Below are 57,479 nucleotides of genomic sequence, written 5' to 3' on the forward strand. Positions count from 1 at the left end.
TGAAATATATAATGTATTGCCTACCTTAATACCAGGACAATAATGAAACTTTTCATATAAAATTTCCATCCCTTTGGGAATAATCACTTCACGAGTACGAGCCATAGTTTTTTATCCCCTCTTTGATTATTTGCTAAATTAGTTTTATTATTGCAGTCTGCGTTTAATTTCTTCAGCCAAATTAGTCAATTCTATTTCTACTTGTTCACCTGATTTTAAGTCTTTAAGTGATGATTTTTGTGCGGCTGCTTCTTCAGAACCAATAATGACACAGAATTGAATGCCTTGCTTATCCGCTAACTGAAATTGTTTACCCAGAGGACGCTTATCAAAGTTAGTGATCACATTAATCCCAGCCTGACGCAGATTTTGTGATACTTTTAAATAAATAGGCATTAAATCTTCTTGCATATTTACTACCACTACCTGGGCTGGGGTTGGGGGTAAAGTGTTGAGAATACCTGCTTTGAGTAAGCGACTAATTAAGCGCGTTAAGCCAATGGAAATGCCCACACCAGGCATTTTCTCACCTAAAAACATTCCCACTAATTCCTCATATCTGCCACCAGAACAGATACTACCTAAAGCTTCATGACCGATGAGGGTAGTTTCGTAGACTGTGCCGGTATAGTAGTTTAAACCACGGGCGATCGCTAAATCAATACAAAAGCGTTTATCCGGCACTCCCAAATTCCGCACTCCAGTAATTACTGTTTCTAATTCCTGAACACCTAAGCTAAATTGTTCACATTCTGCCAAGGTTTGTGACAGGTGTTTGAGTTTATCTAAAACTTCGTCACTGCCGCCATCAATTTTAATGAAATCAATAATTTTTTGTGTTTGTTCAGGATTAATTCCAGCTTTTTCTAGCTCTTGCTTAACTTTTGCTTCACCGATTTTCTCTAATTCATCAATGATACTAATACAGGATTTAATTTGAGTTTCTGAGATACCTAAAGATTGGAAAAATCCCGTCAAAACTTTGCGGTTATTGATGCGAATGACAAAATCCCCAATATTAATTGCCTCTAAAATTTCGGTAATAATTGCAGGCATTTGGGCATCATATAATAAGCTGAGTTCACGCCTGCCTACTACGTCAATATCACACTGGCGAAACTGGCGAAATCTACCATCTTTTGCCCGTTCACCCCGAAATACCACATCCATTTGATAACGAGCAAAGGGAAAGGTTAATTCATTTAAGTGACGAGCAATATAAGCAGCTAGCGGCACAGTTTGATCAAATTTTAAAGCCCTAGCTTCTGAACCTGTTTCCCCAGATTTATCTTTTTCAGCTTGGCGATTTGGTGGCAGAATTGGCTCTATACCATAAATAATATTGTCGCCTTGATTACCTTTAGCTTGTAATACTTCTAACCGCTCAACTGCGGGAGTTTCAATAGGTGTAAATCCATAGCTTTCATAAACTCTACGGATGGTATCTAATAAATATAATTCCAAGCGTTTTTCACTAGGGAGAAATTCAGGAAAGCCACTAGGAGTAGAAAAGTTGATTTTGTCACCTTTTGCCATGCGTCTACCTTAACAAATCGCAATTTGAAATTATAACTGATATTTTGTACCTATGCGATCGCATCAGTGTCAAGGCTAAAGTAGTGTGAAAAAATGGTAGGTTGGGTTGACGTAAGGAAACCCAACACCGATATCTATGTTGGGTTTCGCCTTGCTCAACCCAACCTACATTTAATACACTATTTTAGGCTTGCCACGCTAGTAGGCTTGTCAGTCCAGTATGGTATGTTACGACACTTTGAAGCTTTCTATTTTTTTACTTTAGTCTTTCTTCTTGAATTAGAGTACGTTGGTATAATTGATGATTCTTAAACCAATGCCATGTACGGGCGCGATGGTTATTATCTGGACTAATATAAATCATTTCTGATAAAGATATTCCTGGAATTGTTTTGTAGGAAAAGCACAAAATTATGGTATTGTTGTCTACTTCCCAAGCCTTACCTTCAACCCGTTCTGTATCAAACCAAAGGGCTTGATCATGATATGTTCCAGGAAATTGATGTTCTTCTTGTTTACCATCAGCCCACTTGTAACGATTAATTTGGTAGTAGGGATAGGGGCTATTGTCTGGAAATTGACAAGTTAAATGGGATTGATGCTGGTCTAAAATTTTTCCTGATGTGTCAACTATAGTATATGTGCCAATCCATTCCCCTTCATGACGGACGAGTACAGGCATTTCTTCACGGATAGACATAATGCAACTCCCATAACTAAGTGGTTTAGTCTGAATTTGACGCAGGAGGCACGAAACAGGAGGATTGTAGACTATTTTAAAGTAAAAGCACAGCGATCGCCTGATCTCTCAAGCGACCCACATTTGACAATAGGCTGCATATGCCCAAGATACAACTACACGGGATTGATTTCTTCTACGACATCAAAGGTACAGGAGAACCTTTACTATTCATCTCTGGTTTTTTATGCGATCATTCCTACTGGTCGCTACTTATGCCAACTTTAACTGCCCAATATCAAGTTATTCGTGTTGATAACCGAGGCATGGGGCGGAGTTCTGCACCAGATAGCCCCTATAGTATTTTAGACATGGCTCACGATACCGCCGGCTTACTTGAGCATCTAGGTATTGAGCAAGTACACGTCGCCGGTCATTCTATGGGTGGACAAATTGCCCAAGAACTAGCATTAACTTATCCCCAAAAAGTCAAAAGTTTAATCCTACTAGCCTCTCTAGCCAAGCCTGACGAGCGATTTCATAGCATTATTCAAAGCTGGGGAGACTTGGCTGACAAGGTAGACAGGACACTTTTTCAACAACTGATTTTTCCCTGGATGTTTAGCGATAATTTTTATTCCATGCCAGAGATGATAGAACAGCTAATTGAATGGGCTGTGTATTATCCCTTTGCCCCTCAAGTTCATAGCATTTATCATCAAAGCCGAGCTATCCTCGATGGCGATACTACAAATCGTCTACACAATATTATCTGTCCAACTTTGGTATTAGCAGGTAAGCAAGATATTCTCACCCCAGTTAAATTTTCTCAACAATTAGCCGCAGGTATTCCCGGCGCAAAACTGTCATTTATCGATGGTGGCAGTCATGGTTTTATTATTGAGTCACCAAAAATTGTAGCTACAGCAATACTCAATTTTTTACAGCAGATAACAGATGACAGTTGACTGGGCATTGGGCATTGGGCATTGGGCATGGGGCATTGGGCATTGGGCATTGGGCATTTAAATATTTCTCCCTTGTCTCCCTTGTCTACCCGAAGTTCTGAGCGGAGGTTTCCTCCGCTCAGACTTCTCTCCTTGTCTCCCTTGTCTCCCCCTGCTCCCTGCCCCCTGCTCCCTGCTCCCTTGCCCCCCACACCCCCACACCCCCACACCCCAATCAAATCAACATTTGTAGGCTTTTATTTAGATTTTTATCTAAATAGTGAACATTTGTAATATTTAAGGTTTTTTTAATATTTGATAGCTTAAGATTTTCTTTAGATTCTCGATAGCGTTTTTATGCTTTCACAATAAAGGGAGCGGTTGTCATGAAAGTTTGCCCTATAAACGCCAACATATTACGTCAAGTTTGGTCTGTGGTTGAAAAAACTCAAAGCACAACATTGCTCAGGCTGAGTGATTCTGATTTGGTTAGCCAGCTGTTGACGCAGCTTGATAAGGAACAAACACTGACTACTGAAGAAATTAATTCTGTTAACTCTTATCTATTCTCTCGGACGCATCTCATCCGCGATTTAGCTACTGCACGGTTAGCATAGTCAGTTTGGTCTGATAAAATCAAATAAATAGTGTGCCATTTGTAATTTAGAACAGGGTGCAATTGTGATTTGTTGCCCTTGATGATGTATAAATATAGCTTGGTTGTTATTGCTACCAAAACCACTATCTGGTTGATCTATAGGATTGGCAACAATGGCATCTAATTGTTTACGCTGTAATTTTTCCTTGGCTGGTGTGATAATGTCACCACTTTGGGCGGCGAAACCAATTAACAGCTGATGGGGTTGTTTGAGTTGGGCTAACTCGGCAACGATATCAGGAACAGGTGCTAAAGGTAAAGCTTGGGGAAGCGATCGCTTTGGTAATTTCTCTGGGCTATAATCTTGAGGCTTGACATCAGCGACAGCCGCAGACATCAAAATCACATCTGCATTCGGTAAATATTCCAACATTACCTGCTGCATTTCTGCTGCACTAATAACCGGAATGGCTTGCACTCCTAAAGGTGCATCCCAACTAGCTATACCATGAACTAAAGTTACTTTTGCGCCTCGATGTAAAGCAGCTTGGGCTAGAGCTAGTCCCATTTTACCGGTTGCAGGATTTCCAATAAATCGCACAGGATCTAAATATTCCCGTGTACCGCCAGCACTAATTAAAACTTGCTTCCCGACTAAATCACGCTCTCCCTTGGTATGCAAGAGCGAATGAATATAACTGACAATTTCGGGAGGTTCTGCCATTCTACCAGCACCGACGCGATCGCAAGCCAATAAACCCGATGCGGTACTCATGCCATGATATCTACTATCTGCCAATAACTGCTGCCAATTGCGCTGCACCGTTAGCTGTTCCCACATATCCGTATTCATTGCTGGTGCTAACAACACCGGACAAGTAGAAGCTAACACAGTATTAGTCAGTAAATTATCTGCCATCCCGTAAGTTAACTTAGCTAATGTATTAGCCGTCAAAGGCGCAATAACTAACACATCAGTCCATTCCCCCAACTCAATATGCAATGGCCGTGAGTGAGTACCTTGCCAAAAATCATCATCCGTATAGGCACGATGGCGGGAGAGAGTAGATAAAGTCAGAGGTGTAATAAATTCCTGCGCCGAACTAGTGAGAATAACTCGAACCTCCACCCCTGCTTTAAACAAAGTCGAAACCACCTCACAAACTTTGTAAGCAGCAATACCACCACCTACACCAATTAAAACCCTAGGTGGGCGATTTTGATTTGGGAGTTGAAAATCAGCCATAGATTTCTATATAAAATGTATTTTCTATAACTAAACTTATCAGTAATATTAACTATTATACTTGAATGAATACAACGGAACTAATTAGCTGAAAACTACAAAAAATAAGATAAATACAAACGTATTAGCAGAAAACAGCAAATTAAAATTGACAATATCAAGATTGTTTTGATACCTTGGAAGCAATTAGTTGCATCTGATTTTCTTAATTGCCTAGCTTACTTCCTGCGATAGATGATATTGCATTAGCGTACCACTTTGCTACGCAACGCTACCGCGAACGTGGAAGCCGTCTGTCTCCGACACGCTGCGCGAACTTAGAAAAGCGGGGCGGGATCATTTTTGCAAATTGTAAATTGGTCTTCCCTACGTATGTTGCGTGTATTTTTGACAATAAACATACGTGTAGCAATTTCGCAAAAATGAAGTAATATGTCAGCTAATCTCAGCTGTAATCATTGCTAATAGGCTTTTTATGGCTTAGTTATATTCATCAGGAAATTTTTCTTTCTCAGCATCATGAACGCCTTTCAACCTTCTCCAACCCCGCAACAACCATCGATACAGAAGAAAACTGTCTCTCCTCGGCCAAAACGCCATCTTCGCCAACGCTCTTATAAGGTGATGGCTGTAGAGGTCAGTGCTAAGTTAGGGGTCAATTTTGCGATTTCCGCAGTAGCAATATCTGCTTTAGTGCAACTTGTCCCCCATTATTGGTCACAGCAAGGCAAGTTAAGAGAACTTACTACACAAGTGAAGCAAACAGAAAAACGCGTCGATACTTTACAGGCACAATTTACCCGTAATTTTGACCCTCGCCAAACTCAAAGTGTGATGCAGCAACAAACATATAAATTTCAGCCTGGTCAGCGTCCTCTTGTGTTGACCAATCAATATGGGGAAAAAATAGACCTATCAGAGTCTTCACCCTAAGCTAAATGGTAATTCGTAATTCGTAATGGGCTGCGCCCCGCTACGCTAACGTAATACCGCTACGCGGAAGCAAGCTACGTAATTCGTAATTCAGAAAGTTAGATAGAATATGGGTTTCGGGTTTTGAATTTGTTGCCGAATTTTACAGAATTGCAATTGTTGCTAAATATATAGACTTAGACCTGGGTGCAAATTTCTTAAAGTTAATACATAGGATATGTAGGCAGTAATTCATCTAACCAAGTTTCTATTTGTAATCTTAAACGATAGCCAGCAACATCTTTGTTATTATTCAAGACAGGTAATTGAGTCACAGCACGACGATAATCTGCGATCGCACAATTCCAATCACCCCAAACATGATATGTTCTGCCTCTTTCAGCCCAGATATGCCCTTCTAGCTGACCAAATAGCAGGGCATTCTCAAAATTTTCAATTGCTTGCTCGTATTGTCCCAAATCCCGTAAAGTAATGCCACGGTTAATCCAGGCACGCACATGGCCAGGGTTGAAATTAATAGCAGAATCATAGTCAGCCAGTGCCGCCGCTAATTCTCCACAAGCGGCGTAATAATTGGCACGATTATTGTAAGCACTAGCCAAATGGGGATTTAATTGTAGTGCTTGGTTGTAGTCAGACAGTGCTTTGTGAATGTCGCCACTTTGGAAGTAAATTAGTCCCCGGTTGTTGTAATCTACCGCATGATGTGGATGGCGTTGAATTAATTCCGTTAAAAGAGCGATCGCTTTAGTATAATTTCCCTGTTGAGCTGACCTCAAAGCACAAGAACGTAAGTAACTATCATCATTAGCCCCATTTTCTTTATCAGCAAATGTATTATTGACTACAGATTTGTAAAAATGGTTTTGCTGTTCACCAGAAGCTAAAAAAGATTGAATGTTCATGTTTACGCCTAAATGCTCCTTGAGATCAAGTTAGAGTTTTTACTGTCGCGGTAGTTGTAATTATGTGTCAGTTGCGTAGGTGTCTATAATTACCTATTTACAGTGACCAAATTACATTTCAGGAACTCCATCCAGTAAAAAACACACTCCATACAAACAATTAATGCTTCAACCTAGTTAAAGATACTTCTTCCCCAGGTTAAATTCCTGAAAGATGAAATATTAATCTCTACGAACATTCCAGGAGTTAGGGAGACAAATTGGTAAAATGCCAACGGGGAGGCAGGGGGGCAGGGAGCAGGGAGCAGGGGGCAGGGGAGCAGGGGGAGACAAGGGAGACAAGGAGAGAAGTCTGAGCGGAGGTTTCCTCCGAACAGAACTTCGGAGAGACAAGGGAGAAATATTTACCCCAATGCCCAATGCCCAATGCCCGATGCCCGATGCCCGATGCCCGATGCCCCATGCCCAATGCCCCATGCCCAATTCCCAATTCTATTTTTTATAACAACCATGACTTACCAAAATGCACCTGACTTAACATCTGATGATTATGTTGTGATTGGTTTAGCTACCTGCTTTGTTAAGGAAGATGGAGAAATTCATCAAGTTGAGGTGCTAGAACCGATTCCTTCGGCTGCTTTAGAAGCCCTATTAAAAGGTATTCCCACATCGTATAAGTTAGCTTGTGCTACTAATTTAGGCGCGGTTGTCAATGGTGAACAGCCCAGTTTCCCAGCCGGCTTTCCTGATTCTGCTCAATTTGCAGATGAATTTGTCTCACGGGCTTTTGCGGCTGCTCGGACTTACAAACGGCGTGAAACTGCACAGGCTTTGATTCCTCTGGGTACAACCTACACTGATTTACAATATTCGGTAGATCGCAAGCGGGTACTAAACGCTACTAGATTGGTCACAAAAGAAGATAACGTTAAACAGCATTCTCACACTCATCAAGTCCTTTAGTCTCAGGTAGTTATGTTGAAACTGTATGGCGGCGTTCGCAGTCGCGCTACGATCGTGCGATGGTATTTAGAGGAACTGGAAGTTCCCTATGAATATGTACTGTTAGATATGCAGGCGGGAGAACATCGCCAGCCGGAATTTTTGCAAATTAATCCCATTGGTAAAGTCCCTGCAATTGTAGATGGAGACTTGCAGCTATGGGAATCTGGAGCAATTTTACTTTATCTCGCAGATAAGTATGGCAAACACCCAGTTTCGCTACAGGAACAAGCGATCATTGATCAATGGGTACTGTTTGCAAATGCTACTTTGGGAAATGGTATCTTTATCGAAGCTAACCGTGAACGAGAAATGCCTCGGTTATTAAGTCCTTTAAATGAGATTTTTTCTCGACAGCCTTTTTTACTAGGAGATGAATTTAGCGTTGCTGATGTGGCAGTGGGTTCTATTTTGGCTTATATTCCCCTACTGCTGAAGCTAGATTTGAGTGCTTACCCAGCCGTGGAAGAGTATATCCAACGCATGACAGCAAGACCAGCATATCAAAAGGCAATGGACTCGAGGGGTAATTCGTAATTCGTAATTCGTAATTCGTAATTCGTAATTCGTAATTCGTAATTCGTAATACCGCTACGCGGAAGCAAGCTACGTAACGATGCTCCCCCCCGCTACGCTCTAAGCGCAGCTATGCCGCAGGCTTTACGTAATTACGTCTAATGTTAATTGAAATCTTGCGAATACCTAGATATTTGTAGGGGCGGGTTCACCGAGATCAAAAGTTAATCATGAATGATGTTTGTTAACCCGCCCCTACTATTGATTGGATAGGCAGTTTTACTAATTCACATCAGGCGTTAATTCGTAATTTGTAATAAGTAAAACGACTTGAAAAAACCAAACTATATTAAGTAATGTAAAAATACTAGGATTGAGTTTGTAGTAAGGACTTTAGTCCTTTTTTGTTCCCTGCGGGACGCTGCGCGAACGCGGAGCGTCTGTCTACGACACGCTATGCGAACGGAGAAAGAACTAAAGTTCTCACTACAAACCTTTAATTATTTATCCTGTTCTACTTAACCTACGAGCAGTAAATTACGCAATTTGTATAGGCATTATTCTGGTAATCTAGTTGAGTGCAGAACATTAGATTACCAGAGTTAAATTTATTGGTTATGCAACTAAACCTGAGCGTAAAGCTCTGACGGCAGCTTGGGTACGGTCATCAGCACAGAGTTTATTGAGAATATTGCGAACGTGGGTTTTAACAGTGCCAACGGTAATATAGAGTTTCTCGGCAATTTGTCCGTTACTGCAACCAGCGACGATTAATTCTAAAATTTCTAACTCCCGTTGGGTGAGTGGATAAGTTTCTAAAACTTGTTCGTATTCTGAGGGCAAGGCTTCAATTTTAACTGTTTTTGGCTGGTCAGATGATGGGGTTTCTACAGGGATGCCTTGGCGCATTTTCTGTAATACTACATTAGCGATCGCTGGATCGATCCAAGAGTTACCAGCGTAAGTTGCTTGGATGGCCTCTGTGAGTTTACTAATGCTGGTTTCTTTCATGTAATAAGAGTCTGCACCTGCGGCAAAGGCTGCTAGAACTGCATCCTCGGTATGATCCATTGTTAAGATCAATATCTTAGTATTTGTTTGTCCACTGTCAACTTGATAGCGTCTAAACTTACGGGTGAGTTCAATGCCATCCATATCAGGTAAACCAATATCTACCACGGCGACATCTGGCTTGGCTGTTTCCAAAAGTTTTAGTCCTTGAGTTGCATTAGCCGCTTCACCAATGACTTTCAAGCCTCCGTGGGACTGCAATGCAGCTCTTAACCCCATCCTTGTTAAGTCATGGTCTTCAATTAAAATAATGCTAATTTCATTCATTGCTACACCCGCTATTGTTTCATTGCAGCTTGCAAACTAAATTTTTTTGTGGTTTCTAATTTGCTTTTCTAGAGTTTTCCAAACCAAAGATAGATGATCTGTCTACCTCTCTGCATCCACCGATAGAAATAATCACTATAATCTTTTTTCAGGCTTGATTTACCTCAAAATCAGGCCTGGGATATATTAATTTCCTATCGAGAAATATAAAATTAGCTGTCGTGCATCTCAGTAATAGACATTTGACTGTTGAGTCTTGAGTGTTAAGCGTTAGCCGTCAACAATCTTCTATGAATGATATATTGATATATTATGTATGGGAAATTTTAGGTAACACCTTGTGCGACTTTCTCTCAAACCTCACCTCCAACCCCTTCCCTACATAGCTTGCTTCTCCGAAGGAGTGGGAAGGGGAATATGTAGAGACGTTTCATGAAACGTCTCTACATTGGTAGGGGAGAGGTACTCTAACGAGAAGAGCTTCGCTCTATGGAGAGGGGTTTTAATAATAAGTTGCACATCGCATTAAGTAGCAATCAATTAGTAGCTATTGATTGAGTTGATTGTGATTTTGTCAACTCTTGCATCCGGCGATCTCCAAGAAAATACGGGAGTCAGTTTAGCGATCGCTAATCACCCGATTGTACTATATCTATCAAACTAGTTCCCTTTACCCACAACAAGCGATCGCAACATTCCAATACCTCACGTTCATGGTAAACAATGTTTATCTCTAACTCTCACTAATGGGTGAGGACTTGTGTTAAGTCGTTCTTTTACAATTGTAATGAACGTTAACAAAGTATTTTAATTTACTTTGTAATATCATTGGTGGTACTCAGTATTTGCTAGTCTACCAAAATTGTTAATTGATGATTAATGATTCAACAATACTACATTTTTAACTTAAAATATACACTCAAACTAAATAAATATAATCTTATCAGAGGATGATGAAATAAATGCCATAAATATAAAATTACCCTTGAAGAAAGTTTATATTCCCATCTCATAGATTGGGATTATAAGAGCGAAAAGCCACTCATAATGTTGTGTAGGCATGATACTGATTTACTCCAGTTGAAAGACTTTTTCAGCTAAAAGCTAAATATCTATCATTTACCCAGTATCAATCCCCAAAAACCTCAGCAACATTGAAAATTATTCAGCTTGATAGATTACCACAAGTATGTTTAACACCAACCTGTATTTGACAGCGAAAATAAAAAGCAATGAAAGAAACGCTGAGAATTTTGGTTGTAGATGATGACGAGTTAGATCGCAGGACAGTCTATTTAGCCCTCACCCGAGCAGGTGTAAAAATAGAATTGTCTGAGGTAAGTGATGCTAAAACGGCAATCTCTACCTTAAGGAATAGTACTTATGATTGCATTTTCTTAGATGATGATTTACCAGACGAGGATAGTTTAAGTTTAATTCAAAAGCTACGCGCTTTAGAAATTAAAGTTCCCCTAGTAGTGATCACACAGCAGGGAGATGAACAAACTGCCGTAAAATTGATGCAAGCTGGGGCTACTGACTATCTTGTCAAATCAAGGTTATCATCAGCAACCTTGACACAAGTTTTACGTCATGCTATGCGGGTTTACCAAGTAGAAATGCAAGCAGCTTTAGTACATCAACAACTCCAAGAAAGTCATGAGCAACTATTAAGAAAAAATCAAGAATTAGAGAGACAACGGGAACAAATTCAACTACAAAATTTTAAACTCTTAGAAGCATCACGGCTAAAATCTCAATTTTTAGCTACGATATCTCATGAGTTGCGAACACCAATGAATGCCATTATTGGTTTTGCTCAAATACTGTTGCGTCCTAAATTTGGCAAGCTTACACATCAGCAAGCGGATATGGTAGAACGTATCCTTAATAATGGTAAGCATTTGCTGATGTTAGTCAATGAAGTTCTCGATTTTTCTAAGTTGGAAGAAGGTAGATTAGCACTCGAACCTGAATTATTTGATGTAGTCAAAGTCACTCAGAACGCAGTTGCACAAATGCGTTCTTTAGCTGAAGCAAAAAAGTTGTCTTTGATAGTCAAAATAGATATAGCTAACCCTGTAGTGTTTAATGATCCCGCCAGGGTCAAACAAATATTATTGAATTTATTATCTAATTCGATTAAGTTTACTGAGTCTGGTAAGATTTGGGTAGAAGTACAAGATATAGGGGAAAATCGGGTAGCGATCGCTGTTCGAGATACAGGTATAGGAATATCTCCCCAAGACTTTCAGCATATTTTTGAAGCCTTCCGACAAGTTGATCAAAGCATCACCAGGAAATATCCGGGTACAGGTTTGGGTTTAGCAATTATCAACTCGTTAGTCAAAATGATGGGCGGTAAAATATTTCTGGAAAGTGAGGTAGGAGTAGGTTCATTCTTTAAAATTGAACTGCCCAGACAAATATCATTATCTCCCTCAACTAAAACATCTGCGAATGTAGAATTTGATGGCAAAAGAATGTTATCTTCGTCTCAAATTTCACACCCATCTAATTCTCAACCGACTCAAGCATCTATGAGGTTTCCTCACATCAAACTATAAAATTTATTAACCAGTTGATTATCATGTCTGTTGTTGAAAACCCTAAAATTGATCGAATTTTGGCTGTTGATGATACTAGAGATAATCTCATTTTAGTAGAGACTATTCTCCAAAGTGAAGGCTATGAAATTGACTTAGTCACAGATGGAGTATCAGCTTTAGAAAAAGTGGCTCAATCTCCACCTGATCTGATTTTGCTAGATGTGATGATGCCTGGAATGGATGGTTATGAAGTCACACGGCGCATCCGCCAAAATCCTGAAATTAACTATATTCCGATTTTGTTGATTACCGCCTTTCATGAATCTAGTGTTGTGGAAGGTTTAGATGCAGGTGCTGATGATTTTATTCGGAAACCATTTGATACAGATGAACTATTAGCAAGAGTGCGATCGCTTCTGCGCCTCAAGCATAGTCTCGACGAACAACGGAAAATGGCGCGTCAACGGGAAGACTTTGTGTCTCGGTTAACTCACGATTTACGCACCCCTTTAGTAGCAGCAGATCGGATGCTGGGTTTATTTGAGCAAGAAACCTTTTGTAAAATTTCCCCAGAAATGAAAGAAGCGATCGCTGTGATGATTCGCAGTAATCAAAATCTCATGCAAATGGTCAACACCCTTCTCGAAGTTTACCGCTTCGAGGCAGGTAAAAAGACCTTGAATTATGAAAGCTGCGATCTCGGAGAAATTGCCTCCGAAGTAGTCAGCGAACTCATCCCGCTAGCCAAGGAAAAAAACATTAGTCTAAAACTAGACACCAGCAACCTAGATCATCTAGAAGATAAACCTGGTGTAGTCATGGGCGATGCCTTAGAATTACGGCGTGTGTTAAATAACTTAGTTGGGAATGCAATTAAATTTACCGACACAGGCGGCGTTAGTCTAAGTATTTGGGAAACCAATCACAATTGGGTAAATATCGAAGTAGAAGATACAGGTTATGGAATTGCTCCTGAAGATCAAGCTAGTATTTTCGAGCGATTTCGCCAAGGCAGAAATAAAAGATCAGGTAGTGGCTTAGGACTACATTTATCAAGTCGGATTATCGAAGCACACGAAGGCACAATTAGCCTCACATCCGAACTTGGCAGAGGTAGTAAATTCACTATTCAACTACCAAAAAATTTGCATTAGTTAATACAGCTTTGGTTTCATCATCGGTGAATCAAATTAAATAAGTAATGAGTAATGAGTAATGAGTAATGAGTAATGAGTAATGAGTAGATACCCATAACTTATTTAACAGTTATGAGTCAACAGTAAACAGTCACTTGATAACTGTTGACTAATTTAACTCCCTTGTCTCCCTTGTCTCCCTTGTCTCCCTTGTCTCCCTTGTCTCCCTTGTCTCCCAACCCTGTTCCCTACTCTTGACATAGCTGATAAGCCGAAGAAAATTGAAATTTACCGCAAAGCAAGCGGTGAATTACTGCCTCTAGATCCTCAATCATATAGGGTTTGCAGAGGTATTCATCAAATCCCGCCTTGATAATCCGTTGTTGATCTTGTCTATCAGCTAAAGCTGTCACAGCTACTACCGGAATTTCACAAGTTAGCGGTTCTTGTTTGAGATAACTGATCACATCAATTCCGTTAAGGCTGGGTAACAAGATATCTAACATAATTAAGTCTGGCTGATACTCTTTTGCTACTAGTAGAGTATTTGCACTATCCTTTTGACAAATAAATCTACACCCTAGTGACTCAAGAGCATAACTAATTAGCAGTAGACTGTCATCATGGTCTTCCACTGCTAAAATCAACGGCTGTTGAGAGTTGCGCGTCTTATGATCACTCATGAATGATTTTGCCAGATACATTTCTAGAAGATTCCATGAACATTTGTAGTCATTTGTTAATAAACAAGGTATCTCGCCCCAAAATCAAAAAATCATCATATTAGCCTCCCACTAGTTGGGTTAGGTGCTAGCACAAAATAAAATCAAAACTTTCCTTACCTGTTGACTATCACCTGTTATCTGTCACCTCTGTCTGTTCAAGACTCATTCAATACAACCAACTTTAGAAAAAGAAAGATAAATTTGATAGGTTTAGCAGACACTTATTGATTATACGCAAGATAATAAAATATTTTTTGCGTAACTTCATCATAACTTAATATACATGGTTCTGTTTTGCAGTATAATCCCTGGTGCTATTTATTTCAGTAGATGTAAAGATACATTTTTATAAGTGGAGACTCTGAATGAAATTGTATTAAATTCGTAAAAATCTCCTGAGGATACGCAGTTCAATAAGGGTACTTAACGCGATGTGTAACTTATTATTAAAACCCCTCTCCAAAGACGCGGAGGAGCTTCTCTTAGAGTTACCAATGTAGAGACGTTTCATGAAACGTCTCTACATATTCCCTCTTCCCACTCCTTCGGAGAAGCAAGCTATGTAGGGAAGGTGGTGGAGTTAGGTTTGAAAGAAAGTTGCACACGGCGTTACTTACTCATCTGTGCAAAAATTCAATAGGATTCCTATAGTTTTGTGAAGTTATATAGTTAATCGATTTTTCTGTATTACTTGTAGTACAATAAGGATTATGCAGTACAATACCCAAAATTTATTAATAATTAAAATGCTCAGAATAGTCAGCGATCGCAGATACTATCCCTGACAACTTAATTATTTTTGACTATTTTTTAACATCACATAGTAGCCATATAGATTGAGCTTGTGTAATATATTAATGAATATTACTTAATAAAAATCCAAACCTATAAATTTTGTTATTATCAGGACTTATCTAATCCTCATGTATTTTCCTTATTGCAATGGTAGAGAAGGAATTTTAAGACCTTGATTTTACTAGGGAATACCTAAATCCTAGTTTGCTATCTTTATTTGATTAGAATATTTTCTCTCAACCTCTTTTAGATATAAAATATGGAATTTGATTATTTTAATAGTCACGAAAGCACACCAAAAAATCAAAACAGTCAAAGCTTACTTGCGAGTGGATGGCGACCGTTAAATCGGGAATTAAACTGGCAATTTTTATGGCAAATATTACAGAATGATAGTAGAGAGTTAACGCAAAAAACCTTAAATTTAACGAGTGGTATAGCAGAAATTTTAGGCAGAAACAACTATACTTGGTGGGCTAATATTTTAAGTTTAGCGTCAGAGAATGCCCGCTATGAAATAGAAAAGTTTTGGCACTATATCACACCTGATCCTCAATCACCAGACTATCGCTATAAAGACGTTTTAAACACAGAAACGCCCATATTACAATTTGTAAGTCGCAATAGCATCCCCATTGATTATGTCTTAAACCGACTACAAGAAATTACAGTATTACGAGTTTTAAATGTCTTGGGTCGTCCTGATATGATCACCCAATATTATCTAGAAAGAAATTTTTATTATCCTGTAGAAAAATTTGTGACTTGGGAACGTATCGATGTTTTAAATACGGTTTATGCCTATTGGTCAAAAGAGGATGTTTGGCTACAAGTAGAAGCCTACGATCGCGGACGGCGACAGTATACTATCATGTCTAAGGACATATCGCCTTTAATCAACAAAGCTACCTATGACTTAGCAGTAATGTTGAGTGGGTATCAAAGCCGGGTAGGTAAAGTCCATAGCCAATTCCCAATTCGCACTTTCCCCTCAGATATTCAAAGCTTCACAGATGCAGTTCAGCAAGCTGTTCTCAACCAAAACCAGTTAGCCGTGGTAGTTAACGGCGAACCAGGTACAGGTAAAACTGCTTGGACACAAGCCGTAGCCAAAGAAATTCTAGTGCCTTTAGGATTTGTCATCTTTATTTTAGATCATGATGCGATCGCTAACTTTGTCCCACCGACATATTTAGAGAAAATTTGTATCATCATCAACGAAGCCGACAACCTAGCCCAAAACCGCGCCTCAGAAGTCGCCCAATACAACAACAAAACAGAACATATTTTGAGTTTATTAGATGGGACTTTATATCAAAGTGTCATTGACGATAGCGGCATTCAAATTAAGCAGCGATTAGTTGTTTTAATGACTTGTAATACTACAGAAAGACTAGATCCAGCCATGCTCAGGAAAGGTAGAGTAGATTTAATGTATGAATTTACTCAAAAGTTTGTTTAGAGGGGAGCAGGGGGCAGGGGGCAGGGAGCAAGGGAGACAAGGGAGAAATATTTACCCCAATGCCCGATGCCCCATGCTAAACTAACCTAAAATATGATATTCGAGGTTTTGTATTTCTAAGGGCGAACGATGGGACTCGAACCCACGGATGGTGGTACCACAAACCACTGCCTTAACCACTTGGCTACGCTCGCCATCTGACATTCGTTATTATAGCACTGATTTTGTAAATTTATCAAGATATTTTTTGAAAGGAACGGACTTAATTAATTTCTAGTCAGGGGAACTTAATCAATATCGAAGGAGTTAACACCGAATAAATATGAAGTTATGGAATATTTTGGTTTCTCTCGGTTCTATAGGTTTAGCAGCTGTGTTGGGGGTAGTTATGGCAAATACTAACCCCAGCCAGGGGGCTTATGAGGAGTATGCAGTACAGCAACTAACGTCATACCTAAAGAAAGATGTCTGCAATCAAACCACAAAACTCATAGAGAAGTTAATCAATACTAACTGTGACAAATTGATAGATTCTGCTAACCCTCAAATGCGCCAACTCCTTGCACTCACTACTGAACGGCAAGATTTATTTTTGTTTAGTGTGTATCGGACAGAATTAAAAGTGAATCAGTGGATACCTTCTTACAGATTTGAAACAGTAGGTGCATTTAATAATTTTTATACGTACACTGCCGAGCAGCAATAGGAAGGGTTAGGGTGACAGAGAAGAACGATTTGGGAATGATAGGGTAAGCCCTGGAAAATTGTTTGTGATGAAACTCTGTCCTCATGTTGGCTGTTTATATTCCCAAAACCCTGATACAGCTACAGCTTGTCTCAAATGTGGTGAACAACTTTTACTGCATAATCGTTATCATTTATTGCGGTGTATCGGTCAGGGTGGGTTTGGTGTAACATTTTTAGCAGTAGATGAGCAATTACCTGCAAAGCCTAAATGTGTCATTAAACAATTTCATTTTCCTGCCCAGTATGGTCGCAATTGTCATCAAGCGGTGAAATTATTCCGTCAGGAAGCGGTGCGTTTAGATGAGTTAAAGCATCCACAAATACCGAAACTGTTGGGGTACTTTGAACAGGGGCATCAACTGTATTTAGTGGAAGAATGGATACAGGGACAGACTCTCAAAGAGGAATTGCAACAAAATGGAGTCTTTAATGAACAACAAATTCAGCAACTCCTGCAAGACTTATTACCAGTGTTGCAATTTATCCACGACAAGCAAATTATTCACCGGGACATCAAGCCAGCTAATATTATTCGCAGTGCTACCACAGGGAAGTTATTTTTAATTGATTTTGGGGTTGCCAAACACATCACTGCTACAGCTTTACTACAAACAGGTACTACCATAGGCAGCCCCGAATATATGCCACCTGAACAAACCAGGGGAAAAGCACTACCAGCCAGTGACCTATATAGTTTAGGTGTGACTTGCATTTATTTACTAACCGACATTTCCCCCTTTGATTTATTTGATGTGAGTTGCGATCGCTGGGTGTGGCGTGATTATCTATTATCAGGGAACACTATCAGCCAAAAACTCGGCGAAATTCTCGACCAATTGCTACAAAATGCCCTCTCTCAACGCTACAAATCAGCAACTGAAGTTTTACAAGCCCTCAATTCCTGTTCTGGCAATGTTAAACAACAGCCAATTAACACCCTCATCTCTGAGGTAGGAGTTGACTACCACAAACTGCGAGACTTACTGGCTCTCCAACAATGGCAACTTGCAGACCAAGAAACTTGGGTGGTGATGTGTCAGGCTTTATCTAAGCCCATCGGCAGTTATTTCTTTATGAGTGATATTGCTAACTTACCTACTGAGGACTTACAAATTATTGACCAGTTGTGGTTGAAGTACAGTCAAGGGCGGTTTGGTTTTAGTGTGCAGAAGCGAATTTACGAAAGTGTTGAGTGTGATTATGTCAGGTTTTGTGGGGCGGTGGGTTGGAAATTATATAATTCTAGTTCTCTTCCCAGTTGGCAACTTCCGTTTTATCAGTCGCTCCCAGAGGGGAATTTTCCGTCACGGGTTTGGGCTGGTGGTACTCAATGGTGGCGACATATAGAGGCGGTGGGGGCGAGGTTGGGGGAAGTTTAATCTTAAAAACCGGGTTTCTTGCAAATCCCTCAGCTTAAAACCTTAATCTTTCGTTCATAAACCCGGTTTTTTAGTTTTTACGTCTCTGCGTCTCTGCGTGATAAAAATATTAACAATAGTCGCCAAAAGTTGAATTTATGTGTTCTGCCTACTTGCTGGTATCTCACGGAAGCCGAGATCCTCGTCCTGAAATTGCTATGCAGCAACTCGCCGCATTGGTGGCTGATAAGTTGCAAATACCAGAAAAGTTGGTGGGTACAGCCTGTTTAGAAGTTAGTCCTGAGCCTTTACATGAGCAGATTCGAGAGTTTGCCCAAGGTGTGATGTTATTGGGATGTCGTCGGCTGCAAATTATTCCTATATTTCTTTTACCGGGTGTCCATGTGATGACGGATATTCCGGCTGAGGTAGGACTAGCAAAACAAGCTTTGGGGGAAGATATCACAATTGACTTACAACCATATTTAGGAAGTCACCCCAATTTACAGAGGTTTTTGCAACAGCAACTAGCTACTATCAAAGCCGATGCAGGGATTTTATTATCTCACGGTAGCCGTCGTCCTGGTTCACAACAACCTGTAGAAACGATGGCGGCAAATTTGGGGATAGTTACTGCTTATTGGTCTATTGCACCAACCTTAGAATCACGGATACAAGAGTTAGTCGGTTTTGGTAAGCAAGCAATTGCAATTTTGCCATATTTTCTATTCCCTGGTGGCATAACTGATGCGATCGCTCAAGCCGTTGACGAGTTAAAATTACAATTCCCTGGGGTGAATTTTTACCTAGCTGCACCCCTAGGAGCAAGTGACGAATTAGCTATTTTAATTGGGGATTTAATTCACGCATGAACCGCACAGACAATGAAGCACAACACAGTTTAGGCAAAGTTTATTTAGTCGGTGCGGGGCCTGGAGATCCAGGACTGATGACGCTCAAGGGTAAGGGTGTTTTAGAATGTGCTGATGTGGTGATTTATGATGCTTTGGTGAGTCCAGCGATTTTAGCGATGATTAATCCCCAGGCGGAGCAAATCAACGCTGGGAAGCGACGAGGAAGACATTCACTTTTACAAGACGAAACCACCCAACTTTTAATAGAGAAAGCACAGGAACACGCCGTTATTGTGCGTCTCAAAGGCGGTGATCCTTTTATTTTTGGTCGCGGTGGGGAAGAAATGGCTGATTTAGTTGCCGCAGGCATTCCAGTTGAAGTTGTGCCAGGAATTACATCGGGTATCGCTGCTCCAGCCTATGCAGGTATACCTTTAACCCATAGACTGTATAGCTCGTCGGTTACTTTTGTAACTGGACACGAAGCCACAGGTAAGTATAAACCGAAAGTAAATTGGCAAGCGATCGCTCATGGCTCAGAGACAATTGTAATTTACATGGGCATTCACAACCTACCTTACATTGTGGAAGAATTAACCCAAGCTGGATTGAGTTCAGAAACAGCAATAGCTTTAGTCCGTTGGGGTACGCGTCCCGAACAGGAAGAATTAATTGGAGACTTGAGCAATATTGTACAACTAGTAGAGGATACAGGATTTGAAGCTCCTGCGATCGCTGTTATTGGCTCAGTAGTGAATCTGCACAGTATTTTATCTAATTGTCGCCCTGTTTGATAGTTTTTGCCCTGTAGGGTGCGTGACGCAGCAAGAATATTTGAACGTAGTCATGAGACTTATCGCGTCACGCACCAACCACCAATTGTGACACTTGCGTAAGTCCTGGCATACACAGACTACCCGACGGCAGTAAAGAAAAATTAAACAATATGTTTAAAAATCACCTTGAGTAAATCACCATGTGTAAATGGTTTAATTAAATATCCCGATGCTCCAACTATTTTAGCTCTAGCCCGATTCATTAAACTTGCCTTTGCAGTCATCATAATCACAGGTGTATTCTTAAAATAAGAATGTTTACGTAATAAAGAACATAACTCATAGCCATCTAAATCTGGCAAATCAACATCTAATAAAATAATGTCTGGTTTGGTGTGCAGGATTTCCATTAAAGCTTTTAAGGAATCTGTCGCCGCAATAATAGAAAAAATTTGCTCATCTAAAAAATTCTTAATACTATTTAATACAATTAAATTATCATCAATACAAAATATTTTATAAACTTTTCTCTCAACATCATTTGATGACACTTGCTGATAACCATGATTAACATTCACAGACTGAGATGGATAGCGTTTAGTATCTATTTTCGGTAATCTTGGTTCAGGTCTGGGTTTGGTATAGCTCTGATATTGTGATCTATGATTAACTGTTGACTGCATATTATTTTGATATATGGATGTTTGAGTAACATCGCTTTCTCTTTTGTATCCGTCGTGACTGTGTCCCCGTTGTTGACACTGTTCTACTAATAAACGCAAATTTAAATAACAAAACTTAGGTAAGTCATCTAAAAAACTTTCGGGAATAAACTCATAACTACCTTCTTCCAACAGTAAAAATGTCTGTAAAACCTCCAAAGCCAAATGTTCTATGAGAATGGCTGCTTGTGAAGGAGTGATATATTTTTGATTGACTAACCAACAAATAGCCAAATAATCTGGATTGGGAATAGATTGATTATCAGCACCAGTCTCAAATATTATCCGTAACTGATCATTGATTTCTGTAGGTAGAGTGTTAATTTCCTGACTGAGACTCTGTAAATGTCGATAAAGCGGCTCAAACATTCTTTCTGAGTAGCAGGCATAAATCAGTCTACCCTCATCTACATATATTGACCAAGCTCCCGATGTGCTGAATACCTGCAAACAGCCAGTTACAGTCTTACCAGTAATTTTCTTTAAAAGTGATAGTGGTTGTACTTTCTGGAAAAATCTGTATCTACTAATAGGCAGTGTTTTCATGGGTGGCACTCAGCGAAAAATTTAATATTATAGAAATATGAATGAATGGCAAATTTTGCCGGACGTTTAAGGTATCTTTTTATAACTGCGATCGCTCAACTGATTGAGCAAGTAAAATTTTAGTCAGCACAATCGTTTGCGGCTCACAATTTGCTAATCTCTATGAGCCACACAGCACTAACTTATGTCAATGCAATTTACCCTAAAAGTAATTGCATCCCCATATTAAACAGCAAAACAATCACTGATTACCAGGAAGAATCTTCCCAAAAATCAGCTATTTTTTCTGTATCTTTCGTTAATCTAACTAATCTAACAGTACAGCAATTCTTTAAATTAGAGATATTGGCTCAAACCCATCAGTAGCAAAAATCCATTGTCTTACTTAATCACGTAAGTATAAATCAACTAAAATAAAGGGATGTAACCATAATAGCCCAAATACGTAAGTATATAATAATACGCAAAAATATCCTGTCTAAACAAGCCAAAAATAAACTTCCTCTGATTCTTTATCTCTCTACATCCCTAGACCCCTACATAAAAATATGGTAGTTGTGTAAACCCTAGATTATTTTTACAATTCAATGGTGAACAATTTCTTTTTACAAGTTGAAGAAGATAACCCACGGCTTGACCGTTATTTAGCTGAGGAGTTACCAGATTTATCTCGTTCTCGGATTCAACAGTTAATTGAACAAAGTAAAGTCCAAATTAATGGTAATATCTGCACATCTAAAAAGGTAAATGTAAAAATAGGCGATCGCATCACCCTAGAAATTCCCGAAACTCAACCATTAGCACTCAAACCCGAAAATATCCCCCTAGATATTCTCTATGAGGATGAGCAATTACTCATTCTCAACAAACCAGCAGGTTTAGTCGTTCATCCCGCTCCTGGTCATCCTGATGGTACATTAGTCAATGCTTTACTCGCCCATTGTCCCCATCTTCCCGGTATCGGAGGTGTACAAAGACCCGGAATAGTCCATCGTCTAGACAAAGATACCACAGGGGCAATAGCGATCGCTAAAACCGATATCGCCTATCAACACCTACAAGCACAACTCCAAGCCAAAACCGCACGCCGAGAATATTTAGGTGTAGTTTATGGCGCGCCAAAAACTAGCAGTGGCACTGTAGATTTACCCATCGGTCGGCATCTCCAAGACCGCAAAAAAATGGCCGTCGTCCCAGTAGAACAAGGGGGAAGAACAGCTATCACCCATTGGCAAATACAAGAACGTCTCGGTAACTATACATTAATTCACTTTCAACTCGAAACCGGACGCACACATCAAATTCGTGTCCACAGTGCTAAAATCGGTCATCCGATAGTTGGCGACCCCCTCTATGCTTCCGGTCGTTCTGTAGGAGTAAATTTACCAGGTCAAGCACTCCACGCTTGGCGGTTAAGATTACAGCATCCCATTTCCCAAGAATGGATAGAAGTCACAGCACCCCCTCCACCAACTTTTACAACTCTATTACAAGTTCTTAGACGCAGATAAATTTAATTCGTAATTCGTAATTCGTAATACCCTACGGGAAGCAAGCTACGTAATGGGCTGCGCCCCGCTACGCTAATTACTAACCCCTACACCCCTACACCCCTACACTCTCCCTCCCAATTGTGCGTAATTCCTTTGATTCCGCTATATTGTAGATATTTAGATTTTCCTGATACCGAAAAATGCCAGCAAGGTTGCAAATAAAAGCTGAGGATTGCTCCCCTCTAGGACAATACATTCTTCAATACTTGGAAGAACAGGGTATCAGTATGAACCGTCTGGCCGATTTATCTGGTGTTCCTCAACCCCGACTCAGAGGTGCTTGCTTTAAAGGAACTTGTCCTACACCGGAAACCTTGAGAAAACTGGCTAGAGTCATGGGTAAACATCACCTAGAGCTTTATACGCTCGCCTACGAAGCCAGAATTGAGAAGCTTCCCGAAGATGCAGAGGATACTTCTCTAGATATATTAATGCGCGACCTTTTTGAAACAGCCAGAGAAATGGGCTTGAGTGCGCCCAAAGTTCGTCCTTCTAAGGCTAAAATTCATAAAGCTCTTCTCGAACTAGGATTTCGTTCCGAAAAGGATGAATGTGCTTAACTAGATACTATTAAAAATTATTTGCAATAAGTTACCATACTTTAATGATAACTACTGACTGAAAACATGATGAAGTTTTTTTCAGTGTTCTAGCTTTTGTCAGTAAATAAATTACTCAAACATACTGAGTGCAGAATTACTAAGCAGTATTTATTTGTCAGCATTCAGCACTCAGCATTTAATTGAAATCAGCTTATTTGCGATAAGGAACTGATCTTTCGATATCAATATTCATTACAGACAGCTGCTGAGGTGGATTACCCTTAGCATTGATGCTCTGCGCCATTTGCAAGAACAGAGCGGGACTACCTGCTTTTGGTTGTTTGTCTGGAGCAGTATAGGTACGAACGGTAGTTTGCCAGATGATTTGGGGGAAACCAAACTTACCACGATAGTATTCATCGTAGCGGGGAGATTTGATGTTGAAAGGTCGTTCACCTTCTGTCCGACCAGGCAGCACCCGACGACGTTGGTAAGGTACGATGTCGTAACCAAAAGCTGCTAGGTACTCATCACTATTGAGGAGGTCATCAACAAAGCCTTTGATACCCTTAGTGGCTACGACAATAGACCAAGCCAGTTTTTCCCGGTTATCGTAAACATCACGACCGAGAACACGCTGTACAGTTTGTTCAACAAAACGATAGTTATTGTTGAGGTCGTAAAAACTGCGTTTGTATGTATCAGATAGCAACAAGCCACGAATAAAATCACGTACAGTGATTTGACCATTGCGGAGTTGAGACTCTAGGAAACGCTCCCGGTCAGCAGCAAAGGCATGGAAGAAAATCTGGCGATAAGCTGCTTCAATCAGAATGTCTAAGTCTGTTGGAGAAAGTATGTTCTCTGTAGAGTAGACCCGGGGTTGGTCATCTCCAGGAACTTCATAACCGGCTACTCTTTGGTTTTGAGAAACGGGTGCATATTCTAAAAGAGGAATTGCCACGAGTACAAAATCTCCCTTTCCTTAACGAAATCTTACAAATTTCTCATAATCATAAAGGAGAAGGGGTGTCATTATTCGATTTAGTTTGATAAAAATTACATAACTTAATTGAATCCCATAGTTAAAGTTCGATCATAAAACTCAAGTATTGCTAAAATTTAGCATTTACTAAAGTAGTTAGCGATCGCCCACTCAAGATAAGACAAGGGAGACAAGGGAGGTTAATCAGCCCCTACTCCCTAGTTTTAGGGTGTTTTGACCAAGATTTACAAAAAAATCAACCCCAGAATAAGTTGTTGGCTTCTGCAAAGAGGATAAACAGGATCGCTACTGCAATCAACAAACCTATTAAACTGAAGCTAGTCTTCCAATTAGCACGCTGCATGAACAGATAAAGGCTAAACCGCTCAAATTCCTCAAACATTCCCATAGGAATGGGACGAGGGGGAAGGTAAGGAAAGGGCAATCGATTGCGGTAATCTTCACCATAGCGCGCCATGCGAGCAAAAGGTAATTCACCTTGAGTGCGTTGGGGTAAAATGCGGCGACGTTGATAAGGAACAGTATTGTAACCAAAGTTGCTCAGGTATTCTTCAGTATTGAGCAAATCATCTATAAAACCTTGCAGTCCTTTGGTAGCCAGTACTATCGACCAGGACAGTTTTTCGCGATCGCTATATACATTACGACCTAGAAGCCTCTGAATGCAAATCTCCACAAACCGATAGTTATTATTACTATCATAGGTCAGCCGGCGAAAAGAATCCGACATTATCAACCCGCGAATAAAGTCTCTGGTAGTGATTTGACCAGCACGTAATTGCGACTCCAAAAATTGCTGACGATAGCTGGATAACATTTGTTGCTCGTTAAAAATCTGGCGATAGGCTGCCATGATTAACATATCCATATCCGAGGCAGCTAGGAGGTTATCAGTAGTGTAAATTCTCGGCTGCTCATCACCAGGAATCTCAAACGCCTCCACACGATGATTTTGAGATACAGGTGCGTACTCTAACAGAGGAATTGACATAAAGGTTCTCCCAAGTCAGCTGATCAATCAAAATTGTTGATCAAATCTCCTGAAAAAACTGCCGCATATAAGCCAATTATTCTGGTAATATTATTTAATTTTTTTCTTGTTAGCCGAGACTTCAGCAAGGAAGCTTTGTGCGTTTCGTAGTCAGGGCTTTAGCCCTCAAGTCAAGGACTAAAGTCCTTACTACTAACTGATTCAAAAAAAGTTAATTAAATATCAGGAATTTTGTCTTTTCCAAGCGAAGTAACAATTCAAATCTCTGCTACTGGCCATATATATAGCAATAATGGCACTGAGAATAACCATGATCAAACTTCCTAAAATTAGGAAAGTTGACAGCCTGGAACTCAGTGCCACAACCATTGCTATTAGAATCACAACTAAGAAACTACACATACTGATCATGAGCCATTTTGCCCATTTCCGTCCCTGTAGAACAAAGTACATCACCACAAAAGTTAGTAATATCCGTCCAATTGCCCATCTATCCCGCGCCATGAAAACTAGAGTTATATCTAGGATAGAAAGCACCACAAACATAGCGAATAATTTATTGCGAGCTTGTAAGGCAGATTGATCAATATCAAGCATGGGTTTTGGAAAAGTTGTTATTTTATAACCAATTATTTCACGGTTGACCATCAAATCTGGTGCGAAAACCACCATATTTTAGCCAATATTGTTTCAAATTATGGCAGGGTGTATGTAAACTAGCTTTTGCTTGATAAAGAATAACTTGACGATGATCACCCATCCAAATTTTGTCAATGGGATCAACTGAAATAACAGTGCCACCCAAGACTTCAACACATTGAGAAAACCGCTCGACGGCACTATAATCTACAGTTTCAAAAACAAAGAAATTACCTGAACAAATTAAATGCCGGCTACGAATCCAGCACTGCATTTTTTTCTGCGCTTCTGGTGGCAGCATATTTGCTTTAATGGATTCCAGTTTAGGCAGGGAAATATCACAGGATATTTGGGACTTCATGAGCAAAACTCTCCCGTTTTTCAAACCGCAGTGGCCCAAATGTCGATCCCCAAATCTGTTGGTGTGTATTCACATCCATACCTTTATCGAGGCTTACCCAGGTGGTTTCCGTCACTTCTACATAGCTATCTAGATAAGTTTGACAGCCATTTTTTTCAATCAAGCAACGGTTTCCAGGTTCGACACTGCCTAGAAATCGGTCATGATCTCGTTTAAATATCATTGAGCAGTGATATCGGCGTTGAATGCACTCTGGTGTGATGGTTTTGAGAATGCTTAATTCCCGCGCTGCACCAGCATAGAAAAGTGCATTTTTTAAGCTGTAGTTTTCAATATAAATTTGATCACCCTGATCGACTAAGCGATGTACTCCCTGTCGATATGGCCTCCACAAATCGTAGTCGTATACCTGTTCTGAATAGAGGCCAATTCCAGAGAAGAACTCAAAAGGTAATGGACGGAAAAAAATGTGAATATGGGCATAATCTTTAGGATTTTCAAATGCTTGTTTATAGTTGCTGAAATCCCCTGCCATCCAACCAGCCAAGGTGAGTAAATTATGCGATGTAGTTGTGCAGATATCTGATGGTGTAGAAGTCAAGTCGCTTCGCTCCAATTCAAAATTCAAAATTCAAAATTCAAAATTCAAAATACCCTACGGGAAGGCAAGCCTACAAAATTCAAAATAAATAAACAGCATGAATCAAGCCAGTATCTGACATAGATGACGAGCTTATAAAATAGGTTTTTTGACTTTTAACTTCCGCTTGGCGGTACTAGTCTTTGATGTTTCGGATCTGGTTTAAATCAGTTATCAGTCCTCATGGCCTATGGTGTGGTGTTTCACCCTAGTATGTAATTGATCACTGTTAACTCTTAATTTTGAATATCCTGGCGGATTTCTGAGGAAAACGAGGCTGTCACAACTCCTGTACCGGCACTAGTTTTGATTAGGGAAACCCGACAACGGACGTTGGGATTGACAAACCAGATTTTCTCTTCGGCGGCGGCGCGGTCGTAGGCGGTAATGAGTACAAAAGTGCCGTCTTCCGTTAAATAATAGTCGCCAGCAGCTGCCATTGTTTCGGCATAGCCTTGATCACGCAGGAGTTTACCGCGATGGGGATGGGTGGGATCAGGTATAGGAACTAGGACACAACTACCTTTGATTTCGTTGTCATCCCAGTCTGATTGACCTTCCCAGGTCATCCGAAATGGGGAAACGATTGTCTGCGGGTCAATGTTATAGCTTTTACACAATTCAATGACTGCCGGATCGTCGTCTGGGAGAGAAACTATATCAATCTCAGACTGTACGGCTTCAAAATGACTGAATGCTAAATGATGTGCGCTACGCTGCGATCGCCAATGCCCAATAGACTTGGCAACAAACTCCGTAATATCCATTAAATCTCGGTTTTTTAATGTCCTAATCAATACTAATTTTATTTTGGCTATAGCTTGGCAAGCAGATGCTGAGTAAGTAATTCTCACTCAGCACCCTGCTCAGACTTACCTGTGCTAGCAGGATTTACAACTCAGCACTGTTGATTTTTCCATCACCACTCATCTGTAAAGTTGTACTCTACTGAGTTGAAAGCTGTGATTTTTTGTCTTTCCTGCTTTAGTGGAGTTGGTTCTGTCACCTGATAGATATCGGTCAAGTTGTTGTCTTCCTGAACCTGGGGCGATGAAGTGACAGATTCAGCTAGATTTGCTGAAGGCATAACATCGCTTGCGGCTATTGTAGATAATGGCTCAACCGACTCTATCTTTGAGATTTGATCATGAGAAGGCGATAGGGTGATGCGGGTAATCTTGCCACCTAGACGATGAATACCTTGAATAGTTTGAGATAAAGAACTATAAGGAATTGTCTTTGTGTACTTTGCTTTTCGCATCGTATATTGATGACAGCCGCCCATGACTTCAATCGTGACTCGGCAACTACTATAGTCAGGACAATCGCCAGGAGTAATGATTGTGGTTGCCATACAAATCACCTTCAATTTCGATGCTGTAAGCAACTTATCATCAACCTGAATCGATGGACAACCGCAGCCTTTAGTAATGGAATTGTCAGCTAGATGTTTAGTTTTTAGCGATCGCTTTTGCTATGGTTGCACAGTGCGATCGCTCCTCAACTCAACACCCAGAATTAGCCCACTTCAGTAATGCTGACGATTTTGCCAGATGTGCGATTGATGCGCTGAATTTGTGGAGTCATTTTACTCGCTGGGACAATGTACTCATTGGTACTAATCCGGCGAGGACTGTCGAATTTAGAGCCTCTGACTACGATTTTGAACCGTTTTTCTGTGCCAGAACCAATGACAGTTGCTGATGAGGGTTTAATTGCATTGGCACTATTGGTAGCAACTTCATACACCAATTGAGCAGATTTAACGGAGCTATCAATCTGGGCGGCACCGCGATCGATCGCAAACATCCGGTTGTAACCTACTTGCTTGGAGTTAGCTGCGCTGTTTTTACCGCGATAGTAGGGGACTATGTTTTCACCAAAGGCTACTTGATATTCACTGCTATCAATGTAGGAGTCTATCTCAGCCTCGTAGCCTTCGGCAACGGTGCGGACAATATGCTCAGAAACTTCTCTTTGATCTTGGGGTGCGCGACCAAGCAAGTGTAAGAAGTTGAGTTCTACAAAGCGATAGGGAGCGCAGGATTGGAAGTAGCGGGTACGATAAAACTCGGATTTAGCAACGATGCGGACAAATTCCCGCACGGTGATGGCGCGATCGCATAATTGTGATTCTGCTGCTACCAACCGCTCACTCTCCATCATGTGAGGGTTGCCTAATACCTGTTTGTAAACCGCACGGATGATAGTTTGAACTTCTTCTGCGCCACTAGCTGGCCACAGTTCAAGAATTGTCTGGGTTGCCATTGCAATCTATCTCCTCAATTTTTGTTGTTTGAGTGCTGATTTATACCGCAGTGATGCTGGCAATCACGCCGCCTTGTTGGTGAATGCGTTGATACTCTTGAGAGAGCTTCTCGTATGGCACGAGAAAGACTTGATTGGAGCGGCGAAACTTGGAAATATTATTAAAGGTTTTGGCGCGATAACCTGTAACTTCAATCCGGTAAACTTTACCGCCAGCACTGGCATCAACTCCATGACGAGTCCGAGAAACTACTGGTGGTGTGCGGAAGGTTGCACCATCTCCACTAGGTGAAATTACTGGAGTAGGAGTAGATTGAATGACTAAAGCATTCAGTTTGGGACTCTTACCAGCTAAGTCTCCCTTCAAACTGCTGCTAGCAGCACCCCGCACCAACTGGAAGGTATGGGTAAACTGCACCATGCTAGTGCAAGCTTCTGTTTTGTAGCCCCGGATGTAAGGCACAAAGTTTTCCCCAAAGGTAGACTGATACTCATCGCTGTCGAGATAAGAATCGATCTCAGCTTCAAATCCTTGAGTATCAAGAATGGTGCTGTGTGTCCGCATTTCTTCTAAATCCAGAGGGGCGCGACCCAACAAATGACGGAAGTTGAGTTCAATTGCTCTGTAACGGGCGCAACTGGTGAAAAAGCGAGAACGATACAGATCAGATTTAGCCACTGCTCGGACAAACTCGCGGACGCTCAATTCACCCAACTTAAATTGGGATTCTGGCACAGTCAGCCGCTCACTTTCCATTACATAGGCATTGCCCAATACCTGGCGATAGACTGCCCGAATGATTGTTTCTGCTTCCTCTAGAGAGCGACCGGGTACCCACTCAATGGGAGGGGTTTCATCAAACAAGCTGACTCCCAGACGAGAAGCTGGTCCAAACGGCATTAATTTTATCTCCTGTTAACGAAAAAGTTTCCGAAAATTGTTTCAAGATGTAAAGAAATTTCAGATTGCTCATGCCAGGTAATTGGATGACTGGATTGATTCCTGTGCATCCAAACTGCCCGATGCCATCAAAATAAAAATTCTGATTTTCTCGATGAGCAAGCCTTTTAGGCGTTTTATACGCTTTGTTATGATCAATTTTCTTATGAGCGTGCCACGGTGAGCATCAAGATTTGTAAATCTTGACAAAATGAGAGCGTTTTGCACTCATTTTGCACAAACTATTCTAAAGGAGGGATCTGGGGGAGGCAGGGGGCAGGGAGCAGGGAGCAGGGAGCAGGGAGCAGGGAGCAGGGGGAGACAAGGAGAGAAGTCTGATCGGAGGAAACCTCCGATCAGAACTTCGGAGAGACAAGGGAGACAAGGGAGAAATATTTATCCCAATGCCCGATGCCCAATGCCCCATGCCCGAAAATTTCTTAATTTTGAATTTTGAATTTTGAATTTTGAATTGATCTGCCCTATTCCCTTGTGGATGCAGTTTTTATGAATTACGAATATCCCGTTCTAAATCATCGATGACTTTTTGCATATACCATTCTTCTGTCATCCCTGGATAATCATCTTTTTTCTGTTGTATTAACCTTTGGGCGAGTTCCCAATATCCCCCAACTAGGCGTAAAAGTCGCTGACGCAAGATTTGAGATTTCTGCTGTTTGGCTTCAGGAAAAGATTTTTGAATTTGTTTGAGGCTATCTAAAACTTGTTGATAATTTTCCCAGTCTTCTTGTTCACAAAAAATACTGGCAGCTTTTTGATAATCTGTTACAGCATTTTGCATCTCTTCTAAAAGAGTATAAGTAATGCCACGATTGTAGTATGCTGAGGGATCATCTGGGTGAATTTGTAAAGCGTAGCCATAATCAGCGATCGCACCAAGATAATTACCCATTGCTCGATAAGTGTTACCTCTGGCAACATAATTTAAAGCATCTTGGGGTTGGATTTGGATAGCTTGATGGAAATCAGCGATCGCACCTTGATGATCTCCTAATAAAGAACGTGCTTTACCCCGGTTACGATAAACAATGGCATCTTGAAAGTTGAGTTGTAAAGCTTGGTTAAAATCAGCGATCGCTTCTCGATAATTGCCCATTTTGCACCGCACCACCCCCCGACAGCAATAGGCCTGTGCATCTTGGGCATCAGCTTGCAATATCCAATTTAAATCTGCAAGGGCTTGGCGGGTATCTCCCTTTTCAGCTTTTGCCAGCAACTGTCTAAAATATTCATTTACAGATGTTATTGGTGTATTCTTGACTACTGGCTGTGTAACTGGTTGTTGGGGTGGTTGTAACTGCTTAATCCGTTCTAAGCACAAACGACAATTAGCTGTATCTTTTTGTTGTAAATATAAATCTGCGGCTTTTTTTAAACTAGCGATCGCATCTTGAATATAGCCTTGTTTGCGTCGTATTATGCCCCGTAAATCATGGGCTGCTGCATAATTAAAGTTCAAATAAATTGCCTGATCTACATCTGCCAACGCCCCTGGCAAATTTTTCAGTGCTAACCTAGCTAAAGCACGACAGTAGTATGCTTGCACACTTTCAGGATTGATCTTGAGAGCCTCTGTATAATCTAAAACAGCCTCAAGTACTGCCCCCGAATCAAAATATGCTAAACCCCGTTGCAAGTAAGCATCGGCATTATAGGGCGTTAGTTGTATGGCGCGGCTAAATTCCTCAATTGCCCCAGCGTAATCTTTTTGTTTAGCTTTTTCTAGTCCCTGATGATAATAATCGTTATTCATCACCTTTACTCACCCCAATTGACACAAATCGAAATCCCCGACAGCTTCATCTGCAATTATTAGGTAACAGGACGATGCTAGCACTTGGGTTTGAAGTGTAATACCAATTCAAAATCCCCAATTACGTTGAATGTCAATTAAGTCTTGAAACTTGTACAAAATTTGAGCAATGACAATTAGCCTATAGTCTAGTTCATTTGTGTTAAAAAAATGACAGAATAGAGTGTATATGGCTGCGATTTGGAGTGTGGCTATGCGAACTCATCAAGCATCAAAAAAAGAATCTTCTGCTGCTAATTCCTTGGTATCCCGTCCCTTTGTTGTGCAGCCAAAACTACAGAAAAATAGAGATTCACAAGGAACGCATGGATACAAAAGCCAGATACCAGAGTTTACCATCCTGAATCCAGCAGGCGATCGCGCACCTCTACAACCAAAATTAGCGATCGGCGCACCGGCAGATAAATATGAGCAGGAAGCAGACCGGACAGCGAAACAAGTAGTACAAAGGATTAATGTCCCACATTCTCTACAACCACTTCAGCCTCAAGAGATAACAAAACACGAAAACCCACTTCCAAGGAAGCCAGAGTTGAGCATTGAACGGCAAGAAATGTCTAAAGATGAAGACGAACTCAAACTAAAACCGATGCTTCAGTTTAAGTTAGGTCAGGACACCATCGCCGCAAGCCCAGAACTTGAATCTTCAATTCAACGGTTACGAGGCAGTGGGCAACCACTAGCAGTCCAGATTAGAGAACCAATGCAGCAAGCATTTGGCAAAGATTTTAGTGGAGTGAAGATTCACACAGATGCACAATCTGATAAGTTAAATCGATCAATTCAAGCAAAGGCATTTACAACCGGACAGGATATCTTTTTCCGACAAGGTGCATATAATCCAAGAAACCAGAGTGGACAGGAGTTACTTGCTCATGAATTAACTCATGTGGTTCAACAAGTCGATTCTCCAAGTGCTATCCAGCGACAGGAGAACAAGTTTGAGGAAAAATTAGTAGATTCAGTTAAACCACTCAAGGAAGAAATCAAAAGCCAATATGTAGGATCACCAAATGAGGAATTTGAAAAGTGTTGGCAGCAGAGTTTCTTTCCGAGTATCAATGAACATCAAAAAAAGGGGGGTCGCCCATACAATTCTGTAGCTCTACTGTCAAAAACAGTTTCGGAGCGAGGGGAAAATCCCACTAGTGTAAAGATTCATGGAACTATTGGTACTTTGGAGGCCGCACTGAGAGGAAATCAAAAGGCTGTTCCGTTCATTGAAAAGAAACAAAGCACTGCTACAGAAAAAATTGAAAAAGAAAACAAGGAGATAAAAGTCCCACCAGTGTCTAACTTAGAGACTGAGCAGCAGATCCTCAAGCCGACAATTCCTAGTCCGAAAGAAAATAAACAGCCGCCTCCGAAAAATATAGAACCTGCGTACGATGGTGGACATCTAGTAGCCTACCAATTTATGGGAAAAGAGGCAAATGTCTATGAAAATGTCGCACCTCAAGGGAAAGCACTCAATAATGGACCATTTCAGAACTGGGAGAAAAAAGTCTTAGCGGAGGGAATACAAAAAACTGCTCTTACACTAACACAGGAAGGTGTAGAAGAGAAAAATTTACCTTACACGTTTAGATACAGAGTGCATGTAAATTACCCAAGTGGGAAATATTCTGTTAGTCCAGAAATATTAGCTAAATTTGGGTTAATTCCGGCATCAGATATTCCACAATTCAACGGTTCAGTCAATCTAACAAAACGCATACCAGAATCATGGTATGCAACAGCTCAACCTCTACCATTCCCCTCTAGAGAAGAATTAAAAACATCAAAGCGGCCAGAAACTCCTTTTGTATTAGCACCTACTAGTGATTATGGAATTCTTGATGAAGAGAATTTGGAAAGAACTAATCAGGAGTACATTGCGCGAGGACCCGCAACTCTTGTCCAAGGTTTCACTTCCAAAGCTAAAGCCCAAAACCCTGTTGACGAGTTTGTATTAAAGTTAGCTAAGAACACGGTCAAGACTAAATTTGTACAATTAATAACATGGCAAAATCAAGAGAACCCAAATTTAGAGGATGTCAAATCATGGGGTCTTAACCCAATAGTACAAGAAGTCACAGTCCCAACCATCAAAGCAACAGGCAAACACCCACTTAAGAAATATGAAGGCAATCGGAAAATACTTAACAGTAATTGGAAAGATGAAAAGAATATGGAATATGACCCAAATACAATCATCGAAAATTTCGTCAAAAAAATTGACCAGGAGAAGTCACAAGACAGTGACATCGTGTTGGCGGACTACTTCAATGATGTGAATAAATTATCAGGTATCTTTGAGAAGTTGAAATCTCTTCACACAGAACCACCGAAGGAAGAAAAAAAGGAAAAACTGAAACGTCCCAGAACAACTGATTCAGAAATCGACTTTTCTCTCATGATGGATTTAACAGGAAAAGATATGTTTCCAAATCAAGTAAGATTTCAGTTTCAGGCGAAGGAAACGCAACCAGACTAGTGCTTAAAGAAACTGCAATAACGGTTAAACATCTCACAGGCTTAATCATTCTTCAAGAATACAAAAGCAGAGTTTCAGTGTCATAAGCTGTTAAGGAGACTGAAAAAAGTGACAACACAAGAGTCAATCTTTGAGGTGATGGTGAAATTCTTCCAAGAGGATGACTGGCCTTATTCTTTGATTGCAGATGAGCCAGCCATCATTGTTGGATATCAGGGGATTAACGGTGAATGGAACTGCTATGCCAGAGCTAGAGAGGTACAGGAGCAATGTGTTTTTTATTCAATCAGCCCCATAAAAGTACCCAAAAATAAGCTATATGCAATCGCAGAATTTATCACCAGAGCAAATGCTGGCTTGATTATTGGTAATTTTGAAATGGATTTTGAAGATGGTGAAGTTCGATTCAAAAGTAGTATTGATGTCGAAGGGAATGGCTTGAATAGTATACTGATGAAGCGTTTGGTTTATGCTAACGTTCAAATGATGGACAAATATTTTCCAGGGATAGTAGCAGTGATATCTGGGGATGTGCTACCCATAGAAGTAATTAGTGGAATAGAAAAATAATGGGATTCCGGTTCATGGAGTATTCCGCAGGCAAGGTGGGGCGCAGCCGCAATCAAACCTGATTACCCGATATCTCAATATAGGGTACGTTATTCAGAAAAAACTTAGCCATACCCAGGAATTTTGATGGTGACGCACCTTGAAATTGAAGAGTTTGTTCAATAAGGATCGTAATCAAATCTACCCCGCTTCACACTCCGAAAATAATAACCCCTACTGGGTGGATTATTTAAATCAAAGGTATCACCACTGGGAACACGCCAAATTTTGTAATCATAATATGTCAGTGGTGTACGGGGTTTGCAAACTTCTGGCGGATGATCTCCTAAAACAAAATACGCCGCATTCCTCCCCATCACCTTCGCTTTACCATATTTATCTACAACTACCGATGTTTCCTCACTAATGGCAATACCTAAAGCACTCCTAGCGACACCATCTTGAATTTGTCGGGCAATAAATGCCATAATCCGTCCCATGCGTTTGCGACTATCAAAATGGGTGTCAACTATTGTTCCCTGCAAATGATGCCATCGCAAAAAGTTGTAGGTAAAGGTAATATTTTCATAAGGATCTTCTAAAGCATCCTTAGTTTCAATGGGGTCTTCGCAAGCACAAGCATCGTAAATAAAATCACTTAAAATCATTGCTCCCGCACTAGTGCCACCAATCCCGCCGCCTTTTTGATACACTGACTGCACAGCCGCTTCAAGTTTGGTGTTTTTCCAACTGCGGATATATTGGCATTGGTCGCCACCAGCAAAAAATACTACTCCAGCATTGCGTATTCTCTGTACAATGTCATCTCTGTTGGCATCTTGACGATTGCTCACTATTAAAGTGGCGACAGAGTTCACACCTTTCATCTCATAAATCAGGCGATTGTAGTCATCACTACCATAGGTGCGAATAACTACAACATTGATTCTTTCACTAGAATTAGCACCGCCTCTGACTTGGTTAATCATCCACTGGATAGCTGCTTCCACATCAGGGCCACCACCACCCAAGTTAAACACAGGGCCAGCCAATGGTGTCAGAGTCTCGGTCGTGTTGCTTTCAAAATCAAACGTCAGGTATGCTGTAAGACGGTTCAACACCCTCAACAACATAGCTCCTGCTGCTTTCAAGAACCTTGCTATACTTGGGAATGCCCTTGTCATACTCACCTTATGGCGCAAACTGCAACTATTGCTTAATTTCGCACTTTTAAGGGCAAAATTCCCAGCGTACAGGGTTGGTGTAGTTTTTTAGCCTGAAAGCGTTCAGAATAAACATTCAGGCTCGGTCTGACGCTGCATTTTGTTACAGAATGTTTAGGGGAATGAGTAATAAGTAATGAGTAATGAGTAATGAGTAATGAGTAATGAGTAATATAGGCTTTCTTACTCTGCTGAAGTACTGAGTACACTACTCATAAAATTGTACAATCTCCGCGCCCCTCTGCGTTTTCCTTTGCGCCCCTCCGCGTTTAAAAACATATTTCTCTACCTCACTTAAATAGGAATCGCTATAAGTAACAAGTAATGAGTAAATACCCATGACTTATTACTTGTTAGTTAAAGAACGCGAAAAATAACTTTTCCCACTGCAAATTTTACTCAACCAGAAAAGGATGCTGGATGAATTTTTCACCCCTGAAAAGGTACAAAATTAACACCCTAGGTTGAGGGTGTTGGGTGTGGGAAAACCCCTTCTTTTAAGAATGGGGTTTCAAGCAAGGACGACTAAATCCTATGAAAGAGTTTGGAAGTACGCTTCCAAGGCTTCTTTAACTAACTCAGTCATTGATCTACCTTGGCTGGTAGCTGTGGCTTTGACTTTGGTATAAAGGTCATCATGAAGGCTGACACGATAGCGCGATTTACGAGACTTAGAGGATATTGGTTCTGGCTCATACTGGGCGGTAAATTCACGAATAGCATCAAAGCCGACGCGATCGCAAAAATCCCCAAAGCTTTCTCCAGGTGTGCGAGACTTTTTAAAGTAGGCAAAAATCGGCTCTAAAAAGCTTTCTATGTCGTTATCATGCAACTTATCTACATAAGGCTGGGCTAGGCGTGTCTGATTTGGTGAACCACCCAACCACACTTGATAACTTTCCGGCGCACTACCCACAAAACCTAATTCTGCCATGTAAGGACGAGCGCAACCATTGGGACAGCCTGTCATCCTTACCACAAAATGTTCATTTTGTAAACCAAGTTTATCTAATAAAGTGCGAATCCTCTCTAAAATTCCGGGTATGGCGCGCTCTGACTCGGTGATAGCTAAACCGCAAGTCGGTAAGGCGGGACAAGCCATAGCGTAGCGGACTAGAGGTTCGATGGTGTTGGGGTCAGAAACTATACCACAACGGTCGAGAATGGCTTGAATGGCGGCTTTGTTTTCTGGTGCGATTTCGTAAAAAATTAGGTTTTGGTGGGCTGTGAGGCGGATGGGTAAGTTAAATTGCTCGACAATTTCCCGTAAGGCTGTTTTCAATTGAAATGAGCCTTCATCTTTTACCCGACCATTATCAATGGAAATACCTAAGAATAGATTCCCATCTCCTTGTTCGTGCCAACCGAGGAAGTCATAATATTTAAATTCTGGTAATTCTTGGAAAGGTGCGAGGGGTTTACCAAAATATTCTTCGACTTGGGCGCGGAATTTCTCGACACCCCAATCGTTAATTAAGTATTTTAACCTAGCGTGTCTGCGGTCAGTGCGATCGCCATAATCTCTTTGTGTGGCGACAATGGCTTTTACTGCATTATACACATCAGCTTTATCAACGTAGCCAATGGGGTCTGCTAGTCTAGCAAAGGTTTCTTCTTTGTTGTGGGTTCTACCTAAACCACCACCAGCAAAGATATTAAAACCTTGTAGCTCACCTTGGGAATCAGTGATTACTACTAAAGTCAAATCTTGGGAATATAAATCAATAGAATTATCTCCCGGTACTGTCACACTCACCTTGAACTTACGGGGCATATAGTATGTACCGTAGAGAGGTTCTTCGGTATCATGAATAATTGTGCCGTTGCCGTTGCTGTTTCTAGCGGCTTTTACCTCTGGGTTTTCTTCTGCACTGATGGCTTTTTCCCCATCTAGCCAGATTTCGTAATAAGCACCGGTTTGGGGTGAGAGTAAGTCAGCAATATTTTGGGCGTATTCCCAAGCGTACTGATATTCCGGGCGATTTTTGAAAGGCGCAGGCGGTGCCATAACATTGCGGTTAATGTCGCCACAAGCACCCAAAGTAGAACCGAGATTTTTAACTATTGTAGCGATCGCTGCTTTCAGATTTTTCTTTAAAATCCCGTGTACTTGGAAACCTTGACGAGTCGTTGCCCGTAAAGTGTGGTTGCCATATTCATCAGCTAACTTATCTAAAGCCAAATACAACTGCGGCGGTACTAACCCACCAGGGTTCTTAGTCCGCAGCATAAACTGATAATCTTTCTCCTGTCCCTTAACGCGATTATCGCGGTTATCCTGTTGATAAGAACCGTGAAACTTGAGTATTTGTACCGCGTCTTCGGTAAAATGAGTAGTATCCTCAAGGATCTGCGTTGCTACAGGTTCACGTAAAAAATTACTATTTTCTTTAATACCTTCAACTTTAGAAGGTTTGCGGCTAGTGAGAGGGGGAGGGGCAGATTTAACCATCAGAGTTCTATATTATTCTCAATAAGGCATCCGTAATTGCCGAATCAGCCAGTTCGCAGCATTGCTGTGTCTGGTTATTCCCGGTAATCCGGTCGGAAATATGCAGAATACCTTTATTTTAACACGAAATGAACACGGCAAAAAGCTGGCCTTATCAGTGATTGAACACCTAATCAAACCAGCTTTTAATTTTTCTGAGTTTTTAGTGCTGAGTTAAATATATACTACATCAAAAAAGCACACATCTTAAAAACCGGGTTTCTTGCAAATCCCTCAGCTTAAAACCTTAATCTTTCGTTCAGAAACCCGGTTTTTTAGGGCTTTTTAGGCTTGTTGAGAATGGTGCAAGATATAAGAAAGGAATATTAAGGAATTTTGGGGCATTGGGCATTGGGCATGGGAATAAAAAATCATTCTCTCCCTTGTCTCCCTTGTCTCCCTTGTCCTCCTTGTCCCCCTTGTCTCCCTGCCCCCTGCCCCCTGCCCCCTGCCCCCCTGCTCCTGCCCCCTGCCACTATCTAAACCGATAACCAATACCACCATTGATACTGATAGCAGATGCGGGGCTATTTTGATAGGCACGTAACCCGACTTTGGCATTGGTGTAGACTAGGAAATTATTGGCAACTTCCGATTCTATGCCTGCACCGACTACAACCGCATCTCTATTACCTAGGGGAGTTGGTGAGCCATTTTTCTCCACGAAGGAATAACCACCAGTTACAAAGGCATTGGTACGATTAGCAATAGGTACATCAACGGAAAGTTCTGGAATAATTGCGCTTGTCTTATCATTCCAAAGGACGTTACCCCGTGCTGAAAATGGGGTGTTACCTAGTTTGACTCGTCCTGTAATATTACCGCCAAAGTTAGCAGCATCGTTATTTTGTCCACCGTTGGTAACACCGGCAGCAATACCAGCACCCACGTAACTAGCATCAGTACCTTTTTGAGTTTCCGCCGCCGCTTGACTAGCGTTAATTACAAAACCTGTCATGATTACGGAAGACAATGCAGAGATTGTCACTAGAGACTTGAGTATATTTTTCATAATTTTGAGAAAATTTTCTAGTTTTTACTGTTATTTTTATAGTCGTCAAATGTGTTAAATATGTTCCAGGTATTTTGAGTGATTTATGTATGAAAAAAAGATGTAGAGGTGTAAGCGTATAGGGTTACAGGGACAAGAAATTTCCTATTTTTAGGCTAATAAAATAGATATATTTTTTTACCAAGTGTATACAGTTTTAAAACTGGCACAATATTAAACTCTATTGAATTAAAGAGCTTAGAGAAAAAGGGAAGGTTAGTTTATTACGAATTACGAATTACGAATTACGAATTACGAATTACAAAGCTGTAACAGTTACTTCAATTATGTTTACAGAGAATCTATAAAGTTAATTTTGAGTAGTTTGCATGGAGATTCAAGAATGCTAACCGCTACAAAAACGTTATCTGGTTTGATGGGTTTGTGTGTCGGTGATGCGTTGGGTGTGCCGGTGGAGTTTACTAGTCGCGCTCAATTAACTCAATCTCCAGTCACAAGGATGCTGGGTTACGGGACATGGAATCAACCCCCAGGAACGTGGTCTGATGATAGTTCACTGACATTTTGTTTAGCAGAGAGTTTGTGTAGGGGCTATTCTATAGATGCGATCGCACATTCTTTTTGGCGTTGGTATAAATCGGCTTACTGGACTCCCCGTGGCGAAGTGTTTGGCATTGGTGAAAACACTTATGCGGTGATGATGCAGCTCAACCAGGGAGTTCCACCACTGGAGGCTGGGGGAACGAGTGAAATGAGTAATGGTAATGGTTCGTTGATGCGAATTTTACCAATGGCTTATTGTTATCAAAGTTTAGCCTTTCAGGAGTTGATGACACGGGTACATCAAGTTTCTTGTATTACCCATGCTCATGTGCGATCGCAAATGGCCTGTGGTATTTACATTAGTATTGCCGTGGAACTGCTCAAAGGTGCTAATCCCCAAGCTGCATATTTACAAGGATTAGACAAAATTCAAACAGTTTATACAGCCGATGAATATCTTGTAGAAATGCCTCATTTTGAGCGTGTTTTTAGTGGTGAAATTGCCAACTTTCCCATAGCAGAGATTAATTCTGGTGGTTATGTAATTGACACTTTAGAAGCCTCCCTCTGGTGTTTGTTAAATAGTTCTACCTATGGCGAAGCTGTGTTACAAGCCGTCAATTTGGGAGGACATACAGATACAACGGCGGCGGTAACAGGTGGGTTAGCAGGGATTTATTATGGTGTAGAAGGGATTCCCCAACAATGGTTTAAGCAAGTTGCGCGTAAACAAGACATCATTAATTTAGCTCATCGCTTTGCAGTGGCTGTTGGCTATTAAGAAAAAATTGGCGATCGCTAGGATATACTGGTGAAGCAAATAGAGCGATCCTCACATCTTGCACCTCGGTTAAAAACCGGGTTTCTTGCAAATCCCTCAGTTTAAAACCTTAATCTTTCGTTCAGAAACCCGGTTTTTTAGGGCTTGTTGGTTTCACCGGTTGCTGTACCTCATCAACATCGAATCTGCTGTAGATGTTGGTGTTGGGTTTCCTTACGTCAACCCAACCTACTTTTGTAATCAGTCTGTATTCTGCTACGGCAACCAAAAATTAGGCAACACAGATTTACCTAAGTTACGTACTGTTTGATTAATATTTCTGGCTATTTGTATATGTGCTTCGTCTTCCTCCACAGATAAAATATTAGCAGCTTTACCAATTCCCAAATGAGAAATAACTAAATTTGCTGCTTCTAAACCTGTAACATAGGCTTTTTCCTGTGACCAAGAACCATGACGATTAATAATCCAATCACCGCTCATAAATACATTACCAAAACTCGTCTTAGCTGGCAACATATGACTGTAACTACCAGGAGCAAAATGAGTCACCGCCTGGGGTAAACGAATCACACTACTATCTATTACCTTCGCTTCTCTAAATCCTGGTACGCAAGTAGTTAAATATCGCTGCACTGTCGCCACAATTTCCGCATCACTCCAATTTAAAAACTGATTGGCATGATAGAAATCAGCTTCAATTACCGTACCTTCTTCCTGTTTATATTCATCATGTAGAGCATTCAAATCAAAGAATGTCCAGCCTGTGGTATCATCAAAACCAAAACAAGCATTAGAAGCGCGGGGAATCTCTATTTTTCGGTCAAACCATAACCGTGTAGCTAATACATCAATTGCACCTAAGTTATTTAAATTACGAAATTCTGCATGACTTTGTAAGCTGGGACTATTAGCGACAATCTTTTTCATCCCAGTCACGCCCACTGCAAAAATTACCGCATCAGCTTCAAATACTTTATCACCACAAACTACACCATTAGCTTGATTATTACTATCAATAATTAAGTCAGTCACGCGGTGTTTTGGTAATACCTTTACACCAGCTTTTTCTATTCTTTCCACCCAGGGACGGAAGATTTTTTCACCCACAGTTCCCCGACACCAAACGACATCAAAATCAGATTGATGCGCCAAAATAAAATAATACAACATTCCCAATGTAGCGGCGGCTGAACATTGTTCACCAGGGGCAAATAAACCCACTAATAACATTGGTTCAAATGCTTCTTTATACAGTCTTGCTGACACGCCAAAAGTTTTAAATAATTCTCGCGCTGTTACATAGTCATAACGTCGCCAAGCTGCATCGGAATTATCAAAGTCAACTAAAGTAAAAAGTAAAGGTAAGGCACTAAGACGGTCAATTAATGGTAGACGTTCAAATTTTGTATATACCAAAGTGCCGAACGGTGACGGTAGTCTGGGTAAGTCTTGAAAAATTGGTGATTCTACTTCCAAACCAGCCGGGGAGTATTGGGCGGAACGTGTCCAGGTTGTGAAGGGATTAATTTCTAACTCGTTAATAAGGTCGAAAATATTTCTGTAGGGATACCAAAAACCGTGAATACCCGCTTCTACAGATTTACCTGCGTTGGTTTGCCAACCTGCAACCAGTCCACCAGGATAAGGGCCTGCTTCCAGAAGCGTCACATCATAACCTTGTTTTGCTAAATGGTAGGTTGCACCTAAACCAGCCCAACCAGCACCCACTACTACTACTCGTTTTGGTTGCGACTCTTCCGCCATTTCGCGCTCCGTTTGTTACAGTCCATTAACTAATGTATCTGAAGTTGCAATTTAGCGCAGGAACTTTGTAGTACGGTTTTTCAGAATTTCTTTTTGACCCTCTTGACATGATGTAGAGTTTATACTACAAATGTAGTATAAGTGATTCGAGGTTTGTAGTGAGAACTTTAGTTCTCAAAAAAAGGACTAAAGTCCTTACTACGAATTGAATCATAGTATTTTTATGGTTTTTTAAATTAGTAATTTGTAATTAAAAAAGAGGTGATTGTGATGGTTCATATTCGATTTGAGGGACGTTCTATTGATGTTACAGAAACACAGGTAGGAATTGCCCCAGGGATGAATGATGTAGCGGTAAAAGAACGGGTGGCGCGACATTTGGATGTGAATTGCGATCGCCTCTCAACTTATATCATTGATCGCCGCCCTAGTGGTGATTTAATTATCCGTCCTGAAGCCGTCTACGGTTAAGGATTTTAGCCAATAATTCATTCCGCACCCCAACCTGTAAAGCATACACACCATCCGGCAACGGATATGTAGGTTCGATTCCTACCGCTTCCGTTTAGGGGAGCGTAGCCAAATTGGTAAAGGCAATTGTGAAAACTGCTTTGCTAACTTGTGCGGAATCCCAATTACTTAAATTGTATTAACATTTAACCTGAAATTAATCACATATATGGAGGTGACTTCAATGATGTCCGCAAACTTATGCAGCTTAAAAAATCAATTTGTACATCTATTTTTAAACAACATAAGTTATGAGCGAACATCGTTTGAGCGAAATTGTGATTGAACGTCCCCGTGGTGGGATGAAAATTAGCCTCAAAAAGTTGAAAGGTTTCAAAAAAGAATTACAGAGAATCACTGAAGAAGCAACTCAGGATGGCTTATTTAATCCTTATCTGATTAAAGCTAGAAAGAAATCCAAATATCTTTCAGATCACCTTGGCCCTCTGCGTCGGTTTTTACGTTCTAAAGTTGGACAACCCTGGAATGAGGTTTACAGTGAACTCTGCCAAAAATTAGATCACAATACAATGGCAGGACAACACGTTATCGGTCATTTGTGGGATTACGTTGTAACTCGTGTAGAAATTGTTGATGGTCGTTTTTATGGAACATCTGTTAACAGAGGTTATCGGATGCCATTAGATGGGACTTACCGTCAGTGTTTCTATGTCCATCCCGAAACAGGGATTCTTTGTTTAATTGAGAATAAACCTCAAAAGCAAAAGCAGGAAGAAACTGATGCTATCATCATTGATGATTATCATCAATACCACAAAATCAATGATATTTGGTATTTAATTACTTTTGAAGATTTCCCCCAAAATCTAACTGAAGGTGTAGAAGATATTCTCAAAGGTGAAATCCATATTTCTCGCGCTACAACTTACCGAGGTCGTCGCATTTATGCTGTGGATAAAAAGCAGTGTAACAAAAGAGAAATTCGATTTATTTTAAGTCAAATTTCTCAAAAGTAAAGTTTTCACTTCGTACCCTAACCGAAAAAGCTTACATACTAGCCTAATTGGAAAAGGCACTTGAATTGAAATCAAGCAATTGCGGGTTCAAATCCCGTGTGTGAATCAACAGCTTTTTCAACTTGTACGAAGTGCTTTATTAACAGTGAACAGTTATCAGTTAACTTCGTGGAAGTGTCCTAACTGATAACTGATTTAAAGATACTTTTGACAATTTTATCGGCAGTTGTTGCCGCGCCCAAATCGCAGAAGCTTACATAACTCTGAAAAAGTTAAATACTATGCTTCTACAACTTGCGCGGTGACTTGATTACTCCGCGTGCAACATCTGCCCCTCACATACTACAAGGGGGTTTTATGAATACCGCAGAACGTGATTTGCGTTTGGAAATGCTCAATAGTTTGCTGACAACTCCTCACCGCAAACTTGAGCAAGTTGCAGAGATACATAAATTAATTGTTGAACTTGACCCTATTTTCTACGGACATTTAGCTGTTTGGTATCAAAATCATGGTGATGTACGTGATCATAAGGAAGTGTTCATTGCACATTTGCTAACTAGCAATTTGACCGAACACCGAGATGCGGGATTTGTGATGCTGCAAGAGTTTCCGCCTTATCAGGTGGCGCGTGTGGTGGATTTCATGAAACAACAACGCCATAAAATGCCACGCTCGGCGCGCACTGCGGTACAGCGTTACTTAAAGACACGGGACAGTAATCCAGCTTTATTTGATCGTGCGGCGTTGCGGGGTCGTAAGGCAATGAAGCATCTATATGCTTCGCTACACATCAAGCCAAGTGAACGCGCAAATGCAATTTTGTTCCGCGATACTCCGCCAGAGGGTTCTTTAGCAAATGTACTCAAAAAACTAGCTAAGGCAGAAAACGCCGCAGAACAAGCAAGGCTGATTGTAGAATTTAATCTTCCCTATGCGATCGCCATTGGTGCAATCAAGCAACTTACACCAGTTGTCTTGGTGGCGTTAATCAACAGTATGACACCCCAGGAAGTGATCAATAACCTCAAATCTTTAAAAGATAGAGGTGCAATGGATCATCCAGAGGTGAAAAAGTTGATTGACTCCAAGCTAGACTTAGCTGCTAAAAGTGGACGGGTAGCCGCATTTAAAGCCCAAGTAGCCGCAGATACAGCCGATTTTGACGCAGACACCGTGGCTAAATTGGAAAAAGTTACCAACGAACAGGTAAAACGCCGGGGAACAATTTCCCGTGCAACCGCCTTACTGGTGGATAAATCTGGTTCTATGGATAATGCGATTGCGATCGGTAAGCAACTTGCTGCACTCATCTCTGGTATCACTCAAGCAGAATTGTTTGTTTATGCTTTTGATACCATTCCTTACGCAATAACTGCACAGGGTAAAGAGTTGACCGATTGGGAACGTGCTTTCCAACATATTAGAGCAAGTGGTAGCACTAGTATCGGTTGTGCATTAGAAATCATGCGTCAGAAAAAGCAGGTAGTTGGCCAGATTATTTTGGTGACTGATGAAGGTGAAAATGCTAGACCTTACTTCGGTGAAGTATACAAGAATTACTGCCGAGAATTGGGGGTAATGCCCAATGTCGTGATTGTCCATGTGGGTGGTCATTACAACTGGATAGAAACTCAACTCAAGGAACAGCAAGCACCTGTAGAAACTTTCACCTTTGAGGGAGACTACTACAGTTTACCTAATCTTGTTCCATTCTTGACGCGTCCCTCTCGCCTAGATTTGCTGATGGAGATTATGGAGATACCTTTGCCTGTGCGCGATGATAAGTAGGGTTATAAGTAGAACGAGTTAAAAAAAGCAAACTGTGTTAAGTAATGTAAAAATACTAAGATTGAGTTTGTAGTAAGGACTTTAGTCCTTATTTGAGAACTAAAGTTCTCACTACAAACCTCTAATTATTTACCTCATTCTACTTAGTTTGGCATTGCTTGTCAGTAAAAATGATGAGCAATGCTGTTTTTTTAAGTGTTTGTATTTTGCTCAAGCCAAGCAACTAAATCAGACATATTTGAAAAAGATAAAAGTGCTTCTCCTAAGCTTTCCAATTCTTCAGTAGATAATACTTGGAGACGTTCAGTTATTACAGAATCTATCTCACCAAAGCGTTTATTTAAAAGTCGTAGGGTATATTTGAATGCTTCTTGTTGTTTCCCGCGTTGTTCGCCGCGTTGTTCGCCGCGTTGTTCGCCGCGTTGTTCGCCTCTTTGTTCACCTTGTTGTTCGCCTTTCTCAAAAATATATTGATAAATTACTGATTCTTGCATCGCTTCCTCCCGTAATAATTGCAAAATCAAATTTGCTCAAGCCAAGCAACTACATCAGACGCATTTGAAAAGGACAAAAGTGCTTCTCCTAAGCTTTCCAATTCTTCAGTAGATAATACTTGGAGACGTTCAGTTATTACAGAATCTATCTCACCAAAGCGTTTATTTAAAAGTCGTAGGGTATATTTGAATGCTTCTTGTTGTTTCCCACGTTGTTCGCCGCGTTGTTCGCCTCTTTTTTCGCCGCGTTGTTCGCCGCGTTGTTCGCCTCTTTTTTCACCTTGTCGTTCGCCTTTCTCAAAAATATATTGATAAATCACTGATTCTTGCATAGTTTCCTCTCGTAATAATTGCAAAATCAAATTTCGTTCAAACTTTAAACCAGCTAAAATTTCAGTGTAAGCCGTAGTATTTTGTCTAGTCTCGATATCTGGAATTTTAGCAATTTCTTGGGCAACCTGGGATAATAAGGTTTCGGGTGAATCTGTTCGTGTTAGCGGTGCGAAAGGTAATAACGCCTGATTGCTGAGAAATTGGGCTGGATCTTGCTCCCACATTCGGATGACTCGATAGCGATGGGTTGTAACTTCGCTAACATATTCCTCAGTAAAGGCAATTTCGTCGTTTGTCTCTTGCAGAAAAATTACTACTTGTGTGACTGGAAGTTGATATGTACGTGTTAATCTCACGTAATAATCTAGCATTCTCAACCCGATGGGTGTTTTTGATTTGGTACTAGTTTGAAATTCTATATGTAAGATGCGATTTTCTGTTTTTAGAAATATTATTGAGTCAGCACGTATAGGTTCGATACTCAATTCTGTTTTTAAGATTTCAATTGTTTGCGGTTCTTGATTTAATAACCAACGCGCAAAATCCAGGGGGTAATTTTCCGCCAAGATTTTACACAGATTGTCATATTCTGCCATCTAAGTTTTATGTAATATTCGCTGTTTAAAAACATATTATTGCTTTTTGATACATCATTTCTGATCTTGTTATCTGGACAATAATCAATCTTGGTTGTAGTATATGTAATATAACCTGCGTGTCCCGACTGGTGTGAGCCTACATACTAGTACGAGAGGAACGGTAACACTGTCAATACAGTGGGCGTGTGAGAACGGGGAGTGCGAAGAATCTGGGAGGTGGGCTTAAAAGTGGCCATCCTTGAAAGAGTGTTTAACAACTCACCAGTGGAGTCCCCCTAGTAACTGAGAAAGCGCAATGCTCCACCAACTTACACGCGGGATTGGAGACTGGGGATTGGGGACTGGGGACTGGGAAGAGAAATTTTGATGCGATCGCCTTTATCCTCTCTCTGCGCCTCTGCGTGAGTTTTCCATAAATATTTGTTCACTGCGCCCCATTCCATCTCAGCATATGACTAGTATTAATAAACTAATTAATCAAATTGCGATCGCCCAAAGCAATTTGCAAACTACACAATTTCTCGCGCCTTGTGTCAAAGGTGGAAAAGTCCGCACACGGGTAGCTGGAATGATTTACATCTTTACACCAAAGCCTAGTAAATTTGAAGGCTGGGGTATTTTTCAACCTGTGGACGAAAAGACAGCCAAGGTCATAGAATCAGCAGATTTACCCCAAATAGCAGAATATTTACAGCATTTTCCCCAAATTCGCCTACGATTAGCACACCAAATACAAAAACAAACTTGGTTAGCCTATCCCGTGAATGAAGCAGATATGCGTCAACGGTGGAAAATGGTGAAACCTATAGCAGTTCATTTAGTGTCTGAGGGTAATATCTTTGAGCAAATTATAGCCCGTTGGCATGGTGAATCATGCTGGTTTGAAGATATTGATCGTCGTGCTGATCCGGTTGTTAGTGAAATTTTGCAATCTGCTATCAAGCAATTAATTGCTGTGGATGAGTTGCAGTTTAAAGGGATGACACCAGAAATCCGCACAGTCTATGAGTTAGCAACTCAACGCGTTGAAGGTTTCAATCAACCCCAACAGGATGAAAAGCGACTGCGAAAAGCATTACAGATGGGTGGTGGTGAATTACAACAATTTAACGATCGCGGTGATTATTGGACAGTTGATTGGACAACTGGTGATGGTGTGCGTCACAGTAGCGCGATCGCCAAATCAGACTTAACTGTGATGAGTTCTGGTATTTGCTTGAGTGGACGCGATCGTGATTTTGATTTGCAATCTTTAGTAGGTGTGATGGAACAGCAGGAGTAGTGAAGAACATGAGTATATTTTTTCACGAACAACTTTACCGTAGTCATGCTGTGATGGCAAAGTTGAAAGATTATCCTGTGACTATTTGTGGTGCGGGTGCGTTGGGAGCTAATATAGCTGAGAATCTGGCTCGGTCTGGTTTTGATAAACTAACGGTGATAGATTGCGATCGCATTGAAGAACGCAACCTTTCCACTCAGCCTTACTACCGTGGTGATGTTGGCGCGTTCAAGGCGAAAATTTTAGCTAACAATTTATACCGCGCGATTGGGACTAAAATTGATGCCAAAACTAAGGAATTGACATCAGAAAATACGGCTCAACTACTCAAAGATAGCCAGTTAATTATTGATGTATTTGATAATAGCGTCGCGCGTCAGGCGGTAAAAGATTATGCTGATCAATTCCAAATTCCCTGTATTCATGCTGGGTTGTCAGCCGATTATGCGGAAGTAATTTGGAATGAGGTTTATCGTGTTCCTTCCGATGTTAACGATGATGTCTGTGATTATCCACTGGCGCGGAACTTGGTGATGTTAACTGTGGCTGTGACTGGTGAGGCAATTATTTCATTCATCGCCACACAGGAACAGCGTAATTTCACCATTACCCTGAAAGATTTAACTGTGCAATCTCTGTGACTGCATAAAACTACCAACCCCAACGTACAAATTATTGAAGGATAGCAATGGGGTTGAATCAATGCTGCCACGTCAATTGGTGACTTGTTCTGTATTAGCGTTAAGCATTACATCTGCTGCTTTTTTTGGTAATACAAATTCTGCCTATGCTTTTGGTGGTAAGTGTGGTGATTCTGCCTTACCTTGTAATGAAACTGCACCCGCTAATATTAAAACCGTCCAGATTAAGTACACAATTGAAAATAAAACAAGACGGACGATTAAATTTAGATTACCTAGTGGCAGAACTTATCAGCTTGCACCAGGTCAACGTGGCAATTATAAAAATACAGCAACTCCTAACCGTCTCCGCATTTTTATCTTTGATACCAATAAATCTTATGCACTCAAGAATGGTAACTATCAATTTAGACAAAGTGCAACAGGTAATAAGATTTACTTTGTTCGCGCTCCTAAAGTTACCAGAGTGACTATAAATAAACTGGGAATTGCCCCAGTTTTGAGTAAACCACCTGTTTTAATTCGTAAAACTCAGACAGTAGTAGAACCAACTCCAGAGACTACAGAGACGGAGTTACCAGACCAAGATTTACAGAATTTAGATTCACAGGAAACCTTAGAAACTGATTCTAACTCTCAATCTGATTCAGTTTTACCAACTCTGATTAATAAAGTTGGTGATGTTTTGATCACTTATATTAATCACCAATCTAATAATAATTCTGAACCCAACACCGAAGAAAATCAAAACCTAGAATCCGAAGAAAATACAGAAATTGAGAGTAATTTACCTGATAGTCCACCTCAAATTGCCCAAGCTGGCAACTCTATAGATCAGGTTTTAGCTAAATGGGGATGGACTAAAGTACCCTGTAATTCGGAAGTAGTATCAATTACAGGATTAGGTCAAGAAACAGTATGTGTCAATCCCACTAGTGAAATTCCATCTGGGCAATATCAATACAATCAAACTTCTCATCAACTTACGCCAATAGCTCAGTAAAACTTTAATTTTTTCTCTACATTATCAATTCAATTATCTTATAGGAGTCCAACTAATGACGCAGTTTTTAACTAAATCTTCCAGCACCAAGTTTTTCGGACTGACATTGTTAGCTGCAATGATATTACCCCACGCACCTGCGGCGGCGGCGGAATTTTCAGACGGATGGTATCGCGTTCCCTATGCTAACGGAACGGAAGTTAAAGTTACTAATGATCACAAAACCCATAATCCAGCTGTTCGCATTGATATGCGTGGCGTGGGAGGTAAAACAGCTTATCGCATCGTGGCGGCGGCGGATGGACATATCCGCTATATAGTTGATAATCATAGCCAACGCCAAGATAAAGGCCCTTGCAATAATAACTATGTCTGGATTGAGCATTCTAACGGTGAGTGGACTAAATACTCACATATGCGGAAAGATTCAGTAACAAAAGTTGCTAAAGTTTCTGTGGGTGATTTTGTGAAAGCTGGTACTTTCTTAGGTTATGAAAGTGATGTTGGCTGTGCTTCTGGTTCACACTTACATTTTGAAGTTGCTGTTCCAGCTAACCCTAAAGACCCAATTGTGGCACAAGGCGGCTTTTTAAAAGACAACGCCAACAGCAAACGCAATCGTGTTCCGAAAATCTGTAAAGCCCCTGGTTCAATATTTGTTGATGGTAAATCTTATGTTGCCAGTGATTTACCTAGTTTTTCTCCAGGTTTTGCGGAAGTTGCTAGACATGGCGTTCCGGCTAGTGATTATCAATGTGTTTTCGACCAAATTACTAAGTCTGGCTATCGTCTAGATTGGATTGATGGTTTTGATGTCAAGGGCAAGATTTATTTTAATGCTGTTTTTCGTCCTGCAAATGGTGTGAAATGGGCATCTTTTCATAATCTCACCTCATCTCAGTACCAAGCTAAATTCAATCAATATACTAAAGCTGGTTACAGACTAAATCAGGTTGAGAGTTATCTGAATGGCAATACTATTCTATATGCAGCAATTTTTGCTAAGGAAAATGGTGCGCCATTTACGGCTTATCACGGTTTATCTGCGAATCAACATCAAAAACGCATTGATGATTTGACTAAAAACGGCTGGCGACCGATAAATATTTCTGTTGTTTCTAGAAATGGGAATCGCAGTTACGCCGCACTTTATGAAAAGACAAATATCGGTAGTTTTGTCGCTAAGTCCTTTTTGACTCCTGCACAGTATCAACAATTGTTTAATGAAAACCAACAACAGGGTCGTCAAATTGCTTACCTAAACGCCTACCAACACAATGGTCAAACTCGTTTCACCGCGATTTGGAATGCAGTCACTAAAGGAAGTTTCAAGGCGCGTCATGGTTTGAGTAGTCAGCAGTATCAGAATGAGTGGGAATCTGCACAAAATAGCGGTCTTCGCACTCGCAATGTGACTGGTTATGTGGATGGTAATTCTCCTCGATATGCTGGGGTGTGGAGAAAGTGAATTTTTTTGTCATGAGGGCTGAAGCCCTCACTACAAACCATTAAGCTGCACGACAAATAGGGGTAGGTTGTGAGCCTACCCCTTTTGTGTTTGATATTTTGCGTTCGACGGCTGCGGCTATGGGCTTTAAACTAGCAACTAAATTCACCATATCTTCCAAAGATAAAGCTTGACGGGCATCAGATACGGATTTTTCTGGTTCTGGATGACATTCAATAATTAAGCCATCTGCACCACAAGCGACAGCAGCTTTGGCGACAGGTGCGACTAACTCCCGTTTACCGACAGCATGGGAAGGATCTACAATCACAGGTAGGTGGGTGATTTGCTTAAGGGCGGCTACAGCAGCTAAATCTAGAACGTTGCGGGTGTAAGTATCGAAACTGCGGATACCGCGTTCACACAACACCACATCAGGATTTCCGTGGCTAACAATATATTCCGCCGCCATGACAAATTCTTCGATAGTGGCTGCTAAACCACGTTTGAGTAATATCGGTTTACCAGCTTGTCCTAAAGCTTTGAGCAAGTCGAAGTTTTGCATATTGCGACTACCGACTTGTAGCATATCCGCATGGGCGGCGACGACTTCGATTTGAGAAATCGCCATGACTTCTGTAATGACTGGGATATTGTAGCGCGATCGCACTTCAGCTAAAACTGCCAATCCTTCTTCTCCCATTCCCTGGAAAGCGTAGGGGGAAGTTCTAGGTTTGAAAACACCACCACGCAAAGCTTGTACAGGTGCAGCCCCTATATTTTCGGCGACTGTCTCCATTTGTTCTAAGCTTTCCACCGTACAAGGGCCACCAATAATTACCAATTCTTCCCCACCGAAAGCAACGGTTTCAGAAAGCTTGACGATGGTTTGGTGATTAGCGTGAGATTGTGCAACAAGTTTAGCGTTAATCATGATTTTAGTCTCCTAATAAATTTGGGAATTGGGCATGGGGCATGGGGCATGGGGCATGGGGCATTGGGCATTGGGAAAGCAGGGGAAGAAGAACTTCACTCATTACTCATTACTCATTACTCATTACTCATTACTCATTACTCATTACTCATTACTCATTACTCATTACTCATTACTCATTACTCATTACTCATTACTCATTACTCATTACTCATTACTCATTACTCATTACTCATTACTCATTACTCATTACTCATTACTCATTACTCATTACTCATTACTCATTACTCATTACTCATTACTCATTACTCATTACTCATTACTCATTACTCATTACTCACCCCTCACCACTCCCTTCTGAAAAAAAAACCCAGAACCTTGAGAGTTCCGGGTGCGTATGGTTTATCGACATGACGCTATTTACCCGGAACTTGGTCTAGGCCAGAAATAAAAGCTATAAAACCAGTTGCTGGAATAGGTCATCATGACGAAATTTACTCCTGAAAAAACAAAAACCGCAGAGTTCGCTCTGCGGTTCACCGGGCGGTTTCCATTAGGAAACTAATTCACCGCCGGTGAACCGCCTTAAACCAAAAATAAAAGTAACGAGTGCTGCTGAACATTTTGGAAATGGTAAGCTAAATAGATTAATGTACAACTTATATTAAGAGTAAAGATAACAGAAGGATTTGGTAGCGTCAAGACCAGTCAAGATCCAAAAAAAGCGATAAACTCATGAATAAGTTTACAAATAATAAGTTGAATTTATACAAACTAGATAATGACTTACCTAGTAATAGGCATCCTAGCTCATAGCTGAGAATCAATAACCCTAGTTTTTCTGCAATCGAGGTTTCTGAACTCTCACAATTCTTACCAATTAAGTAGGATGGCTATGTCTCTAGGGTTATATTAATAAATTTTATGTTTAAGTAATCATGATGATACTAAATTGGGATAGGTAGTATTATTTTGCGCTTCTGGAATAGCCTATGAATCAATCCAAAATTGCGATGAGTTCTATCAACAAAACAGGATAAAAAATACTACCCCTGATGATGGTAGTTATTCTAGCCAAATTGTGCATCTATCTAATCAACTGTTAAGCACAAATTACTTTCATTATGCCCAGGTCTAAAATCTTCACTACACCTTTTGATGCTCACGGTGTTTATCCTTGTCCAGTCTGCCGAGTCGGCAAGATTTCACATATACCATTGATGGAAGCGATGGGTTGTGATTTTTGCCATGAAATTTTTACTGTCAATATTGAACAACAACAAATTAAAATGCCTTCTCGACAACCGCCTTTAATTTGGCGATGGAATGGATTTAATTGGTCAGAAGTCCAATTAGAAGGTGTAGAGTTAGGTTGGGGTTATGGATTGGCAGCAATTAGTTTTGTTGTTCTGCCCACTTTCTTAATTGGAATAGTGGCTTATTATTTACCTCCCCACTTTGATGATCCTATTAGTTGGTTGCCTTATATCTGGACAATATTAACTTTTTTGTTACATTTATCAATTATTATTTGGATTTTTATAGAAATTTATCAAATACCGATATCTGCTTATTGGCAAGCTTGGAATAGATGGAGAAATAGATCAATGGAAAGATAGTTAGTTATTGTGTACTCAAAAAGTAATGTTAACTTTTGACTGGTGACTGCTGAGAGGATGTTTGAAAAGTATTGTTATTAACACCAAACTCTCTCTAACCTAACCCCCCTAGCCCCCCTTCCCTACAAGGGAATGGGGGTTTTAAAGCCTCTCTCCTTGTAGGGGAGAGGTTTGGAGAGGGGTTTTTAGTATCCTTGATGACTTTCTAAACATCCTCTGAAAGTTAACAGTTAATAATTAGATTCCTCAGTAAAAAATATATATTAGCAGGAGGATGGCGATCGCTAAAAGTTATGGAGAGATTTATCCCTTACCCGTTTCGTATAAAAATTTATTGATAGACCTAGCTGACTGCGATAGGCTTATATAATGTCAGCATCTTAACTGTTTACCGTAGAATCAAACTGTGTAAATAGTAACTCCGAAACAGCCCACTCCTATTTAAAAATATGGAGGGCTATATTTTTCTTACTTCAAGTTGATTCTCTATTAACACATCTTATGAGCGATCTGGAGCGATATTATCGGATATTAGAATTAGAGCCTGGAGCTACCCTTGAAGAAGTTAATCAGGCTTATAAAGATTTGGTATTTGTCTGGCATCCAGATCGTTTACCTAAAGATAATCTCCGCTTACAACAGAAAGCACAAGAAAAACTCAAAGCAATTAATGAAGCGCGAGAAAGGTTACGCTCTTTTAATGGTAAACATCAACATATTTATCATTCTCCATCACCTCAACCTAAGAAACCATCACCAAATAACCATCAACCACCCAAACAAAATCCTGATTTAAGTGGTAAAGATTTCAGCCGAGCTAATTTAAGTAATAAAGATTTATCGGGGAGAAATCTTAGTTATGCTAACTTGAGTGGTGCTGATTTGAGTGATACTTTTATGCACAAAGTTATCCTCAGAGGAGCAGATTTATCAGAGGCGAATTTATTTAGAGCCAATTTACTTTTAGCTGATTTAAGAGAAGCTAATTTACGCGCTGCCAATTTAATCGGTGCGGATCTTAGTGGTGCTGATTTGCGCGGTGCAGACTTAACAGGAGCGCGGATTCGTTCAGGCGATCGCTTACTGGTAAAATTAATTGGTGCAAATTTATCGGGTGCAATTATGCCCGATGGACTTGTACATAAATAGTCAATAGCTTTTCTCCTTATTTTTAAAGAAAAATTAGCATGAATATTGTAATTATCGGGTGTGGCTACGTTGGTTGTGCTGTCGCTAAATACTGGCAAAAAAATCCATCTTTGAACATTACTGTCACTACCACTACACCTGAGCGTGTAACAACATTAGAATCTATCTCTAAAAGAGTGATAGTTACTAAAGGTGATGATTTATTAGGCTTACAAGCAGCTACAAAAAATCAAGATGTTGTTCTCTTAACTGTAGGTTCAAAAGGAGGAAACTTATATCAAGAAACTTATTTAAATACTGCTCATAATTTAGCGGCTATTCTCCAACAAAATCCTACTGTTAAACAATTAATCTATACAAGTACCTATTCTATTTATGGCAATCAAAATGGTGCATGGGTAGATGAAACAACACCCCCTCAATCTGCTACTCCTAATGGAAAAATTATGCAGGCGACAGAAGAAGTTTTACTAGAGGCGGCTAGTGAAAATTTGGGCGTTTGTATCCTGCGATTAGGTGGTATTTATGGTGAGGGTAGAGAATTGATTAAAATCTTTAGCAGGGTTGCTGGTAAAACTCGTGCTGGGGATGGTAGCGAGATTAGTAACTGGATTCATTTAGATGATATCGTGGCAGCTATAGATTTTGTGCGACAACGAAACTTACAGGGCATTTATAATTTAGTCGATGATGCCCATATAACTAGTAGACAATTACTAGATACGCTATTCAAGAAATACAACTTACCCCCAGTATTGTGGGATGATTCCCTAAAGAGCGATCGCCAATATAATGTTACAGTTTCTAACCAAAAAATTAAACAGGCTGGCTATCAGTTAATTCATCCCCAAATGATTTTTTAGCAAGTACACCAGGAAATTATGCAAGCATCTCCCATCACGCAATTTTATCATTGGCGAAATTATCAATGTGCCTATAAAGTATATCGACCAAATCACTCCAATACTGGAGCTATTCCCTTATTATTAATTCATCCGATTGGGGTTGGTTTATCTGGCAAATTTTGGCAACGTTTTATTACTGAATGGTTCAGTCAGGGAAATAATAATCTCATTTATAATCCCGATTTATTAGGATGTGGTGAGAGTGATAAACCTCATGTAGCTTATACTCCCAAAGATTGGGCAGAACAATTAAAATATCTGTTGCAAAATATCATCCAAAAACCTGTAATCTTAATAGCACAAGGGGCTTTATCTCCAGTCGCATTTGAATTAGTACAACAGGAATCAAATCTAATTGCTGGTTTAGTGCTTTCTGGAACTCCAGCTTGGCCTGTAATTACTAATAAATTACCAGCATGGCGACAAAAACTATTTTGGAATCTTTTCGACTCACCTGTTGGTAATGCTTTCTATCGCTATGCACGCACTCCCAAATTCCTCTCATCTTTCTCTACCCGTCAATTATTCGCCTCAGCCGATAACGTCGATGCACAATGGTTAAATACTCTAGTTGCAGGTGCAGCAGATACAGGTACTCGTCACGCCGTATTTTCTTTTTTAGCTGGGTTGTGGAAGCAGGATTATAGTAACTTGATTTCTGCTATTCAACAACCCACATTAGTAGTTTTAGGAGCATCAGCATCAAGTATTAGCAAAGAAGGGAAAACACAAACCCCTGATGAGATTTTAGCTGATTATCTTGCCCGGTTACAGCAAGGTTATGGGGTGAAAATACCGGGACGAAATGT

At 40.5% G+C, this 57,479-nt stretch carries 57 protein-coding genes and 2 tRNA genes (2 of these 59 only partly in view); 31 read left to right on the forward strand and 28 right to left on the reverse strand.

Translation table 11 applies throughout. From position 1 onward, the window contains the following. The 3 genes from ACPZ3T_RS19430 to ACPZ3T_RS19440 all read right to left on the reverse strand — a co-directional run. On the reverse strand, positions 1–105 hold the beginning of the coding sequence (locus ACPZ3T_RS19430; protein WP_490271102.1) for a RidA family protein. The gene continues 348 nt to the left of window position 1, outside the view; the window shows 105 of its 453 coding nt (coding positions 1–105); its start codon is at positions 103–105; its stop codon lies off the left edge, out of view. Positions 106–147: 42 nt separating this feature from the next. After that, positions 148–1,536 carry a histidine--tRNA ligase gene (gene hisS, locus ACPZ3T_RS19435; RefSeq protein ID WP_490271103.1) on the reverse strand — a complete coding sequence of 463 codons (1,389 nt, stop codon included), beginning with the start codon at positions 1,534–1,536 and terminating at the stop codon, positions 148–150. Positions 1,537–1,792: 256 nt separating this feature from the next. Then, positions 1,793–2,239: a DUF3598 family protein gene (locus ACPZ3T_RS19440; protein ID WP_490277283.1), complete on the reverse strand. Its 447-nt coding sequence runs from the start codon at positions 2,237–2,239 to the stop codon at positions 1,793–1,795. A gap of 137 nt (positions 2,240–2,376) precedes the next feature. Here ACPZ3T_RS19440 and ACPZ3T_RS19445 point away from each other — a divergent pair, with 137 nt between their 5' ends. Continuing rightward, complete coding sequence (locus ACPZ3T_RS19445; RefSeq protein ID WP_490271104.1) at positions 2,377–3,183, forward strand: alpha/beta fold hydrolase; 807 nt, start codon at positions 2,377–2,379, stop codon at positions 3,181–3,183. Here the strand turns inward: ACPZ3T_RS19445 and ACPZ3T_RS19450 are convergent. Further along, complete coding sequence (locus ACPZ3T_RS19450; protein ID WP_490271105.1) at positions 3,102–3,392, reverse strand: hypothetical protein; 291 nt, start codon at positions 3,390–3,392, stop codon at positions 3,102–3,104. The genes ACPZ3T_RS19445 and ACPZ3T_RS19450 overlap by 82 nt on opposite strands. A gap of 156 nt (positions 3,393–3,548) precedes the next feature. Here ACPZ3T_RS19450 and ACPZ3T_RS19455 point away from each other — a divergent pair, with 156 nt between their 5' ends. Beyond that, positions 3,549–3,779: a hypothetical protein gene (locus ACPZ3T_RS19455; protein WP_490271106.1), complete on the forward strand. Its 231-nt coding sequence runs from the start codon at positions 3,549–3,551 to the stop codon at positions 3,777–3,779. On the opposite strand, the gene coaBC is transcribed toward ACPZ3T_RS19455, so the two are convergent. Then, positions 3,780–5,006: a bifunctional phosphopantothenoylcysteine decarboxylase/phosphopantothenate--cysteine ligase CoaBC gene (gene coaBC, locus ACPZ3T_RS19460; protein WP_490271107.1), complete on the reverse strand. Its 1,227-nt coding sequence runs from the start codon at positions 5,004–5,006 to the stop codon at positions 3,780–3,782. Between the two features lie 519 nt (positions 5,007–5,525). Here coaBC and ACPZ3T_RS19465 point away from each other — a divergent pair. Next, on the forward strand, positions 5,526–5,939 hold the full coding sequence (locus ACPZ3T_RS19465; protein WP_490271108.1) for a slr1601 family putative cell division protein: 414 nt from the start codon (positions 5,526–5,528) through the stop codon (positions 5,937–5,939). A 203-nt stretch (positions 5,940–6,142) separates the two neighbouring features. On the opposite strand, the gene ACPZ3T_RS19470 is transcribed toward ACPZ3T_RS19465, so the two are convergent. Then, positions 6,143–6,844, reverse strand: coding sequence for a tetratricopeptide repeat protein (locus ACPZ3T_RS19470; RefSeq protein WP_490271109.1), 702 nt, complete (start codon positions 6,842–6,844; stop codon positions 6,143–6,145). Positions 6,845–7,112: 268 nt separating this feature from the next. Here ACPZ3T_RS19470 and ACPZ3T_RS19475 point away from each other — a divergent pair, with 268 nt between their 5' ends. Genes ACPZ3T_RS19475 through ACPZ3T_RS19485 form a run of 3 tightly spaced genes read left to right on the forward strand, consistent with a single transcriptional unit; the run spans position 7,113 to position 8,383 of the window. Next, positions 7,113–7,349: a hypothetical protein gene (locus ACPZ3T_RS19475; protein ID WP_490271110.1), complete on the forward strand. Its 237-nt coding sequence runs from the start codon at positions 7,113–7,115 to the stop codon at positions 7,347–7,349. After that, a complete protein-coding gene (locus ACPZ3T_RS19480) occupies positions 7,313–7,807 on the forward strand; it encodes a hypothetical protein (RefSeq protein WP_490277284.1) in 495 nt (164 codons plus the stop codon). The genes ACPZ3T_RS19475 and ACPZ3T_RS19480 overlap by 37 nt, the downstream gene beginning before the upstream one ends. A gap of 12 nt (positions 7,808–7,819) precedes the next feature. Next, the gene (locus ACPZ3T_RS19485) at positions 7,820–8,383 is read left to right on the forward strand and encodes a glutathione S-transferase family protein (RefSeq protein WP_490271111.1); all 564 of its coding nucleotides are present in this window, start codon (positions 7,820–7,822) and stop codon (positions 8,381–8,383) included. Positions 8,384–8,977: 594 nt separating this feature from the next. Here the strand turns inward: ACPZ3T_RS19485 and ACPZ3T_RS19490 are convergent. Then, complete coding sequence (locus ACPZ3T_RS19490) at positions 8,978–9,700, reverse strand: response regulator (RefSeq protein ID WP_490271112.1); 723 nt, start codon at positions 9,698–9,700, stop codon at positions 8,978–8,980. 1,232 nt (positions 9,701–10,932) lie between these two features. Here ACPZ3T_RS19490 and ACPZ3T_RS19495 point away from each other — a divergent pair. Both ACPZ3T_RS19495 and ACPZ3T_RS19500 read left to right on the forward strand, forming a co-directional pair. After that, positions 10,933–12,267 (forward strand): ATP-binding response regulator, encoded by a 1,335-nt coding sequence (locus tag ACPZ3T_RS19495; protein WP_490271113.1) that lies wholly within the window; start codon positions 10,933–10,935, stop codon positions 12,265–12,267. A gap of 23 nt (positions 12,268–12,290) precedes the next feature. After that, the gene (locus tag ACPZ3T_RS19500; RefSeq protein ID WP_490271114.1) at positions 12,291–13,403 is read left to right on the forward strand and encodes a sensor histidine kinase; all 1,113 of its coding nucleotides are present in this window, start codon (positions 12,291–12,293) and stop codon (positions 13,401–13,403) included. A gap of 230 nt (positions 13,404–13,633) precedes the next feature. Here the strand turns inward: ACPZ3T_RS19500 and ACPZ3T_RS19505 are convergent, their stop codons facing one another. After that, complete coding sequence (locus ACPZ3T_RS19505) at positions 13,634–14,089, reverse strand: response regulator (protein ID WP_490271115.1); 456 nt, start codon at positions 14,087–14,089, stop codon at positions 13,634–13,636. Between the two features lie 1,075 nt (positions 14,090–15,164). Here ACPZ3T_RS19505 and ACPZ3T_RS19510 point away from each other — a divergent pair. Then, positions 15,165–16,367, forward strand: a complete 1,203-nt coding sequence (locus tag ACPZ3T_RS19510) for an AAA family ATPase (protein ID WP_490271116.1) — start codon at positions 15,165–15,167, stop codon at positions 16,365–16,367. A gap of 121 nt (positions 16,368–16,488) precedes the next feature. Here the strand turns inward: ACPZ3T_RS19510 and ACPZ3T_RS19515 are convergent. Continuing rightward, positions 16,489–16,561: transfer RNA gene (locus ACPZ3T_RS19515), tRNA-His, on the reverse strand. Positions 16,562–16,689: 128 nt separating this feature from the next. On the opposite strand from ACPZ3T_RS19515, the gene ACPZ3T_RS19520 reads away from it, so the two are divergent. The 4 genes from ACPZ3T_RS19520 (at position 16,690) to cobA (ending at position 20,120) form a co-directional block, all read left to right on the forward strand. Beyond that, complete coding sequence (locus ACPZ3T_RS19520; RefSeq protein ID WP_490271117.1) at positions 16,690–17,073, forward strand: DUF4359 domain-containing protein; 384 nt, start codon at positions 16,690–16,692, stop codon at positions 17,071–17,073. A 67-nt stretch (positions 17,074–17,140) separates the two neighbouring features. Then, positions 17,141–18,493 (forward strand): protein kinase domain-containing protein, encoded by a 1,353-nt coding sequence (locus ACPZ3T_RS19525; protein WP_490277285.1) that lies wholly within the window; start codon positions 17,141–17,143, stop codon positions 18,491–18,493. A gap of 137 nt (positions 18,494–18,630) precedes the next feature. Further along, complete coding sequence (locus tag ACPZ3T_RS19530; RefSeq protein WP_490271118.1) at positions 18,631–19,344, forward strand: sirohydrochlorin chelatase; 714 nt, start codon at positions 18,631–18,633, stop codon at positions 19,342–19,344. Then, the gene (cobA, locus tag ACPZ3T_RS19535) at positions 19,341–20,120 is read left to right on the forward strand and encodes a uroporphyrinogen-III C-methyltransferase (RefSeq protein WP_490271119.1); all 780 of its coding nucleotides are present in this window, start codon (positions 19,341–19,343) and stop codon (positions 20,118–20,120) included. Before ACPZ3T_RS19530 ends, cobA begins: the two co-directional genes overlap by 4 nt. 143 nt (positions 20,121–20,263) lie before the next feature. Here the strand turns inward: cobA and ACPZ3T_RS19540 are convergent, their stop codons facing one another. Next, a complete protein-coding gene (locus ACPZ3T_RS19540) occupies positions 20,264–21,370 on the reverse strand; it encodes a response regulator (protein WP_490271120.1) in 1,107 nt (368 codons plus the stop codon). 587 nt (positions 21,371–21,957) lie between these two features. On the opposite strand from ACPZ3T_RS19540, the gene ACPZ3T_RS19545 reads away from it, so the two are divergent. Both ACPZ3T_RS19545 and ACPZ3T_RS19550 read left to right on the forward strand, forming a co-directional pair. Beyond that, a complete protein-coding gene (locus ACPZ3T_RS19545) occupies positions 21,958–22,881 on the forward strand; it encodes an RluA family pseudouridine synthase (RefSeq protein WP_490271121.1) in 924 nt (307 codons plus the stop codon). Positions 22,882–23,150: 269 nt separating this feature from the next. Further along, positions 23,151–23,483 (forward strand): helix-turn-helix domain-containing protein, encoded by a 333-nt coding sequence (locus ACPZ3T_RS19550; protein WP_490271122.1) that lies wholly within the window; start codon positions 23,151–23,153, stop codon positions 23,481–23,483. 193 nt (positions 23,484–23,676) lie between these two features. On the opposite strand, the gene ACPZ3T_RS19555 is transcribed toward ACPZ3T_RS19550, so the two are convergent. From ACPZ3T_RS19555 to ACPZ3T_RS19595, 9 genes are all read right to left on the reverse strand, one after another. Continuing rightward, positions 23,677–24,429: a phycobilisome rod-core linker polypeptide gene (locus tag ACPZ3T_RS19555; RefSeq protein WP_490271123.1), complete on the reverse strand. Its 753-nt coding sequence runs from the start codon at positions 24,427–24,429 to the stop codon at positions 23,677–23,679. A gap of 277 nt (positions 24,430–24,706) precedes the next feature. Then, positions 24,707–25,462, reverse strand: coding sequence for a phycobilisome rod-core linker polypeptide (locus ACPZ3T_RS19560; RefSeq protein WP_490271124.1), 756 nt, complete (start codon positions 25,460–25,462; stop codon positions 24,707–24,709). Positions 25,463–25,684: 222 nt separating this feature from the next. Further along, entirely contained in the window at positions 25,685–26,134 is a 450-nt protein-coding gene (locus ACPZ3T_RS19565) for a hypothetical protein (protein ID WP_490271125.1), read from the reverse strand. After that, a complete protein-coding gene (locus ACPZ3T_RS19570; RefSeq protein WP_490271126.1) occupies positions 26,097–26,462 on the reverse strand; it encodes a CpeR family transcriptional regulator in 366 nt (121 codons plus the stop codon). Before ACPZ3T_RS19570 ends, ACPZ3T_RS19565 begins: the two co-directional genes overlap by 38 nt. Then, positions 26,440–27,042 (reverse strand): chromophore lyase CpcT/CpeT, encoded by a 603-nt coding sequence (locus ACPZ3T_RS19575; protein WP_490277286.1) that lies wholly within the window; start codon positions 27,040–27,042, stop codon positions 26,440–26,442. Before ACPZ3T_RS19575 ends, ACPZ3T_RS19570 begins: the two co-directional genes overlap by 23 nt. Positions 27,043–27,338: 296 nt before the next feature. Further along, a complete protein-coding gene (locus ACPZ3T_RS19580; RefSeq protein WP_490271127.1) occupies positions 27,339–27,956 on the reverse strand; it encodes a phycobiliprotein lyase in 618 nt (205 codons plus the stop codon). Positions 27,957–28,021: 65 nt separating this feature from the next. Next, positions 28,022–28,456 carry a rod-capping linker protein CpcD domain-containing protein gene (locus ACPZ3T_RS19585; protein WP_490271128.1) on the reverse strand — a complete coding sequence of 145 codons (435 nt, stop codon included), beginning with the start codon at positions 28,454–28,456 and terminating at the stop codon, positions 28,022–28,024. 164 nt (positions 28,457–28,620) lie between these two features. Continuing rightward, positions 28,621–29,370: a phycobilisome rod-core linker polypeptide gene (locus ACPZ3T_RS19590; RefSeq protein WP_490271129.1), complete on the reverse strand. Its 750-nt coding sequence runs from the start codon at positions 29,368–29,370 to the stop codon at positions 28,621–28,623. A gap of 40 nt (positions 29,371–29,410) precedes the next feature. Further along, positions 29,411–30,271, reverse strand: a complete 861-nt coding sequence (locus ACPZ3T_RS19595; protein ID WP_490271130.1) for a phycobilisome rod-core linker polypeptide — start codon at positions 30,269–30,271, stop codon at positions 29,411–29,413. 250 nt (positions 30,272–30,521) lie between these two features. On the opposite strand from ACPZ3T_RS19595, the gene ACPZ3T_RS19600 reads away from it, so the two are divergent. After that, complete coding sequence (locus ACPZ3T_RS19600; protein WP_490271131.1) at positions 30,522–30,767, forward strand: hypothetical protein; 246 nt, start codon at positions 30,522–30,524, stop codon at positions 30,765–30,767. A gap of 48 nt (positions 30,768–30,815) precedes the next feature. Here ACPZ3T_RS19600 and ACPZ3T_RS19605 read toward each other — a convergent pair whose 3' ends face one another. Next, positions 30,816–32,084, reverse strand: coding sequence for a tetratricopeptide repeat protein (locus ACPZ3T_RS19605; RefSeq protein ID WP_490271132.1), 1,269 nt, complete (start codon positions 32,082–32,084; stop codon positions 30,816–30,818). 253 nt (positions 32,085–32,337) lie between these two features. Between ACPZ3T_RS19605 and ACPZ3T_RS19610 the strand changes: the two genes are divergently transcribed. Together ACPZ3T_RS19610 and ACPZ3T_RS19615 are read left to right on the forward strand one after the other, a co-directional pair. Then, on the forward strand, positions 32,338–34,620 hold the full coding sequence (locus ACPZ3T_RS19610; RefSeq protein ID WP_490271133.1) for an eCIS core domain-containing protein: 2,283 nt from the start codon (positions 32,338–32,340) through the stop codon (positions 34,618–34,620). A gap of 108 nt (positions 34,621–34,728) precedes the next feature. Then, the gene (locus tag ACPZ3T_RS19615; protein WP_490271134.1) at positions 34,729–35,190 is read left to right on the forward strand and encodes a type III secretion system chaperone family protein; all 462 of its coding nucleotides are present in this window, start codon (positions 34,729–34,731) and stop codon (positions 35,188–35,190) included. A 158-nt stretch (positions 35,191–35,348) separates the two neighbouring features. Here the strand turns inward: ACPZ3T_RS19615 and ACPZ3T_RS19620 are convergent, their stop codons facing one another. The 4 genes from ACPZ3T_RS19620 to ACPZ3T_RS19635 all read right to left on the reverse strand — a co-directional run bounded on the left by ACPZ3T_RS19620 (position 35,349) and on the right by ACPZ3T_RS19635 (position 39,895). Beyond that, on the reverse strand, positions 35,349–36,353 hold the full coding sequence (locus ACPZ3T_RS19620) for a cyanophycinase (protein WP_490271135.1): 1,005 nt from the start codon (positions 36,351–36,353) through the stop codon (positions 35,349–35,351). A gap of 571 nt (positions 36,354–36,924) precedes the next feature. Continuing rightward, the gene (sir, locus tag ACPZ3T_RS19625) at positions 36,925–38,844 is read right to left on the reverse strand and encodes a sulfite reductase, ferredoxin dependent (RefSeq protein ID WP_490271136.1); all 1,920 of its coding nucleotides are present in this window, start codon (positions 38,842–38,844) and stop codon (positions 36,925–36,927) included. Positions 38,845–39,168: 324 nt separating this feature from the next. Then, complete coding sequence (locus tag ACPZ3T_RS19630; RefSeq protein WP_490271137.1) at positions 39,169–39,387, reverse strand: hypothetical protein; 219 nt, start codon at positions 39,385–39,387, stop codon at positions 39,169–39,171. Then, positions 39,359–39,895 (reverse strand): hypothetical protein, encoded by a 537-nt coding sequence (locus tag ACPZ3T_RS19635; protein ID WP_490271138.1) that lies wholly within the window; start codon positions 39,893–39,895, stop codon positions 39,359–39,361. Before ACPZ3T_RS19635 ends, ACPZ3T_RS19630 begins: the two co-directional genes overlap by 29 nt. 382 nt (positions 39,896–40,277) lie before the next feature. Here ACPZ3T_RS19635 and ACPZ3T_RS19640 point away from each other — a divergent pair, with 382 nt between their 5' ends. Continuing rightward, positions 40,278–41,219 (forward strand): ADP-ribosylglycohydrolase family protein, encoded by a 942-nt coding sequence (locus tag ACPZ3T_RS19640; RefSeq protein ID WP_490271139.1) that lies wholly within the window; start codon positions 40,278–40,280, stop codon positions 41,217–41,219. Between the two features lie 255 nt (positions 41,220–41,474). Here ACPZ3T_RS19640 and ACPZ3T_RS19645 read toward each other — a convergent pair whose 3' ends face one another. Continuing rightward, entirely contained in the window at positions 41,475–42,986 is a 1,512-nt protein-coding gene (locus ACPZ3T_RS19645) for a hydroxysqualene dehydroxylase (protein WP_490271140.1), read from the reverse strand. A 270-nt stretch (positions 42,987–43,256) separates the two neighbouring features. Between ACPZ3T_RS19645 and ACPZ3T_RS19650 the strand changes: the two genes are divergently transcribed. The 4 genes from ACPZ3T_RS19650 to ACPZ3T_RS19665 all read left to right on the forward strand — a co-directional run bounded on the left by ACPZ3T_RS19650 (position 43,257) and on the right by ACPZ3T_RS19665 (position 46,264). Continuing rightward, on the forward strand, positions 43,257–43,457 hold the full coding sequence (locus tag ACPZ3T_RS19650) for a hypothetical protein (RefSeq protein ID WP_490271141.1): 201 nt from the start codon (positions 43,257–43,259) through the stop codon (positions 43,455–43,457). 290 nt (positions 43,458–43,747) lie between these two features. Then, on the forward strand, positions 43,748–44,473 hold the full coding sequence (locus tag ACPZ3T_RS19655) for a hypothetical protein (protein WP_490271142.1): 726 nt from the start codon (positions 43,748–43,750) through the stop codon (positions 44,471–44,473). 32 nt (positions 44,474–44,505) lie between these two features. Then, positions 44,506–44,576 (forward strand) — tRNA-Ser (locus ACPZ3T_RS19660). A 254-nt stretch (positions 44,577–44,830) separates the two neighbouring features. Then, on the forward strand, positions 44,831–46,264 hold the full coding sequence (locus ACPZ3T_RS19665) for a hypothetical protein (protein ID WP_490271143.1): 1,434 nt from the start codon (positions 44,831–44,833) through the stop codon (positions 46,262–46,264). Between the two features lie 191 nt (positions 46,265–46,455). On the opposite strand, the gene ACPZ3T_RS19670 is transcribed toward ACPZ3T_RS19665, so the two are convergent. Together ACPZ3T_RS19670 and ACPZ3T_RS19675 are read right to left on the reverse strand one after the other, a co-directional pair. Next, on the reverse strand, positions 46,456–46,782 hold the full coding sequence (locus ACPZ3T_RS19670) for a DUF4351 domain-containing protein (RefSeq protein ID WP_490271144.1): 327 nt from the start codon (positions 46,780–46,782) through the stop codon (positions 46,456–46,458). 2 nt (positions 46,783–46,784) lie between these two features. After that, positions 46,785–47,687 (reverse strand): Rpn family recombination-promoting nuclease/putative transposase, encoded by a 903-nt coding sequence (locus ACPZ3T_RS19675; protein ID WP_490271145.1) that lies wholly within the window; start codon positions 47,685–47,687, stop codon positions 46,785–46,787. 454 nt (positions 47,688–48,141) lie between these two features. On the opposite strand from ACPZ3T_RS19675, the gene ACPZ3T_RS19680 reads away from it, so the two are divergent. The 4 genes from ACPZ3T_RS19680 (at position 48,142) to ACPZ3T_RS19695 (ending at position 52,084) form a co-directional block, all read left to right on the forward strand. Next, positions 48,142–48,972 (forward strand): hypothetical protein, encoded by an 831-nt coding sequence (locus ACPZ3T_RS19680; protein WP_490271146.1) that lies wholly within the window; start codon positions 48,142–48,144, stop codon positions 48,970–48,972. A gap of 8 nt (positions 48,973–48,980) precedes the next feature. Further along, a complete protein-coding gene (locus ACPZ3T_RS19685) occupies positions 48,981–49,613 on the forward strand; it encodes a HesA/MoeB/ThiF family protein (protein ID WP_490271147.1) in 633 nt (210 codons plus the stop codon). Positions 49,614–49,674: 61 nt separating this feature from the next. Then, positions 49,675–50,616, forward strand: coding sequence for a hypothetical protein (locus ACPZ3T_RS19690; RefSeq protein WP_490271148.1), 942 nt, complete (start codon positions 49,675–49,677; stop codon positions 50,614–50,616). A gap of 55 nt (positions 50,617–50,671) precedes the next feature. Next, positions 50,672–52,084 carry a peptidoglycan DD-metalloendopeptidase family protein gene (locus ACPZ3T_RS19695; protein WP_490271149.1) on the forward strand — a complete coding sequence of 471 codons (1,413 nt, stop codon included), beginning with the start codon at positions 50,672–50,674 and terminating at the stop codon, positions 52,082–52,084. Between the two features lie 40 nt (positions 52,085–52,124). Here ACPZ3T_RS19695 and aroF read toward each other — a convergent pair whose 3' ends face one another. Further along, positions 52,125–52,997, reverse strand: a complete 873-nt coding sequence (aroF, locus tag ACPZ3T_RS19700) for a 3-deoxy-7-phosphoheptulonate synthase (RefSeq protein WP_490271150.1) — start codon at positions 52,995–52,997, stop codon at positions 52,125–52,127. Between the two features lie 1,124 nt (positions 52,998–54,121). On the opposite strand from aroF, the gene ACPZ3T_RS19705 reads away from it, so the two are divergent. The 4 genes from ACPZ3T_RS19705 to ACPZ3T_RS19720 form a co-directional block, all read left to right on the forward strand. After that, positions 54,122–54,616, forward strand: a complete 495-nt coding sequence (locus ACPZ3T_RS19705) for a hypothetical protein (RefSeq protein WP_490271151.1) — start codon at positions 54,122–54,124, stop codon at positions 54,614–54,616. A 501-nt stretch (positions 54,617–55,117) separates the two neighbouring features. Beyond that, positions 55,118–55,765: a pentapeptide repeat-containing protein gene (locus ACPZ3T_RS19710; RefSeq protein ID WP_490271152.1), complete on the forward strand. Its 648-nt coding sequence runs from the start codon at positions 55,118–55,120 to the stop codon at positions 55,763–55,765. Between the two features lie 38 nt (positions 55,766–55,803). After that, a complete protein-coding gene (locus ACPZ3T_RS19715) occupies positions 55,804–56,628 on the forward strand; it encodes an SDR family oxidoreductase (RefSeq protein WP_490271153.1) in 825 nt (274 codons plus the stop codon). A gap of 18 nt (positions 56,629–56,646) precedes the next feature. After that, positions 56,647–57,479: the 5' portion of an alpha/beta fold hydrolase gene (locus ACPZ3T_RS19720; RefSeq protein ID WP_490271154.1), read on the forward strand. Its footprint extends 67 nt past the window's final position; the window shows 833 of its 900 coding nt (coding positions 1–833); the start codon lies at positions 56,647–56,649; its stop codon lies beyond the right edge, outside the window.

The sequence above is a fragment of the Aliinostoc maniaoense genome (assembly GCF_058172895.1).

Excerpts from the sequence above, each read along its gene's own strand:
- ACPZ3T_RS19640 (WP_490271139.1), top strand. The coding sequence starts at position 40,278 with ATGCTAACCGCTACAAAAACGTTATCTGGTTTGATGGGTTTGTGTGTC.
- ACPZ3T_RS19510 (WP_490271116.1), top strand. The coding sequence starts at position 15,165 with ATGGAATTTGATTATTTTAATAGTCACGAAAGCACACCAAAAAATCAA.
- ACPZ3T_RS19520 (WP_490271117.1), top strand. The coding sequence starts at position 16,690 with ATGAAGTTATGGAATATTTTGGTTTCTCTCGGTTCTATAGGTTTAGCA.
- ACPZ3T_RS19620 (WP_490271135.1), bottom strand. The coding sequence starts at position 36,353 with ATGACAAGGGCATTCCCAAGTATAGCAAGGTTCTTGAAAGCAGCAGGA.
- ACPZ3T_RS19590 (WP_490271129.1), bottom strand. The coding sequence starts at position 29,370 with ATGGCAACCCAGACAATTCTTGAACTGTGGCCAGCTAGTGGCGCAGAA.
- ACPZ3T_RS19680 (WP_490271146.1), top strand. The coding sequence starts at position 48,142 with ATGACTAGTATTAATAAACTAATTAATCAAATTGCGATCGCCCAAAGC.
- ACPZ3T_RS19710 (WP_490271152.1), top strand. The coding sequence starts at position 55,118 with ATGAGCGATCTGGAGCGATATTATCGGATATTAGAATTAGAGCCTGGA.
- ACPZ3T_RS19550 (WP_490271122.1), top strand. The coding sequence starts at position 23,151 with ATGAACCGTCTGGCCGATTTATCTGGTGTTCCTCAACCCCGACTCAGA.
- ACPZ3T_RS19715 (WP_490271153.1), top strand. The coding sequence starts at position 55,804 with ATGAATATTGTAATTATCGGGTGTGGCTACGTTGGTTGTGCTGTCGCT.
- ACPZ3T_RS19635 (WP_490271138.1), bottom strand. The coding sequence starts at position 39,895 with ATGAAAAATATACTCAAGTCTCTAGTGACAATCTCTGCATTGTCTTCC.
- ACPZ3T_RS19470 (WP_490271109.1), bottom strand. The coding sequence starts at position 6,844 with ATGAACATTCAATCTTTTTTAGCTTCTGGTGAACAGCAAAACCATTTT.
- ACPZ3T_RS19455 (WP_490271106.1), top strand. The coding sequence starts at position 3,549 with ATGAAAGTTTGCCCTATAAACGCCAACATATTACGTCAAGTTTGGTCT.
- ACPZ3T_RS19605 (WP_490271132.1), bottom strand. The coding sequence starts at position 32,084 with ATGAATAACGATTATTATCATCAGGGACTAGAAAAAGCTAAACAAAAA.
- ACPZ3T_RS19645 (WP_490271140.1), bottom strand. The coding sequence starts at position 42,986 with ATGGCGGAAGAGTCGCAACCAAAACGAGTAGTAGTAGTGGGTGCTGGT.
- ACPZ3T_RS19445 (WP_490271104.1), top strand. The coding sequence starts at position 2,377 with ATGCCCAAGATACAACTACACGGGATTGATTTCTTCTACGACATCAAA.
- ACPZ3T_RS19675 (WP_490271145.1), bottom strand. The coding sequence starts at position 47,687 with ATGGCAGAATATGACAATCTGTGTAAAATCTTGGCGGAAAATTACCCC.
- ACPZ3T_RS19695 (WP_490271149.1), top strand. The coding sequence starts at position 50,672 with ATGACGCAGTTTTTAACTAAATCTTCCAGCACCAAGTTTTTCGGACTG.
- sir (WP_490271136.1), bottom strand. The coding sequence starts at position 38,844 with ATGGTTAAATCTGCCCCTCCCCCTCTCACTAGCCGCAAACCTTCTAAA.
- ACPZ3T_RS19560 (WP_490271124.1), bottom strand. The coding sequence starts at position 25,462 with ATGTCAATTCCTCTGTTAGAGTACGCACCTGTATCTCAAAATCATCGT.
- coaBC (WP_490271107.1), bottom strand. The coding sequence starts at position 5,006 with ATGGCTGATTTTCAACTCCCAAATCAAAATCGCCCACCTAGGGTTTTA.
- ACPZ3T_RS19530 (WP_490271118.1), top strand. The coding sequence starts at position 18,631 with ATGTGTTCTGCCTACTTGCTGGTATCTCACGGAAGCCGAGATCCTCGT.
- ACPZ3T_RS19565 (WP_490271125.1), bottom strand. The coding sequence starts at position 26,134 with ATGGTGGTTTTCGCACCAGATTTGATGGTCAACCGTGAAATAATTGGT.
- ACPZ3T_RS19665 (WP_490271143.1), top strand. The coding sequence starts at position 44,831 with ATGAATACCGCAGAACGTGATTTGCGTTTGGAAATGCTCAATAGTTTG.
- ACPZ3T_RS19630 (WP_490271137.1), bottom strand. The coding sequence starts at position 39,387 with ATGGTGGTATTGGTTATCGGTTTAGATAGTGGCAGGGGGCAGGAGCAG.
- ACPZ3T_RS19525 (WP_490277285.1), top strand. The coding sequence starts at position 17,141 with ATGAAACTCTGTCCTCATGTTGGCTGTTTATATTCCCAAAACCCTGAT.
- hisS (WP_490271103.1), bottom strand. The coding sequence starts at position 1,536 with ATGGCAAAAGGTGACAAAATCAACTTTTCTACTCCTAGTGGCTTTCCT.
- ACPZ3T_RS19505 (WP_490271115.1), bottom strand. The coding sequence starts at position 14,089 with ATGTATCTGGCAAAATCATTCATGAGTGATCATAAGACGCGCAACTCT.
- ACPZ3T_RS19500 (WP_490271114.1), top strand. The coding sequence starts at position 12,291 with ATGTCTGTTGTTGAAAACCCTAAAATTGATCGAATTTTGGCTGTTGAT.
- ACPZ3T_RS19690 (WP_490271148.1), top strand. The coding sequence starts at position 49,675 with ATGCTGCCACGTCAATTGGTGACTTGTTCTGTATTAGCGTTAAGCATT.
- ACPZ3T_RS19650 (WP_490271141.1), top strand. The coding sequence starts at position 43,257 with ATGGTTCATATTCGATTTGAGGGACGTTCTATTGATGTTACAGAAACA.
- ACPZ3T_RS19705 (WP_490271151.1), top strand. The coding sequence starts at position 54,122 with ATGCCCAGGTCTAAAATCTTCACTACACCTTTTGATGCTCACGGTGTT.
- ACPZ3T_RS19475 (WP_490271110.1), top strand. The coding sequence starts at position 7,113 with ATGCCAACGGGGAGGCAGGGGGGCAGGGAGCAGGGAGCAGGGGGCAGG.
- ACPZ3T_RS19600 (WP_490271131.1), top strand. The coding sequence starts at position 30,522 with ATGAGAGCGTTTTGCACTCATTTTGCACAAACTATTCTAAAGGAGGGA.
- ACPZ3T_RS19485 (WP_490271111.1), top strand. The coding sequence starts at position 7,820 with ATGTTGAAACTGTATGGCGGCGTTCGCAGTCGCGCTACGATCGTGCGA.
- ACPZ3T_RS19655 (WP_490271142.1), top strand. The coding sequence starts at position 43,748 with ATGAGCGAACATCGTTTGAGCGAAATTGTGATTGAACGTCCCCGTGGT.
- ACPZ3T_RS19570 (WP_490271126.1), bottom strand. The coding sequence starts at position 26,462 with ATGAAGTCCCAAATATCCTGTGATATTTCCCTGCCTAAACTGGAATCC.
- ACPZ3T_RS19465 (WP_490271108.1), top strand. The coding sequence starts at position 5,526 with ATGAACGCCTTTCAACCTTCTCCAACCCCGCAACAACCATCGATACAG.
- ACPZ3T_RS19480 (WP_490277284.1), top strand. The coding sequence starts at position 7,313 with ATGCCCCATGCCCAATTCCCAATTCTATTTTTTATAACAACCATGACT.
- ACPZ3T_RS19540 (WP_490271120.1), bottom strand. The coding sequence starts at position 21,370 with ATGAAAACACTGCCTATTAGTAGATACAGATTTTTCCAGAAAGTACAA.
- cobA (WP_490271119.1), top strand. The coding sequence starts at position 19,341 with ATGAACCGCACAGACAATGAAGCACAACACAGTTTAGGCAAAGTTTAT.
- ACPZ3T_RS19490 (WP_490271112.1), bottom strand. The coding sequence starts at position 9,700 with ATGAATGAAATTAGCATTATTTTAATTGAAGACCATGACTTAACAAGG.
- ACPZ3T_RS19545 (WP_490271121.1), top strand. The coding sequence starts at position 21,958 with ATGGTGAACAATTTCTTTTTACAAGTTGAAGAAGATAACCCACGGCTT.
- ACPZ3T_RS19610 (WP_490271133.1), top strand. The coding sequence starts at position 32,338 with ATGCGAACTCATCAAGCATCAAAAAAAGAATCTTCTGCTGCTAATTCC.
- ACPZ3T_RS19595 (WP_490271130.1), bottom strand. The coding sequence starts at position 30,271 with ATGCCGTTTGGACCAGCTTCTCGTCTGGGAGTCAGCTTGTTTGATGAA.
- ACPZ3T_RS19585 (WP_490271128.1), bottom strand. The coding sequence starts at position 28,456 with ATGGCAACCACAATCATTACTCCTGGCGATTGTCCTGACTATAGTAGT.
- ACPZ3T_RS19495 (WP_490271113.1), top strand. The coding sequence starts at position 10,933 with ATGAAAGAAACGCTGAGAATTTTGGTTGTAGATGATGACGAGTTAGAT.
- ACPZ3T_RS19685 (WP_490271147.1), top strand. The coding sequence starts at position 48,981 with ATGAGTATATTTTTTCACGAACAACTTTACCGTAGTCATGCTGTGATG.
- aroF (WP_490271150.1), bottom strand. The coding sequence starts at position 52,997 with ATGATTAACGCTAAACTTGTTGCACAATCTCACGCTAATCACCAAACC.